The following is a 43,315-nucleotide window of genomic DNA, read 5'->3' on the forward strand; positions in this document are numbered from 1 at the left end:
CTGGCCGGCCGGCCGTCAAAGGGCCGCAGCCGATGGTGCGCTGTGCCCACTGCGGCCTGCATCTCCCGGCCGCGGACGCCGTCGCCGGCCGCCACGGCATCTATTGCAGCGACCGGCACCGCAGCGCCGCGGAGCCATGACACCGGACACGGACTTTCCGTCGAACACGGACTGGTCCGCGCTGGAGATCCGGACCGAGCGCAGCCAGGCCTTGCAGCGGGTCTGGCGCGGCTTCATGACGGCCCGACCCGCGGTGGGGCTGCTGCTGCTGGCGCTGCAGGGCATCGCCTTCGCCCTGGGCCAGCCCATGCACGCTCCGACCCTGGCCATCACCGCGCTCTACGCCGCCTTCACCTTCGCCGACCGGCTGCGCACGCCCGCGCGGCTGCCGCTGCGGCGGCTGGGCATGACCTGGCTGCTGTGCATCGGCCTCGACGTGGCCGTGTTCGCGCTGCTGCAGGCCCTGCAGACCGGCACCACGGTCAACTACACGCCCTTGCTGGCCCTGCCTGTGCTCATGGCGGCCGTGGCCGGTGGCTTGGTGGTCGGACTGGCCACCACCTCGGCCGCCACGCTGCTGATGCTGGCCGAGGCGCTGCGCTTCCAGCTGGCGGCAGGCCCCGACGGGCCCGGCCGTTTGCTTCAGGCCGCACTGACCGGCACGGGCCTCTTCGTGCTGTCGCTGCTGGCCCACCAACTGGCGCTGCGCCTGGCCCGCGAGGAGGCCCGCGCCAGCCGCAGCCAGGACTCGGCGCAGCTGCAGGCGCAGATCAACGCCCTCGTGATCGAGGCGCTGTCCGAAGGCGTGCTGGTGGTGGACGAGGCCGGCCGCGTGCACACGGCCAACCCTGCCGCCGACGCGCTGCTGGGCGGCGGCCTGGACCGCGGCTCGCTGCCGCGCTCGCTGGTGGCCCATCCGGCCTGGCAGCCGCTGGCCGATCTGGCACAGCGCACTTTCGACGAAGGGGCCGACTGCAGCGCCGACCTGCCCATCGCCCAGCCTCATGCGACGCCGCGGGAACTGCGCGTGCGCACCCGGCTGACGGCAGTGGACGGGGCCCGCCACCGCGGCTTCTGCGTGATGTTCCTGCAGGACCTGCGCCAGCTGGAGGCCCGCATCCGCACCGAGAAGATGGCCGCGATGGGCCGCATGTCGGCGGCGGTCGCGCACGAGATCCGCAACCCGCTGGCCGCGATCACCCAGGCCAGTGCCCTGCTGGAGGAAGACCTCGCAGAGCCGGCGCAGCAGCGGCTCAACGCCATGGTGCAGCAGAACGCGCGCCGGCTCGGCCGCATCGTCGACGAGGTGCTGGACGTTGCCCGCGTGCGCCAGCAGGGCGGCGACGTGGGCAACGGCACGGCACTGCCGCTGGCAGCCAGCGTCTACGCCATGGTCGACGAGTGGAGCCGACAGAGCGGCCGCGTGCCGCCGTCCCTGCGCCTGGTGGAAAGCCTTCCGCCGGTGCGCTTCAATGAGGAACACCTGCGCCGCATCCTCGTCAACCTGCTCGACAACGCGACGCGCTATGCAGGGCCGGGCGCCGAGTCCATCCGCGTCCATACCTTCGCCACGGGCGATGGACGCCCCACCCTCGCCGTCTGGAGCGACGGCGCGCCGCTGGAGCAGGGCGTGGAGCGCCACCTGTTCGAGCCCTTCTTCTCCTCCGAGAGCCGCTCCAGCGGCCTGGGGCTGTTCATCTGCCGCGAGCTGTGCGAACGCCATGGGGCCACCATCCGCTACGAGCGCCTGCGTCCCGCACCCGACGTGCCCGCCGGCAATGCCTTCCTGCTGAGCTTCGAGCCAGCGCAGGCGGGCGCTTTGCCACAATAGCGCCGGTGAGCAGCTCCTCCGCATCGCCGCCGGCGCAGATCCTGGTCGTGGACGACGAACCCGACCTGCGCACCCTCTACGAACTGACCCTGCTGCGCGAGGGCTACCTGGTCGAAGCAGCCAGCAGCGTGGAAGAGGCGTGGCAGCACCTGCAGGCCAACCGCTTCGATGCCGTGATCACCGACATGCGGCTGCCTGACGGCCTCGGCCTGGAGCTGCTGCAGCGCATCGCCCGCCACCAGCGCAGCGAGCGCTGCGTGGTCATGACGGCCTACGGCTCGGCCGAGAACGCCGTCGAGGCGCTCAAGGCGGGCGCCTTCGACTACCTGACCAAGCCGGTGGACCTCAAGCAGTTCCGCAGTGTGGTGGCCTCGGCCATCCAGGAACGCCCGGGCGCCACGCCGGGCCGTGCGGCGCCGCTGCGCGAGGCCCTCCCTGTCGTGCCCGCCGAGGAAGCACCGGCCGACGTGGGCTTTGCACCCGTGGCGCGTGCTGCGCTGGCGCGCCTGGTGGGGGAGTCGGACGCGATGCGCGCCGTCAAGGCCCGCATCGTGCGCGTGGCGCGCGGCATGGCGCCGGTGCTGGTCCACGGCGAATCGGGCACCGGCAAGGAGCTGGTGGCGCGGGCGCTGCATGCGTGCAGCCAACGTGGCGGCGGCCCCTTCGTCGCCGTCAACTGCAGCGCCATTCCCGAAGCACTGCTGGAAGCCGAGTTCTTCGGCGCGCGCAAGGGCTCCTACACCGGTGCGATGCAGGACCGCGACGGCTACTTCCAGGCGGCGCGCGGCGGCACGCTCTTCCTCGACGAGATCGGCGACCTGCCGCTGGCCATGCAGTCCAAGCTGCTGCGGGCCATCCAGGAGCGCTGCGTGCGACCGCTGGGCAGCACCCAGGAGGAGCCCGTGGACGTGCGCATCGTCAGCGCCACACACAAGGACCTGCAGGCCGAGGTGCAGGCGGGCCGCTTCCGCCAGGACCTGTTCTACCGCCTCAACGTGATCGAGTTGCGGCTGCCGCCGCTGCGTGAGCGCCGCGAGGACCTGTCCGCCCTGTGCGACGCCCTGCTGGCCCGCATTGCCGAGGAGAGCGGCCAGCGCGTGCCCGCGATGACGATGCAGGTCCTGCTCAAGCTCGAGTCGCATCCGCTGCGCGGCAATGTGCGCGAGCTGGAGAACCTGCTGCACCGCGCTGTGGCCCTCAGCGAGGGCGACACGCTGCAGCTGGACGTCGAGGCCGCGGACGGCAGCGGCCTGCAGGACCTGTCCATGCCGCTCTTTGCGATGGCAGCGCCGGGCGCCGTGACGGCCATTCCCGTGCCGGAGGCCGCGCACACCCGATCACCGTCGGCCGCGGGTGAGCCCCCCGTTCCGGCCGACCTGCAGCAGTATCTCGACGACCAGGAGCGCGGCATCGTCGAGCGCGCGCTGCGCGAGGCCAACTACAACCGCACCGCGGCTGCCGCGCGCCTGGGCCTGAGCCTGCGCCAGATCCGCTACCGCATCGCGCGCCTGGGCATCGCGGTGCCGCATGGCGACGATGACTGAGCCCGGCGCGGGCATCTGGGACGACGGCTGGCTGCGGACAGCCCGGCGGCTGGACTCCCCCAACTTCGGCCCCCGCCCGGCCGGGGCATGCATCGATCTCCTGGTGGTGCACTCCATCAGCCTGCCGCCCGGGCGCTACGGCGGCGAGGAAGTGCAGCAGCTCTTCACCAACCGGCTGGACTGGAACGCGCATCCGTACTTCGCGCAGATCCGGGGCCTGGAGGTCTCGGCGCACTTCTACATCCGCCGCGATGGCGAGCTCTGGCAGTTCGTGAGCGCGGACGATCGGGCCTGGCACGCCGGCGTCTCGCAGTGGCGGGGACGCGCCAACTGCAACGACGACTCGATCGGCGTGGAACTGGAGGGCCTGGAAGGCGAGCGCTTCGAGGATGCGCAGTACGACACCCTGGCCCAGCTTGCGCGGGCACTGTCGGTGCGCTATCCGATTGCCCACGTCGCCGGCCACGAACACATCGCCCCCGGCCGCAAACAGGACCCGGGGCCGGGCTTCGACTGGCGACGGCTGGCGCGTCAGCTCACGGGTGCCGGCATCGCCTTCCCGCCCAACCCCTAAATTTTTCAATCGATCCTCGCGAAGCGATGGCGCGCGCGCTTTGCAGCGGGCTCCGGGGCAGGCGGGTGGCAAGCCAATATTCATGCGGGTTTGCGCGCCAAATCGCCCGGCAAGCCCCATCGTTGCGCCATCTTTGGCGCGACCGCCCACTGCCACTTGGCTTGGGCGCGCGACCTTGGGGTTTTACCGGAAGTCAAGGGTGACCCGGCAGTTCACCCAAACACTACCTGTAGTGCATTTGCCCCCTTCGAGACACCAGATATAGTGCCCCCATCGACGCGGCGGCATGACTTGCTGCCGCCGCGCGCCCTGATCGACGAACACCAAGCCCCCTCAAGAGGAACCGCATGCAGACTGCCTTGAACTCTCCCGCCACCTCCGCCAAGCCCCTGCCGACGATGACCGCTGGCCGCGACGTCGCGGGCACGACGGCCCCCGCCCTCGCCCACTACCAGATCATCCGCCGCAACGGCGCCGTGGTGCCCTTCGCGCCCGAGAAGATCACCGTGGCGATGATGAAGGCCTTCCTGGCGGTGCACGGGACGCAGGGCGCGGCTTCGGCAAGCGTGCGCGAGACCGTCGAAGGCCTGACGCAGGCCGTGGTGCGCGCACTGGTGCGCTCGCGTCCGGGCGGCGGCACCTTCCACATCGAGGACGTGCAGGACCAGGTGGAACTGGGCCTGATGCGCGGCGGCTACCAGGAAGTCGCCCGCGCTTATGTGCTGTATCGCGAGCGCCGCGCGCAGGAGCGCTCCAAGCAGGTCGAGCAGACCGCCACCGCGGCGGCGCCTCAGCTGCATGTGCTGGACGGCGGCGAGCGCGTGCCGCTGGACATGGGCGCGCTGCAGTCGCTGCTGCAGTCGGCATGCGTCGGTCTGGGCGACGGCGTGAAGGCCGAGCCCATCGTCGCCGAGACCATGCGCAACCTGTACGACGGCGTGCCGCTGGACGAGGTCTACAAGGCCTCCATCCTGGCCGCCCGCACGCTGATCGAGAAGGACCCCGACTACACCTACGCCACCGCGCGCCTGTTGCTGCACACCATCGTCAAGGAAGTGCTGGGCCGCGAGACCGCGCAGGCCGAGATGGGCGCCGCCTATGCCGACTACTTCCCGCAGTTCATCAAGAAGGGCGTCGAAAACGAGCTGCTCGACGAGAAGCTGCTGCAGTACGACCTGGCCCGCCTGGGCGCAGCCCTCAAGGCCGACCGCGACCTGAAGTTCGACTACCTGGGCCTGCAGACCCTGTACGACCGCTACTTCCTGCACGTGCGCAAGACGCGCATCGAGCTGCCGCAGGCCTTCTTCATGCGCGTGGCCATGGGCCTGGCGCTGGGCGAGATCGACCGCGAGGCCCGCGCCATCGAGTTCTACGAGGTGCTGTCGAGCTTCGACTTCATGTCGTCCACGCCCACGCTGTTCAACAGTGGCACGCTGCGCTCGCAGCTGTCCTCCTGCTACCTGACCACCGTGCCCGACGACCTAGACGGCATCTACGAGTCGATCAAGGAAAACGCGCTGCTGTCGAAGTTTGCCGGCGGCCTGGGCAACGACTGGACCCGCGTGCGCGCCCTGGGCTCGCACATCAAGGGCACCAACGGCGAATCGCAGGGCGTCGTGCCCTTCCTCAAGGTGGTCAACGACACGGCCGTGGCCGTCAATCAGGGCGGCAAGCGCAAGGGCGCGGTCTGCACCTACCTGGAAACGTGGCACCTGGACATCGAGGAGTTCCTGGAGCTGCGCAAGAACACGGGTGACGACCGCCGCCGCACCCACGACATGAACACGGCCAACTGGATCCCAGATCTGTTCATGCGCCGCGTGATGGAGAAGGGCAACTGGACGCTGTTCTCGCCCTCCTCCGTTCCCGACCTGCACGACCTGTTCGGCGCCGACTTCGAGCGCGCCTATGTCGCCTACGAAGAGAAGGCCTCCCGCGGCGAGATCAAGCCCGCCAAGACGGTGCCCGCCACCGACCTGTGGCGCAAGATGCTCTCGATGCTGTTCGAGACCGGCCATCCCTGGATCACCTTCAAGGACGCGTGCAACGTGCGCTCGCCGCAGCAGCATGCCGGTGTGGTGCACTCGTCGAACCTCTGCACCGAGATCACGCTCAACACCAGCGACACCGAGACTGCCGTCTGCAACCTGGGCTCGGTCAACCTGCTGCAGCACTTGAAGGATGGCGGCGTCGATCACGAGAAGCTCAAGAAGACCATCTCGGTCGCCATGCGCATGCTCGACAACGTCATCGACATCAACTACTACGCCGTCAAGAAGGCCCGCGACTCGAACCTGCGCCACCGCCCGGTGGGCCTAGGCCTGATGGGCTTCCAGGACGCGCTGTACGAGCTGCGCATCCCCTACGCCAGCGAGCAGGCTGTCGACTTCGCCGACAAGTCGATGGAAGCCATCTGCTACTACGCCTACTGGGCCTCCACCGAGCTGGCGGCCGAGCGCGGCCGCTACAGCAGCTTCAAGGGCTCGCTGTGGGACAAGGGCATCCTGCCGATCGACTCGCTCGACCTGCTGGAGAAGGCCCGCGGCGGCTACGTCGAGGTGGACCGCTCGCGCACCCTCGACTGGGACGCGCTGCGCGCCAAGATCAAGCAGGACGGCATGCGCAACTCCAACTGCGTGGCCATCGCGCCGACGGCGACCATCTCCAACATCATCGGCGTGGACGCGTCCATCGAGCCCTGCTTCGGCAACCTGTCGGTCAAGTCCAACCTGTCGGGCGAGTTCACCGTCATCAACCACTACTTGGTGCGCGACCTCAAGCGCCTGGGCCTGTGGGACGACGTGATGGTCATGGACCTCAAGCACTTCGACGGCTCGCTGCGTCCCATCGACCGCGTGCCGCAGGACGTGAAGGCGCTGTACGCCACGGCCTTCGAGGTCGAGCCGCAATGGCTGGTCGAAGCCGCCGCCCGCCGCCAGAAGTGGATCGACCAGGCGCAGAGCCTGAACATCTACATGGCCGGCGCCTCGGGCAAGAAGCTGCACGACACCTACACGCTGGCCTGGACCCGCGGCCTCAAGACCACCTACTACCTGCGCACCATCAGCGCCACGCACGCCGAGAAGTCGACCGTGCAATCGAGCCGACTCAATGCCGTGTCCTCGGGTGGCAGCTCGTCGATGGCGATGCAGCCTGCCGCTGTCGCGAGCGCACCGAGCGCACTCGAAGCCGCTGCAGCCGCCGCACAGGCGCAGATGAACGCGGTGCCCGCCACCGACATCAAATTCTGCGCCATCGACGATCCGGGCTGCGAAGCCTGCCAGTGATCGCTGCGCGCATCGCGCATTGATGCATGCGTTCCTGCGCAAAGCAGGAACGCATGCCGTCATGTCGGGGCATCGGACGACAGACCCGATGCCCAGGCACAACAAAATTCAGCAACGACACAGTCGAAGAACTTTTCAATCGTGTGTCGTTGCTCTGATAATTGAGCATTGGATTTTTCTATGTTGACCTGGGACGACGAAGTCAAGCCCTCCAATTCGGGCGCACTGTCGAATACATCGGACATGGCCGCCGGCCGGTCGATGGCATCCCCTTCTTCCCCCGCTTCCTTTGCACAGCCCGCGTTGGCCACGCACAGCTTCAGCGCGCCCGTTGCTGCGCAACCTGTTGCAGCAGCAACCGCAGCGGCCCGTCGTGTGAATGCCGCCGACAAGCGCATCATCAACGGCCAGACCGACGTCAACCAGCTGGTGCCCTTCAAGTACAAGTGGGCCTGGGAAAAGTACCTCGCCACCTGCGCGAATCACTGGATGCCGCAGGAGGTCAACATGAACCGCGACATCGCCCTCTGGAAAGACCCGAACGGTCTGACCGAGGATGAACGCCGCATCGTCAAGCGCAACCTCGGCTTCTTCGTCACCGCCGACTCGCTGGCCGCCAACAACATCGTGCTCGGCACCTACCGGCACATCACCGCGCCCGAGTGCCGCCAGTTCCTGCTGCGCCAGGCCTTCGAAGAGGCGATCCACACCCACGCCTACCAGTACATCGTCGAGTCGCTGGGCCTGGACGAGTCCGAGATCTTCAACGCCTACAACGAAGTCCAGTCGATCCGCGACAAGGACGAGTTCCTGATCCCGTTCATCGACGCGATCATGAACCCCGACTTCAAGACCGGCACGCCCGAGACCGACCAGACGCTGCTCAAGTCGCTGATCGTCTTCGCCTGCCTGATGGAAGGCCTGTTCTTCTACGTCGGCTTCACGCAGATCCTCGCGCTCGGCCGCCAGAACAAGATGACGGGTGCCGCCGAGCAGTACCAGTACATCCTGCGTGACGAGTCGATGCACTGCAACTTCGGCATCGACCTGATCAACCAGCTCAAGCTCGAGAACCCGCACCTGTGGACGCCCGAGTTCAAGGCCGAGATCAAGGCCCTGTTCCAGAAGGCCGTCGAACTCGAATACCGCTATGCCGAAGACACCATGCCCCGTGGCGTGCTCGGCATGAACGCCTCCATGTTCAAGGGCTACCTGCGCTACATCGCCAACCGGCGTGCCACGCAGATCGGCCTGGAAGCGCTCTTCCCGAACGAGGAAAACCCGTTCCCCTGGATGAGCGAAATGATCGACCTGAAGAAAGAGCGCAATTTCTTCGAAACCCGCGTGATCGAATACCAGTCGGGTGGTGCGCTCTCATGGGACTGAGCAATCCTCTTTCCTGAAGGACGAATGGATCTGAGACCCGCCCTGAACGCCATACGCACCGCAGAGTGCGGCGTTCGGGGCTTTCCCATTCGTGGCGGCGGGGTGTGCCCCGGCGCCATGAATTGCCGTTCGCAGGCACACGTGCGGACGGTGCAATTCGAAGGTTGATTTCCAACTTGATCAAGGAGAAAGAAATGGCAACTGCAAAGAAGGCTCCGGCCAAGAAGGTCGCTGCAAAGAAGGCCGCCCCGGCCAAGAAGGTCGCGGCGAAGAAGGCGGCTCCGGCCAAGAAGGCCGCACCGGCGAAGAAGGTTGCAGCCAAGAAGGCAGCGCCCGCGAAGAAGGTCGCAGCGAAGAAGGCTGCACCGGCCAAGAAGGCGGCGCCGGCGAAGAAGGTCGCGGCCAAGAAGGCTGCACCGGCCAAGAAGGTCGCGGCGAAGAAGGCTGCGCCCGCCAAGAAGGCCGCCGCACCGGCAAAGAAGGTTGCGGCCAAGAAGGCAGCGCCCGCGAAGAAGGTTGCCGCCAAGAAGGCTGCACCGGCCAAGAAGGTCGCCGCCAAGAAGACGACGGCTGCCAAGACTGCTGCCTCCAAGGCCCCCGCCAAGAAGGCTGCTGCCAAGAAGGCCGTCAAGAAGCCTGCCTCTGCGAAAGCGCCTGCCCCTGCCCCTGCGGCCGCCCCCGCGCCTGCCGCTGCTCCCGCAGCCCAGACCACGCTGAGCCCGCAGGCGGCCTGGCCCTTCCCCACGGCCAGCAAGCCCTGAGGCTGAGCGAAGTGCCGCGCAAGCGGCCTTCGAAGCCCGAACCCGGCGACCGGAAGGCGCCGGGTTTTTTTATTGCATCGGCAGCGCGCTCAAAGGCCCAGTGCGGCGCGGTCCACTTGGTAGTTCTGCGGGCCGCGCTGTGCGATCTTGAGCGCACCCAGGCGGTTTCCCAACTCGGCGCAGCGCACCAGGTCCCAGCCCTTTTCCAGGCCATAGAGCAGACCACCGCGCCAGGCATCGCCACAGCCGGTGGGATCGACCACCGCTTCGGGCGTCACCGGGGCCACGCGTGTGGCCTCGCCGCCGACCCACACGTCGCAGCCCTCGGCGCCCAGTGTGACCACCATGCCGCGCACACGGCGCGAGATCTCGGCCGTGCTCCAGCCAGTGCGCTCGCTGAGCATGCGGCCTTCGTAGTCGTTGACCACGACCCAGTCGGCCTGGTCGATGAAGTGCGCGAGGTCCTTGCCGTCGAACATGGGCAGGCCCTGGCCCGGGTCGAACACGAAGGGAATACCGGCGGCCTTGAACTGCGCCGCATGCTGCAACATCGCCTCGCGGCCGTCGGGCGCGATGATGCCCAGGCGGATGTCTTCCCGCGCCTCGATGCGGTTGAGGTGGGCCTGCTGCATCGCGCCCGGGTGGAAGGCCGTGATCTGGTTGTTGTCGCGGTCGGTCATGATCATGGCCTGCGCGGTGTAGCTGTCGTCCAGCTGCAGGATGAACTCGGTGCCCACACCCAGTTCCTTGAGACGCTGCACATAGTCGGCACCATCGCTGCCCACGGCCGCCATCGGCAGCGCGCGACCACCCAGGGCATTGAGGCTGTAGGCGATGTTGCCCGCACAGCCGCCGAAGTCGCGCCGCAGGCCGGGCACCAGGAAGGACACGTTGAGGATGTGCAGCTGGTCGGGCAGGATCTGCTCGGCAAAGCGGCCCTCGAAGGTCATGATGGTGTCGAATGCGAGCGAGCCGCAGATCACGGAAGCCATGGCGGGATCAATCCTGCAGAAGCGGTTGGAGACAAAGCGAAGCCTTCGGCACGGAGCGACCGAAACGGCTTCAGGGATAGAAGGCGAGCACGCTGTGGCCCACCACCGAAGGCAGCGGCCGACCCTCGGCCGCATGCAGTTGCAGGGCCAGGGCCACCTCCTCTTCGGTGCGCCCCGGCAAGGTGGCCGCGCGGGCCATCTCGCCCGGCTGCACCACGCGGCGCAGCACCGGGCGCTCGGACCCGTCGAGCAGCGACAGTTCGATCGCCGGCATGGCCACCGCGATGGCCGCGGCATTGCGCACCGTGAAGACCAGCCGGTAGTGCCCCTCGGCGCCATCGCGCATGAGCGTCGAGCCATCCACCCGGATGTCGTCGATGCGGCGCGGTGCCTCGATGGCACAGTCCGTCGCGCGGCACACGGCCGACACCAGGGGCAGCAGCGCCGGACGGGACACAGCCCACTGGTCGCGCTCCTGCCGCAACACCTGCACACCCAGAATCATCAGCAGGACGAGCGCAGCCAGCGACCACAGCCAGAAGCGGCGGCGCCGAGGCGCAGTGCCTTCCGCGTTCTCGTCAGGCGTATCCATGAAGCTCGGCCGCAACGGCGCGAGCGCGAGCCCCTCGGTGGGCTCGCTTTCGAGGGCCGGCGCATCCGGCGGCGGCAAGGCCGACGAGGACAGCCCTGCCACATCGGGCGATGGCGGCAGTAACGAGGGCGGCGCGGACTCGCGGACCAACGCCTCCGGCGTGGGGCCGTCTGGGGCGGGAGCATCGATGTTGACGTCTTCCGCCGCGGAAGAAGAATCGAAGGTCGGAGCCTCTCCATCCAGCGAAGGCTCGATGGTGTTCTGGCGCGGCGCGGACGCCGCGGTGCGCCCAGGTCGAAGGAAGGCCGCCAGCGCTGTGGGCTCGGCATTCGCCCATGCGCGACCTCGGCGCAGGACGCGGCCAACCTGCGCCGCGTCAGCCGCGGGCCGTACGGGCGGAGAAGCGGTCCTAGGGGCGGCGGATGAGGGCCGACCCTCCTGCGGCGAGGGCTCCTCTGCATCCTCGGGCGATCCCAGGTCCAGCAGATCGGGCGACGGCATCCGCGGCTCGACCCGTTCGGCAGCCGGGGCCGAAGACGTCGCACCGGATGCAGACAGGTCCAGCCAATCCCCAGAAGGCCATGCTGCGCTCCCCGACGGCGAACTCTCGGGCGGCGGCGAAACGGCGGCAGGTGGATGTTCCTCGACCGGGTCGCTTTCCGAATCCTGCAGCGTGTGGGCGGGTGCACCCTCGCCGTCCACGGACAGGCCGCGTGGCGCATCCACGGAAGCCGGCCCCGCCAGCACTACCCAGCTGCCATCGGGCAACTGCTCGCGCAGGTCGGACTGCGCATCGAACACCTCCCCACACCGGCCGCAGCGCACCCAACCCTCGGACAGGCGCAGCTGGTCGCGCACCACCTTGAAGGCAGTCGCGCAGGCGGGGCAGCGCGTGACGAGGCTCACGGAGCTGCCTTCGACTTGGCGGGCGATGCAATCGCCTTTCGGAGCGGGAGGGCGGTGATCATGCCGCGCGGCGGCCCGTCATCAGAATCCAGCCGTCTTCGGTATCGGAGACCTCGAGCGCGATCCACGGTGCATAGGCCTCCTTCAGCTCGTCGGCCTGTCGCGCAAGGATGCCGGCCAGCACCAAATGGCCGCCCGGTCGCACATGGGCGCAGAGCAGCGGCGCCAGCACCTTGAGGGGAGTGGCCAGGATGTTGGCCAGCACGGTGTCGTATTCGCCCTCGGCCCGATCGGGCAGACCCGGCGAGAGTTCGACTGCATTCGCCTCGGCATTGAGGCGGGTCGATTCGACGGCCGCCTCGTCGATGTCGACGGCATCGATCTCGGTGGCGCCGAATTTCGCGGCGCCGATGGCCAGGATGCCCGAGCCGCAGCCGTAGTCGAGCACGCGCGAACCGAGCACGTCGGCCGGCTGGGTCGCGATCCAGCGCAGGCACATGCGCGTGGTCGGGTGCGTACCGGTGCCGAAGGCGAGGCCCGGGTCGAGGCGGATCACCTGCACGGCCTGCGCGGGCGGCTCGTGCCAGGTCGGGACGATCCAGAAGCTCTCGGTGATCTCCACCGGCGCGAACTGCGACTGCGTGAGGCGCACCCAGTCCTGCTCGGGCACCTCGGCAATACCCGCCAGGCTGCAGCCCTCGAAGAAGTCCTGCGCCTGCAGCAGGGCCGCGGCGTCGTCGGCCTTGGCACGGGTATCGAAGAGGGCCACCACGCGCGAGCGCTGCCAGCCTTCGCGCGGGGGCGGCATGCCCGGCTCGCCGAACAGCGCCTGCTCGGCCTCGGTGTGGGCATCGGCGTCTTCCACCGAGACGGACAGGGCATCGAGCGCATCCAGTGCCTCGCCCACCACCTCGACCCGGTCTTCGGGCGCCAAGAGCCGCAGTTCGAACATGAATCGCCTTTCATATCGGCCTGACCGCGGCAAGCCGCGCCGGCCCCCATAACAAGCGCGCCGCGGACCGGAAGGCCGGGCCGCGGCGCAAGTCTTCCAAAGTATCGCCGCAGCGGGTGACCCCGCCCGGGACTGCGCGCCGGTCAGCGCTTATGGGATGCCATCCACTCTTCCAGATAGTGGATGTTGGTGCCGCCGGCCATGAACTTGGCGTCCACCATCAGCTCGCGGTGCAGCGGGATGTTGGTCAGGATGCCCTCGACCACCGTCTCGTTCAGCGCCGTGCGCATGCGGGCCATGGCCTGCTCGCGCGTGTCGCCGTAGACGATCAGCTTGCCGATCATGGAGTCGTAGTTCGGCGGGACGAAGTAGTTGGTGTACACGTGCGAATCCACGCGCACGCCCGGACCGCCCGGCGGATGCCACATGGTGATGCGACCCGGCGAAGGCGTGAACTTGTACGGATCTTCGGCATTGATCCGGCATTCGATCGCATGACCCTTGAGCTGGATCTGGCGCTGCGTGAAGGGCAGCTTCTCGCCGGCGGCGACCATGATCTGCGTCTTGACGATGTCGATGCCGGTCACAAGCTCGGTCACCGGATGTTCCACCTGCACGCGGGTGTTCATCTCGATGAAGTAGAACTCGCCGTTCTCGTACAGGAACTCGAAAGTGCCGGCGCCGCGGTAGCCGATCTTCTTGCAGGCGGCGGCACAGCGCTCGCCGATCTTCTCGATCAGCTTGCGCGGGATGCCAGGGGCCGGCGATTCCTCGATCACCTTCTGGTGGCGGCGCTGCATGGAGCAGTCGCGCTCACCCAGGTAGACGGCGTTCTTGTGCTTGTCCGCGAGGATCTGGATCTCGACGTGCCGCGGGTTCTGGAGGAACTTCTCCATGTACACGGCCGGATTGTTGAAGGCCGCGGCCGCCTCGGCCTTGGTCATCTGGATGGCATTGACCAGCGCCGCCTCGGTGTGCACCACGCGCATGCCGCGCCCACCGCCGCCGCCGGCGGCCTTGATGATCACCGGATAGCCGATGGCGCGGGCGATGCGCTTGTTGGCCGCCGCGTCGTCCGACAGTTCGCCATCGGAGCCGGGGACGCAGGGCACCCCGGCCTTGATCATCGCCTGCTTGGCCGACACCTTGTCGCCCATGGTGCGGATCGACTCAGGCGTGGGGCCGATGAACTGGAAGCCGCTCTGCTCCACCCGTTCGGCGAAGTTGGCGTTTTCCGACAGGAAGCCGTAGCCGGGATGGATGGCTTCGGCGTCCGTCACCTCGGCGGCCGAGATGATGGCCGGCATGTTGAGGTAGCTCTGCGACGACGGAGCCGGGCCGATGCACACGGCCTCTTCGGCCAGTTTGACGTACTTGGCCTCGCGGTCGGCCTCGGAATAGACCATGACCGCCTTGATGCCCAGTTCGCTGCAGGCGCGCTGGATCCTCAAAGCGATCTCGCCGCGATTCGCGACCAGGATCTTCTTGAACATTCAGCGTCTCACTCGATGATGAACAGCGGCTGGCCGTATTCGACGGCTTGGCCGTTCTCGCCGAGGATCTGTTTGACGGTGCCCGACTTGTCGGCTTCGATCTCGTTGAGGATCTTCATCGCCTCGATGATGCAGAGGGTGTCGCCCTCCTTCACCTGCGAACCCACCTCCACGAAGGCGGGGGCACCCGGGCTGGAGGAGCGATAGAAGGTGCCGACCATGGGCGACTTCACCACATGGCCCGAAGGCGCTGCCTCTGCAGGCGCCGCGGCCGGTGCCGCTGCCTGCCCGGCCGGTGCGGCCGCCATCACGGCAGACGCCGCAGATGGGGGCATCGCAGCCTGCACGTACTGAACAGGGGCGGCTTCACCCGCCTTCACGATGCGCACCTTGCCTTCGGCTTCGGTGATCTCGAGTTCGGAAATATTGGATTCAGACACCAGGTCGATCAGTGTCTTGAGTTTGCGCAGATCCATGATTCTCCAGCGCCGGCCGCGGGGGCCGTCTATCGAACTTGCTTGAAAGTCGGCGTACGTCGGCGTTTTGACGCCATCTGCCGAGAAGGTCGCGGATTCTAGCCGTGAACCACTGCGCGCTGCCAAGCCTGCAGGTCGGCGGGCTCGACCTTGCCCATTCTACGGTCGCGCACGGCGCCGCCCGAATCGAGGACCAGCGTGAAGGGCAAGCCCCCGCTGTCGTTGCCCAAGGTCTTGACCAGCGACAAGGCCTGAGAGCCCGCGATCCCGATGGGAAACTCGACCGGAAGACGGGCCAGGAACTTGTCGACGGGTTCGGCACGATCCACGGCGATGCCGACCACCTGCCACCCATTGGCGGCGTTTTCACGGTGGAAACGGTCGAGCAGGGGCATCTCCTCCACGCAAGGGGGACACCAGGTCGCCCAGAAGTTGACCAAGGTCGGCTTGCCCCGCATCGTCGCAAGTGCCAACTCGCCACCGCCAGGCCTGGGCAAGCGCAGTGACCACAGGGCGTCGGGGACCTCCCCAGCAGCCCGCGCACCGGCATCTTTCAGTTCACGATGGCGCCACAGAGCGAGGCCCGCGCCCGCCGCCACGACGGCGGCACCGCCGTAGGCCAGCCAGTGACGACGGTTGACCGTCATCGCCCCTCCTCCACTAGACGCCGGACCGAAGCGAGATCGCCGCGGGGCGTGCGACCCTGGCTGTCAGGCCGCAAGGCACCGCGCAGATCGTCCAGGTCGTAGATCATCAGGTGCACCCCCACCTCGGTACCCAGTTCACGACTGCGGGCGTGGACGCTCAGCGCCTCGACGCTGTCACCATGGAAGCCGGTAACGGTGCGTGGCTCGTATTCGACGCGGTGATCGATGAGTGCGATCTCCGCCGATTTGGAGTCATCACAGAACAACTGGATGTAGATGTCGCTCAGCCGGGTGGCGGTCCCGTGCCAGACAGAGCCGCCGAGATGCGGCCTGAAGGCCGCCATGTGCTCCATCCACTCGAGTGCGAGGCGTCGAAGCGCCTGCAGCTCGGCAGGCTGGGTGTCGGCGCAGAAGATGCGGATGTAGTCGCGCACCTCCTCCTCGACCTCGTCGTTGCCGGGCAGTGCGGTGCGCTGCGGCAGGCCCAGATCGCGCAGGGCCCGGCGCTTGGCGGGGCCGTATTCGAGCCCTTCCTCCACGATGAGGCGGGCTGCGGCGGCAGCGATGTCGCGCTTGGCGGAGTCCATCGGCGCATTGTGCCGCCGCAAGGCCGGCCCCGGAGCGGACGGCCCTGCGGCCCTTCCTAGAATCCGCCGATGCATATTCACATCCTCGGCATCTGCGGCACCTTCATGGGCGGCCTGGCCGCCCTGGCCCGCGAGGCCGGCCACCGCGTCACAGGCTGTGATGCGGGCGTCTATCCGCCGATGAGCACGCAGTTGCGCGAGCTCGGCATCGAACTGATCGAAGGCTACGGAGCCGACCAGATGGCGCTCGGGCCCGACATGTTCGTGATCGGCAACGTCGTCTCGCGGGCGCGGCTGGCCGATGGCCGGCCCAAGTTTCCATTGATGGAAGCGATCCTGGATGCAGGCGCGCCCTACACCAGCGGCCCGCAGTGGCTCGCCGAGCATGTGCTGCAGGGCCGCCATGTGCTGGCCGTGGCCGGCACCCATGGCAAGACCACGACCACCTCGATGCTCACCTGGGTGCTGGACCAGGCCGGCCTGCAGCCCGGCTTCCTGGTGGGCGGCGTGCCGCTGGATTTCGGTGTCTCCGCGCGCCTGGGTCGCGGGGCTGCCGAAGCTCTCGCCTCGACGGGCTTGGAAGAAGCGGCCGTCGCTTCCGCGGCGCGAGCAAGCCATCCAGCCCCCTTCGTCATCGAAGCCGACGAGTACGACACCGCCTTCTTCGACAAGCGCAGCAAGTTCGTCCACTACCGGCCGCGCACGGCGGTGCTGAACAACCTGGAGTTCGACCACGCCGACATCTTCGACAACCTGGCGGCCATCGAGCGGCAATTCCACCACTTGGTGCGAACCGTGCCCTCCACCGGCCGATTGGTCGTCCACGCGGGCGAACAGAGCCTGGAGCGGGTGCTGGCCCAGGGTTGCTGGAGCGAAGTCGCCCGTTTCGGCGAGGCGCCCGACGCGCACTGGCGCGCACGCGGCCCGGCCCATGCCTTCGACGTGCTGCGCGGCGACACCGTGGTCGGGCGTGTGGAATGGAACCTCAGCGGCCAGCACAACCAGGCCAATGCGCTGGCCGCCGTCGCCGCTGCCGAGCATGTGGGCGTGGCCCCGGCCCAGGCGGCCGAGGCGCTCTGCCGCTTCCGCAACGTGCGGCGCCGCATGGAGCTGCGCGGCGAGGTGGCACAGGCCGGCGCCGAGCCGATCCGCGTCTATGACGACTTCGCCCACCACCCGACCGCCATCCAGACGACGCTGGACGGCCTGCGCCAGCGGCTGGACGCCGACCGGTGCCAGGGCGAACGCATCCTCGCCATCTTCGAGCCGCGCAGCAACACCATGAAGCTGGGCACCATGGCCGCCCAGTTGCCGGACAGCCTGCGCGATGCTGCCCTTGCTTTCTGCCACACCGCCGGTCTGGACTGGGACGTGGCCGGCGCCCTGGCGCCGATGGGCGAACGCGCCGGCTGCTTCGGCGACATCGACAGCCTGGTAAGAGCCGTGGTCGCGGTGGCGCGTCCTGGCGACCACCTGGTGTGCATGAGCAATGGCGGCTTCGGCGGGATCCATGGCAAGCTCCTCGCCGCGCTGCAGGCGACCTGAGCGCAGGAGAGCCCGCTATGCCCCCGCCCCCAACCTCGCGTTCCCGCCAGTTGATCGAGACGCTGCAGTTGCAACCTCATCCGGAGGGCGGCTGGTATCGGGAGGTGTTCCGCGCCCCGGCTTCGGTGCAACCGGGCGACCATCGCGGGCCGCGCGCCGCACTGACCAGCATCTACTTTCTGCTCGAGGCCGGTCAGCATTCGCGCTGGCACCAGGTGCTGTCCGATGAACTCTGGGTGCACCTGGAGGGCGTGCCGCTCACCCTGTGGACCGCCGACGCTGCCTTCCGCACACCGCCGGCCCACGTGCGGCTCGCCGCGGTGGACGTCCACGGCAGCCGCCCCCAGCACGTGGTGCCCGCCGGCCAGTGGCAGGCCGCACAGCCGGTGGCCACGCACAGCGCCGGCGACTACACCCTCGCCGCCTGCGCCGTCGCGCCGGGTTTCGACTTCGCGGACTTCACGCTGATGGATGCCCAGGGCGAGTTGGCGGCCGCCCTGCGGCACCACTGGCCCGCACTGGCGTCTTTCATCTGACTCAGCCGCGCCGCTTCTTGACGGCCTGCGACAGCACCTCCAGCAGATTGCGCGAGTCGTCCCACCCCAGGCAGGCATCGGTGATGCTCTTGCCGTATTCCAGGGCCGACGGCACATCCTTGCCCGGCGAGAACCTCTGCGCGCCGGCCTGGATGTGGCTTTCCACCATCACGCCGAACACCTTGCGACTGCCGCTGGCGATCTGGTCGGCGATGTCGCGCGCCACGTCCACCTGCTTCTGGTGCTGCTTGCTGCTGTTGGCATGGCTGCAGTCCACCATCAGCGTCGGGGGCAGGCCGGCGGCCTCCAGGTCGCGGCAGGCGGTCTCGACGCTGGCGGCGTCATAGTTGGGCGCCTTGCCGCCGCGCAGGATCACATGGCAATCCTTGTTGCCGTTGGTCTGCACGATGGCGACCTGGCCGTTCTTGTGCACCGACAGGAAGTGGTGGCCCCGCGCCGCCGCCTGGATGGCGTCGGTGGCGATGCGGATGTTGCCGTCGGTACCGTTCTTGAAACCGATGGGCGCCGACAGGCCCGACGCCAGTTCGCGGTGCACCTGGCTCTCGGTGGTGCGCGCGCCGATGGCGCCCCAGGCGATCAGGTCGCCGATGTACTGCGGCGAGATCACGTCCAGGAACTCGCTGCCTGCCGGCAGACCCAGGCGGTTGATGTCGATGAGCAACTGGCGCGCGATGCGCAGGCCCTCGTCGATGCGGTAGCTTTCGTCCAGGTATGGGTCGTTGATCAACCCCTTCCAGCCGACGGTGGTGCGCGGCTTCTCGAAGTACACGCGCATCACGATCTCCAGCGAGTCGGCGTACTTATCGCGCTCGGCCTTGAGGCGGCGGGCATAGTCCAGGGCCGCGGCCGGGTCGTGGATGGAACAGGGGCCCATCACCACCAGCAGCCGGTCGTCCGTGCCGGCCATGATGTTGTGGATGGCGTGGCGGGTGCCGGTGATCAGCTTTTCTACCGCCGTGCCGTGGATGGGGAAGAAGCGGATGAGGTGTTCCGGAGGGGGCAGCACGTTGATGTCCTTGATGCGTTCGTCGTCGGTCTGGCTGGTTTTCTCGACGGGCGCATACCAGGGGTTGGCGGTGGCGTTGCTGCTGTTCATGGGAACGATCCTTCTTGTGGGTTGGTGTGTGACGGAAAGCGATGGGACGAAAAAAAACCGCCGGGGCTTTTGGCACCGGCGGTTTTTGAGGGGTTGGGTTGTTGCGTTTACGCGCGCGCCTCTCGTCCGCCGGAGTCCGGAAACCAAAAGTAGGCAAAGTAATAAGCGCGTTGAGCGAACATGAAGCGCGACTCTAGCACGTGAAAACGGCTTGCCAAGCTGTATTTATGTTCAGGCCGTGCCGCCGACAGTGAGGCGGTCGATGCGCAGTGTGGGCTGGCCCACACCCACCGGCACACTCTGGCCTTCCTTGCCGCAGGTGCCCACACCGGTGTCCAGCTTCATGTCGTTGCCGATCATGCTCACGCGCGTCAGCGCGTCCGGGCCGTTGCCGACGATGGTCGCGCCCTTGACCGGATACAGCAGCTTGCCCTTCTCCACCCACCAGGCCTCACTGGCCGAGAACACGAACTTGCCGCTGGTGATGTCGACCTGGCCGCCGCCGAAGTTGATGGCGTACAGGCCCTTGTCGATGCTGGCGACGATCTCGTCCGGGTGGCGGTTGCCGCCCAGCATGTAGGTGTTCGTCATGCGCGGCATGGGCAGGTGCGCATAGCTCTCGCGCCGGCCGTTGCCGGTGGGCGCCACACCCATGAGTCGGGCGTTGAGCGAATCCTGGATGTAGCCCTTGAGGATGCCGTCCTCGATCAGCACATTGCGCTGGCTGGGGTTGCCCTCGTCGTCCACGTTGAGCGAACCACGGCGGTCGGCGATGGTGCCGTCGTCCAGCACCGTCACGCCCTTGGCCGCCACGCGCTGGCCGATGCGGCCGCTGAAGGCGCTGGAGCCCTTGCGGTTGAAGTCGCCTTCCAGGCCGTGGCCCACGGCCTCGTGCAGCAGGATGCCGGGCCAGCCGGGGCCGAGCACCACGGTCATCTCGCCGGCCGGGGCCGGGCGCGACTCGAGGTTGGTCAGGGCCGAATTGACGGCATGGTCCACGTACTCGGCGATCTGCTCGTCGCCGAAGTAGGCCAGACCGAAGCGGCCGCCGCCGCCGCCGGAGCCGATCTCGCGCCGGCCGTTCTGTTCGGCGATGACCGTGACCGACAGGCGCACCAGCGGCCGCACGTCCGCGGCCAGCGTACCGTCGGCACGGGCCACCAGCACCACGTCGTATTCGCTCGCCAGGCCTGCCATGACCTGCGCGATGCGCGGGTCGCGGCTGCGGGCCAGCTTCTCGACCTTTTCGAGCAGCGCCACCTTGGCCGTGCTGTCGAGTGTGGCGATGGGATCGATGCCGCCGTAGAGCTGCCGACTGGGCGCCACCTTGCGGGCCGGCGTCTTGACGCGGCCCGACTTGCCGGCTGTCGCGATGGTGCGCACGGTGCGGGCGGCGTCGAGCAGCGAGGCTTCGGAGATGTCGTCGGAATAGGCGAAGGCGGTCTTCTCGCCGCTCACCGCCCGCACGCCCACGCCCTGGTCGATGGAGAAACTGCCCGTCTTGACGATGCCTTCCTCCAGGCTCCAGCCCTCGGCGCGGGTGTACTGGAAGTACAGGTCCGCGTCGTCCACCTTGTGTGCGCGGATCTCGGCCAGGGCTTTGGCGAGGTGCGTCTCGTCGAGCCCGAAAGGCGTGAGCAAAAGCTGCTGCGCCGTGGCCAGGCGCTCGAGGGTGGGTTCGCGGGAGATCATCGACAGATTATTGCTCGCGCCTCCGGGCGCCGCCGCCGCCCTCGCGGATCGGCAGGCCGGGCATCAGGGGCAATGCCCACGCGGCGCGCGCGGCCGCCATCGACGGGCGAGCGCGGGGGCGAATCGCGGTCCGGGCGAGTCAACGCTGCAGGCGCTCGCCGGAGAAGACAGCGCCGCGCGACCGCGGGGTGATCAGCTCTGCATCAGGCGCCGCGAGCGCGCGATCGACATCAGGATGCCCAACCCCAAACCTAGCGTCACCATGGCCGTGCCCCCATAGCTGATGAACGGCAGCGGCACGCCCACCACCGGCAGGATGCCGCTGACCATGCCCATGTTCACAAAGGCGTAGGTGAAGAAGATCATCGTCACCGCACCGGCCAGCAAGCGCGAGAACAGCGTGGGCGCCGACGAGGCGATGGCCAGGCCACGCAGAATCAGGAAGGTGAAGGCGCAGATCAGGAACAGGTTGCCGGCCAGCCCGAATTCCTCGGAATAGGCAGCAAAGATGAAGTCGGTGGTGCGTTCGGGAATGAACTCCAGGTGCGTCTGCGTGCCCTGCATGAAGCCCTTGCCGCCAAGGCCTCCGGAGCCGATGGCGATCATGCCCTGGATGATGTGGAAGCCCTTGCCCAGCGGGTCGCGGAAGGGATCGAGCAGCGTGCACACCCGCTGGCGCTGGTACTCGTGCAGGATGCGCCAGTCCACGCCGTCGGCACACAGCTGCGGCTCGTACCAGACGATCAGCGTCACGACTACGGCGATCACGATGACCGGCGGCACGATCAGCTTCCAGGGCAGGCCGGCGAAGAAGATGACCGACAGCCCCGCCGCCAGCACCAGCAGCGAGGTGCCGAGGTCGGGCTGCTTCATGATCAGGCCCACCGGCACCGCCAGCAGCACGAAGGAGACGACGAAGTCCAGCGGTCGCAGCTGGCCCTCGCGCCGCTGGAACCACCAGGCCAGCATCATCGGCATGGCGATCTTGAGGATCTCGCTGGGCTGGATCACCACGCCCACGTTGAGCCAGCGCGTGGCGCCCTTCTTGGTGACGCCGAACAGCGCCACTGCCACCAGCAGCGTGACGCCGAAGGCATACAGGGGCACCGCCAGGCTCATCAGCCGCTGCGGCGGCACCTGGGCCACCAGGAACATGATGCCCGCCGCCAGCAGCATGTTGCGACCGTGGTCCGAGAAGCGGGTGCCGCTGTCGTAGCCGGAGGAATACATGGCGACCATGCCGGTCGAGGCCAGCACCAGCAGCGCCAGCACCAGCAGGATGTCGAAGCCCTGGAACACGGGCGCGATGCGGCGCAGGAGCGAGGGGCGCTGGAAGACGGCGGACATGAGGCGCGCGATTATCCGCGTGCCCCGCTACAGTGCGGCGAATGCCCACCACCCATCTGCTCTACCTGCATGGCTTTCGTTCCTCGCCGCAGTCGGCCAAGGCCCGGGTGATGGCGGCCCGGATGACCGCGCGGCATCCGGCGGTGCACTGGTGGTGCCCGCAGCTGCCGCCCTCGCCGCGCGCGGCGGCCGAACTGATTGCGCAGGGCACGGCCGACTGGCCGGTCGATGGCATGGCGGTGGTCGGCTCCTCGCTCGGCGGCTTCTATGCCACATGGCTGGCCGCACGAACGGGCTGCCGCGCGGTGCTCATCAACCCGGCCGTTCACCCGGCGCGCGACCTCGAGAAGTACATCGGCGAGCAGACCGCCTGGCACGACCCCGAAGCGCATTTCTTCTTCCGTCCCGACTACATCGACGAACTGCGTGCCCTGCAAACCGGCGCACTGCCGCATCCGGAGCGCCTGATGGCCGTGATCGCCAAGGGCGACGAGCTGCTGGACTGGCGTGAGATGACGGCCCGCTACCCCGGCAGCCTGCTACGCGTGGTGGAAGGCGGCGACCATGCGCTGTCCGATTTCGAGACGGCCCACCTGAATGCCGTGATGGCCTTCCTGCAGCCGGCTTGAGCCTGCCCAGCGCCCGGCTCGCCGCGGGGCGCATGTGACAATCGCCGGATGTTTGTGTTGTTCGAAGAAGCCGGCAAGTACTTCGGCGGCCGCGTGCTGTCCGAGGCCGAAGCGTCGGCGCAGGTGGAGCTGGAAAGCGGCAAGCGCGTCAAGGTCAAGGGCGCCAATATCGTGCTGCGTTTCGACAAGCCGGCGCCCGCCGAGCTGATCGCCGAGGCGCGCGCGCTGGCCGCCACGATGGACCTGGATCTGGCCTGGGAATTCGCGTCCGACGAGGAATTCGGCTTTGCCGAACTCGCCGCCGACTATTTCAGCGACAAGCCCACGCTGGCGCAGCAGGCCGCCGCCCTCTTCGCCCTGTTCGAGGCCCCACACTACTTCCGCCGCAGCGGCAAGGGGCGCTTCCGCAAGGCGCCGGCCGAAATCGTGCAGCAGGCCCTGGCCGCCATCGAGAAGAAGAAGGCCATCCAGGCGCAGATCACCGAATGGGCCGGCGAGCTCGTGGCGGGCCGCTGCCCGGCCCCGATCCGCGAGCAGCTCTACCGCATCCTCTTCAAGCCCGACAAGAACGCGCCCGAATACAAGGCCGTGGTCGAGGCCGCCCGCACCGCGCAGCGCCCGCCGCTGGAGCTGCTGACCACCGCCGGTGCCATCGACTCGTCCTACCAGTTCCACTGGAAGCGCTTCCTGTTCGAGAACTTCCCCAAGGGCACGGGCTTTCCGGCTTCGCTCAGCGCGCCCGCCGTGGCGGACGACCTGCCGCTGGCCGAGGGCGTGCAAGCCTTCTCCATCGACGACTCGCAGACCACCGAAATCGACGATGCCCTGTCGGTGCAGGGCCTGGGCAGCGGCACCGTGACCGTCGGCGTGCACATCGCCGCGCCCGGCCTGGCGCTCGCCCCCGGCGACGCGCTGGACCAGGTGGCACGCGCGCGCATGTCCACCGTCTACATGCCGGGCCACAAGATCACCATGCTGCCCGACGCCATCGTGCAGACCTACACCCTGCTCGAAGGCGCGCCGCGCCCGGCGGTGTCGCTCTATGCCCGCTTCGACGAGGCCACGCTGGCGCTGCAGGGCATCGAGACGAAGATCGAGCGCGTGCCGGTGGTTGCCAACCTGCGCCACGACCAGCTGGATGCCGTGATCGACGAAGCCTGGCTGGAGGCACCCACCGCCACTGGCGGCCCCGACGCAGCGCAGCGCCTGCATGCGCCGCTGGCCTTCCTGTTCCGCCTGGCCAAGGCGCTCAAGGCGCAGCGCGAAGTGGTGCGCGGCAAGCCCGAGAGCTTCAACCGCCCCGACTACAACTTCCGCCTGGTCGGCCATGAGGACCGTGCCGAGCCCGACGGCAGCGAGACCGTGCAGATCACCACGCGCCGCCGCGGCGCGCCGCTGGACCTGATCGTCTCCGAGGCCATGATCCTGGCCAACAGCAGCTGGGGCGGCTGGCTGGGCGAGCTGGGCGTGCCCGCGCTCTACCGCAGCCAGGCCAGCCTGGCACCCGGCATCAAGGTGCGCATGGGCACCAAGGCCCTGCCGCATGCCGGCCTGGGCGTGAAGGCCTATGCGTGGAGCACCTCGCCGCTGCGCCGCTACACCGATCTGGTCAACCAGTGGCAGATCATCGCGGCCGCGCGCCACGGTAAGACCGCTGCGCTGGCGGCGCCCTTCAAGCCCAAGGATGCGGGCCTGTTCTCCATCCTCTCCGGCTTCGACGCGGCGTACGCGACCTACAACGCCTACCAGTCCGGCATGGAGCGCTTCTGGACGCTCAAGTACCTGCAGCAGCAGGGCATCCGCGAGCTGGAGGCCACGCTGGTGCGCGACGCCGGCGGCGGCGAGGCACTGGCCCGCGCCGACCTGCTGCCGCTGGTGCTGCCGGTGATCGGTGCCCAGGGCCTGCCGCGCGGCGCCCGTGTGCGCCTGCGCCTGGGCGACATCGACGAGATCGCGCTGGCCGTCAACGGCAGCGTGATCGAGCGCCTGGACGCCGAGGCCGCGCCTGCGGCCGATGACGCCGACGCGGACGAGGAAGAGGCCGCGACCGGTGCGCTCACCATCGCCGTCGACGTCAATGACGCCGAACCCGAGGCCGCCGCGCCTGCGCCTGCCGCCTGATCCCCGTTCCCGCCTGCCATGCGTCTGGCCGACCTGACTCCGCTGCAGATGGCACTGGGTGTGTCGGTGCTGGCGCATGCGGCCGTGCTGGGCGTGCGCGTGGCCAACCCGGCCGCCTTCGACCGCGTGATGCAGGAATCGCCGCTGGAGATCATCCTGGTCAATGCCCGCAGCGCGCAGACCGACCTGCCGGCCAAGCCGGCGGCCCTGGCCCAGGCCACGCTGGCCGGCGGCGGCGATCTGGAGCGCGGCCGCGCCACCAGCCCGCTGCCGCCTTCGGCCTTCCGCGCCGTCGGCGATTCAGACCAGGACGCGCAGCGCCGCATCGATGCGCTGCAGGAGCAGCAGCAGATGCTGCTCGCGCGCGTGCGCAAGCAACTCGCCGCCCTGCCGCCGCCCGACCCGAGCCACACCGGCCAGACGGCCGACAGCCAGGCACAGGAAGAGCGCCGCCGCCAGTTGCTGGACCTGCTCGCCGAGATCGAACGACGCGTCAACGAAGAGAACGCCCGTCCCAAGCGCCGCTACATCAGCCCGTCCACGCGCGAGGTCGCCTATGCCGGCTATGTGGATGCGTTGCGCCGCCGCATCGAGGCGCGCGGGACGCAGAACTTTCCCGAGGCGCGGGGCCAGAAGCTCTACGGCCAGCTCACCCTGCTGATCACCGTCAACCATGACGGCCGCCTGCTGGCGACCGAGCTGGTGGAAAGCTCCGGCAGCGCCGACCTGGACCGGCGCGCCCAGGCCATCGTGCGCAGCCTGGGCAACTTCGGCCCCTTCACCGACGCCATGCGCCGGCAGGCCGACCAGATCGTGCTGCCCTCGCGCTTCCGCTTCACGCGCGACGAGACGCTGGAGACCCAGGTCTCCGGTGCCGCGCAGTGAGCGGCCGCCGCCCTCTTCTTTCGACCGCTTCAAGACCCCCATGGACCGCTATTGCGTGATGGGCAACCCGGTGGCGCACAGCCGTTCGCCGTGGATCCACGCCCGCTTCGCCCAACTCACCGGCCAGACGCTGGACTATGGACGCCGCGAGGTCGCCCCCGGCACCTTCGCCCAGGCCGTGGCCGACTTCCGCCGCGAGGCACGGGCCTCCGGCGACCGGGCCGGTGGCTGCAACGTCACTGTGCCCTGCAAGTTCGACGCCGCGGCCCTCGCGGGCGAGCGCCTGAGCGAGCGCGCTCGCCTGGCCGGCGCCGTCAACACGCTGCGTTTCGACGAAGACGGCCACGTCCACGGCGACAACACCGACGGCGCCGGTCTGGTGGCCGACATCGAGCGCCATGCAGGCCGGATGCTCGCGGGTGCGCGGGTCCTGCTGATCGGCGCCGGCGGCGCGGCAGCGGGCGTGATGGGCCCGCTCATCGACGCAGCGCCGACGCGCCTGGTGGTGGCCAACCGCACGGTCGCCAGGGCCGAGGTGCTGGTGGCACGCCATTCCGCCTGCGGGCACCGTGCGGATTGCGACCTGCAAGCCGCGGGTCTGGACGGCCTGGGCGACGCGCGCTTCGACATCGTCGTCAACGGCACGGCGTCCAGCCTGTCGGGCGACGGCGTGCCGGTGCCCGCGTGTGTGCTGGCCGAGGGCGCGCTGGCCGTGGACATGATGTACGGCCCCGCCGCCGCCGGCTTCATCGGCTGGGCGCAGGCCCACGGCGCCACGGCCCGCGACGGCCTAGGCATGCTGGTCGAGCAGGCCGCCGAAGCCTTTGCCGTGTGGCGCGGTGTGCGGCCGGATGCCGCGCCCGTGCTGGCCGAGTTGCGCGCCCTCGTCGACGGCAGCGCCGCATGATGCGTTCGTTCGGCCGCTGGCTGGCCTGCCTGGTGTTGGCCGGCGTGGCGCTGCAGCTGTTCTTCCTGCTGCGCATCGCGCTCATGCTGGTGCTCGATCCGCAGTCCACCAGCTTCCAGCGCTCGGAGATGTGGCGCCTGGCGCGGCAGGACGGCCCGAACGCGCAATGGAGCCAGACCTGGGTGCCCTATGAGCGCATCGCCGATCCGCTCAAGCGTGCCGTGATCGCCAGCGAGGATGCCGCCTTCGTCGAGCACGGCGGCGTGGAATGGGAAGCCATCGAACGCGCGCGCCAACGCAATGCCCGTGCCGAGGAACTGGCCGCCCGGCGGGCCGCCCGCGCCGCCGCGCAGGGCAGACCCACCCGACCGCCGCAGCTGCGCGGCGGCTCCACCATCAGCCAGCAGCTGGCCAAGAACCTGCTGCTGTCGGGCGAACGCACGCTGCTGCGAAAGGGCCAGGAGCTGGTGCTGACGCAGCTGCTCGAGCTCTTCCTGGGCAAGCGCCGAATCCTGGAGATCTACCTCAACAGCGTGGAATGGGGCGAGGGCGTCTTCGGTGCGGAGGCCGCGGCCCGCCACTACTTCGGCAAGGGTTCCGACCGCCTGACGGCCAGCGAGGCCGCACGCCTGGCCGTGATGCTGCCCAGCCCCAAGTTCTACGAGAAGCGGCCCTACTCGACCTACCTCAACGGCCGCGCCGCCACCATCGTGGCGCGCATGGGCGCGGTCGAGTTGCCCTGAGGGCGGCCCGTATCATCGACCGATGTACCTTGCCAAGCTGACGGGCGCCCTGCTGCTGGGCGTCACGCGCCTGCTCACCGGTGCCCAGGCGCGCTGGTGGGGCTGCCCGCCCAAGGCCGAGCAGCGGATCTACTTCGCCAATCACCAGAGCCACATCGACCTGGTCATGATCTGGGCCGCGCTGCCCGGCGAACTGCGCAGCATCACCCGCCCCATCGCCGCGCGCGACTACTGGGCCAATTCGCCGCTCAAGCGCTGGATCACCACCGAGGTGTTCAACGCCATCTACGTCGAGCGCGGCGGCACGCCCGCACCGGCCGAGGACGGCGCACCGCCGCCCGACCCGATGGCACCGCTGCAGCCGCTGATCGAGGCGCTCCGAAGCGGTGACTCGATCATCATCTTTCCGGAGGGCACGCGCGGCCACACCGGCGAGCCGCAGAAATTCAAGTCGGGCCTCTACACACTGGCGCAGATGTTTCCGGAAGTGGTGCTGGTGCCGGCCTGGATCGACAACGTCCAGCGCGTGATGCCCAAGGGCGAAGTGGTGCCTGTGCCCATCCTGTGCTCGGTGACCTTTGGCGCGCCCCTCCGTATCGAACCGGGCGAGGAGCGGCGCGCCTTCCTCGATCGGGCGCGCGAGGCCGTGATCGCTCTGCGCGACGTGTAGGAAGGACGCCGGCCATGGAGAACTTCCTGCGCAACCTCGGCGCCTCGCAGCAGGTGGCCGCACTTTTCCTGCTGGTCTTCGGCATCCTGGCGCTGGTCAGCGCTGCCCTCTTCTTCGTCGGCCTGCGCGAGCGCCGCAACCCCGTGCATGGCGAAGCCTGGGAAGAGGAGCTCGTGCACCTGCGCGCCCTGCTGCGCACCACCTGGGTGATGGTGATCGTCTTCTGGATCGGCTGGGCGCTGGGCGAGACGGTGGCCACGGTGCTCTTCGGGCTGATCGCCTTCCTGGCGCTGCGCGAGTTCATCACGCTCTCGCCCACGCGGCGCGGAGACCATCGCAGCCTGCTGCTGGCCTTCTTCGTGGTGCTGCCGATCCAGTTCGTGCTGGTGGGCACGGCCCGCTTCGACCTGTTCACGGTGTTCATCCCGGTCTATGCCTTCCTGGCGCTGCCCACGGCCGCGGCGCTGGCGGACGACCCGGACCACTTCCTCGAACGCAATGCCAAGCTGCAGTGGGGCATCATGGTCTGCGTCTACGGCCTATCGCATGTGCCGGCGCTGCTGTTGCTGCAGTTCCCGGGCTACGAGGGCAAGAACGTCTTCCTGGTGTTCTTCCTGGTCGCGACGGTGCAGACCTGCATGCTGGTGCAGCACCTGATCTACCGCCACCTGGCCGCCTCGGGCAGCGACAGCCAGGCCGGCCCACCGGCGCCGCCCGGCCGTGGCGGCCTGCTGCGGCAGATCCTGCGGCCCCGCGCGCCCATCGCGCCGCATGTCAGCCGCAGCTTCAACTGGGCCAGTTGGGGCGTGGGCATGGCCGTGGCCAGCTTCGTGGGGGCACTGCTGTCCTTCATCACGCCCTTCCACTTCTGGCAGGCCTTCGTGGCCGCGCTGGTGGCCTGCGTGGCGGGCTCCATGGGCCACCTGGTGATGAAGGCCCTCAAGCGCGACCGGGGCGTGCCGCACTGGGGTCGCAAGGGCGTGGGCATCACCGGCGCCAACGGCCTGCTGGACCGGGTGGATGCCCTGTGCTTCGCGGCACCCATCTTCTTCCATTCGGTCCGCTGGTACTTCAACGCATGAGGACGATGCGCGTACTCGGCATCGACCCCGGCTTGCAGACCACCGGCTTCGGCGTGGTGGATGTGGACGGCCCGTCGCTGCGCTATGTGGCCAGCGGCACCATCACCACGCGACACCTGGGCAGCACCGACCTGCCGGCGCGGCTCAAGGTGCTGTTCGACGGCATCGGCGAACTGAGCCGGCGCTACCAGCCCGACGCGGCCTCGGTGGAGATCGTGTTCGTCAACGTCAATCCGCAGTCCACGCTGCTGCTGGGCCAGGCGCGCGGTGCCTGTCTGACGGCCCTGGTGACCAGCGGCCTGCCGGTGGCGGAATACACCGCCACGCAGATGAAGCAGGCGGTGGCAGGCCACGGGCGCGCCGCCAAGGATCAGGTGCGAGAGATGGTGCGGCGACTGCTGGAATTGCCTGGACTGCCCGGCAGCGACGCCGCCGATGCGCTGGGCCTGGCCATCACCCATGCGCAGGTGGGGCGGGTGCGGGCTCGCCTCGGCCAGGCCACCACGCTGCAGCCGCGGGCCAGCGGGCTCTACAAGGGCGGGCGCTCGCGCTGACAAGCGGACCCGAGCACGGAGGGCCGGGCGCAAGCGCCAGACAGGCCGTGCGCAATTGAATGGCTGGCGAGAGGAGTACCGGCTAGTCCTACTGCAGCGCAGTCTCGCTGTCGCTTACCCAGCTCGCGGAGCGGCCGATGCTGTCCAGCAGGTGCTCGGTGAAGGCACGGACCTTCACATTGGCCCGCGGCGCCGCGCGCAGCATGAAGATGCCGCTGGCCGGCTGAGGCGGCGCACCCTCCAGCACCAGTTCGACGATGCGGCCCGCGGCCAGGTCTTCGCCGATGGCCCAGTTGGGCATCAACGCAATACCCAGACCCTGCGCGGCACAGTGGCGGCGCGAGTCGCAGTCATCGCTTTCCAGCACGAAGTGCGGCGGCCGACTCCAGTCGAAGCCGTCCAGCTCGCGCCAGCCGCGGGCGCTGGTGCTGTGCTGGCGGTCGATCAGCCGGTGATGGGCCAGGTCCTCGAAGCGCTCGGGCCGCCCGTGGCGCGCCAGATAGGCAGGCGAGGCGCCCATGATGTAGCGCTGGCTGCCGATGCGCTGGCCCACCAGGCTGCTGTCCGGCTGCGGACCGATGCGGATCACGAGGTCGAAGCGTTCCAGCACCGGATCGACCAGGCGCTCGGTCAACTCCAGTTCCACCCGCAGCGCCGGGTGGCGGTCGAACAGCGAGCCCAGGTGCGGCACCACGTGGCGGCGGCCGAAGGCCGGCACGCAGCTCACCCGCAACAGACCCTGCACGCTGCGGTCGAGCGACACGACCTCGGTGCGCGCGTCGGTCATGTCGCGCAGGATCTTGCGGGCCCGCTCCAGCAGCAGCGTGCCGGCCTCGGTGGGCACCAGCGCGCGTGTGGAGCGAGTGAAGAGCGGCACCTTCAGGTCCTGCTCCAGACCATCGATCTGGCGCGCGACGGACGAGGCCACCATGCCGCGCCGCCGGGCCACCGCCGAGAAGCTGCCCGCTTCGGCCACGTCGACGAACACGGCCAGGGATTCGGCGAAGCGGATCGATTCCATCTGTGCAGACCTCGCAAAGGCGTTTGGCAGACGCAGCGGATTCTGCAGATGCCACGCAAAGAATAGCATCCAGGCCACTTCACAAGAACCAGGAATCGACCATGTTCCAGCAAGAGACAACGCGCGGCGGCGCCTCCCGCCGCAGGCTGATCGGCCAGGGCCTTTCACTCGGCCTTGGCCTCGGCCTGGGCCTTCTGGCGGCCGGCTCCGCGGCGGCGCAGCCGGCCTTCCCCTCGCGGCTCGTGACCATCGTCGTGCCCTTCGCGGCCGGCGGCACGGTCGACAAGGTGGCGCGCCAGATCCAGGAGCCGCTGGCCGCCCGCCTGGGCCAGCAGGTGATCATCGACAACCGCGGCGGTGCCGGCGGCACCATCGGCATGGCGCTGGTGGCCAAGGCACCGCCCGACGGCCACACGGTGGCGATGGTGTTCGACTCCTACGCGACCGAGCAGCACATCTATCCCCGGCTGACCTACTCCACCGAGCGCGACCTCACCGGCGTGTCGTACATCGCCCGTTCGCCCATGGTGCTGGTGGTACCGGCCAACTCGCCCTACCGCACGCTGCAGGACTACGTGGCGGCCGCCAAGGCGGGCAACGGCGTTTCCTACGCCTCGGTGGGCGCGGGCAGCTCCAACCACCTGGCGGCCGAACTCTTCCTGGAGACCGCGGGCGGCAAGGGCACGCATGTGCCCTTCAAGGGCGGCGGCCCGGCCATGACCGACCTGATGGGCGGCCATGTGGACTCGATGATCGCCAGCCTGCCGCTGGTGCTGCCGCAGGTCCAGAGCGGCAAGCTGCGCGCGCTGGCTGTGACCTCGCCGCAGCGAAGCGCGGCCCTGCCCGACGTGCCGGCCGTCGCCGAGCGCTACAAGGGCTTCGAGGTCTATTCCTGGGTCGGGATGGTGGCGCCCGCCAAGGTGCCGGCGCCGGTGCTCGACCGCCTGGCCGCCGATGTGACCGCGACGCTGCGCCAGCCGGAGGTGGCCAAGCGCCTGGCCGAAGGCGGCTTCGAAGTGGTGGCCGGCTCGCGGGAGGCAATGAACCAGCTCGTGCGCAGTGAAAGCGCCCGCTGGGGCCGCCTGATCAAGGCCCGCAACATCGTCGCCGAATGAAACCCTTCGTCTACGAAAGCCGGGCGCAGCGCGTGCTGTTCGGCGCCGGCACGCTGGCACAGGTCGCGGCGGAGGTCGAGGCTCTGGGCGCACGCAAGGCGCTGGTGCTGTGCACGCCCCCGCAGCGGGCCCAGGCGGAACAGGTGGCCGACCTGCTCGGCGAAAGGGCCGCGGGCGTGTTCGACGGCGCGGTCATGCATGTGCCCATGGCGGCCGCGCGCGAGGCCCGGGCCGTGGCGCAGCGCCTGGGCGCCGACTGCGCGGTGGCAGTGGGCGGCGGCTCCACCATCGGGCTGGGCAAGGCCATCGCGTTGGACTGCGGCCTGCCGATCCTGGCCGTGCCCACCACCTATGCCGGCTCCGAGATGACGCCCATCTATGGCCTGACGGACGAGGGCGTGAAGCGCACCGGCCGCGACCCGCGCGTGCTGCCGCGCACGGTGATCTACGACCCGCAGCTCAGCCTGGGCCTGCCCGTGGGCCTGTCGGTGGTCAGCGGCATCAATGCCATGGCCCATGCGGCCGAGGGCCTGTATGCCGACGACGCCAACCCGGTGACGCAACTGATGGCCGAGGAAGGACTGGCCGCCCTGGGCCGGGCGCTGCCGGCCATCCACGCGGACAGCGGCGACGCCCAGGCGCGGACGGACGCGCTCTATGGTGCGTGGCTGTGCGGCACGGTGCTGGGCAGCGTGGCCATGGCCCTGCACCACAAGCTGTGCCACACGCTGGGCGGCAGCTTCAACCTGCCGCATGCCGAAACCCACACCATCGTGCTGCCGCATGCGCTGGCCTACAACGCGCCAGCCGCGCCGGCGGCCATGGCCCGCATCGCCCGCGCCCTCGGAGCAGACGACGCGCCGCGGGCGCTGTACGAACTGGCGCGGCGGCACGGCGCACCGGTGGCACTGAGGGAGATCGGTCTGCGCGAAGAGGATCTGGACCGCGCCTGCGCGCTGGCGATGCAGAACCAGTACCCGAATCCTCGGCCCCTGGAGGCCGCGGCGCTGCGCCAGTTGCTGCAGAACGCCTACGACGGGGTGCGACCGTCGGCGTGAGCCCAGGCGGCTGCGACCCTGTCGCTCAGGCCAGCCGCTCGGCGATCAGCACGGCAAAGAAGCCGAGCGCCGCCAGGAAGGTCCACTTGAAGACGATCCAGCCCAGGCGCCGATAGCGCATCTGGCCGGTGGCCGCATAGAAGGCGAAGCACACCCCCGCCACCAGCAGCAAAAGGAGGATGACCCAGCGGAAGAGCAGCATGCGGATGCGGCGGGCGCCTTACCAGGCGCGGGCGATCTCGCCGAAGCCGCGGGGGGCCTGGCGCGTGTCCTCGAAGGTCACGATCTCGTAGGCATCGGACTGGGCCAGCAGTTCACGCAGCAACTTGTTGTTGAGCGCATGGCCCGAGCGGAAGGCGCTGTAGGCGGCCAGCAGCGGCTTGCCGACGATGTAGAGGTCGCCCATGGCGTCCAGGATCTTGTGCTTGACGAACTCGTCGTCGTAGCGAAGGCCGCCGGCATTGAGCACCTTGTGGTCGTCCATGACGATGGCGTTGTCCAGCCCGCCGCCCAGGGCCAGGCCCTTGCTGCGCATGTACTCGACCTCCTTGGTGAAGCCGAAGGTGCGTGCACGGGCGATGTCGCGGGCATATTGGCCCACGCTCAGGTCGAACTCGTAGCGCTGGCCGGTGGCATTGACCACGCGGTGGTCGAAGTCGATCTCGAAGCTCAGCTTGAAGCCGTGGTAGGGCTCCAGCCGGGCCCACTTGAGGTTGTCGCCCTCACCCTCGCGCACCTCAACGGGCCGCAGTACGCGGATGAAGCGGCGCGGCGCCTTCTGCAGTTCGATGCCCGCGCTCTGCAGCAGGAAGACGAAGGACGAGGCCGAGCCGTCGAGGATCGGCACCTCGTCGGCGGTGATGTCGATGTAGAGGTTGTCCAGCCCCAGGCCGGCGCAGGCCGACATGATGTGCTCCACCGTCTGCACCTTGGCGCCGCCGGTGGAAACCGTGGACGCCAGACGGGTGTCGGTCACCGACTCGGCCCGCATGGGGATGTCCACCGGCTCGGGCAGATCGACACGCCGGAACACGATGCCCGTGTCCGCCGGCGCGGGCCGCAGCGTCAGCTCCACGCGCTGCCCGCTGTGCAGGCCGACGCCCACGGCGCGGGTGATGGACTTGAGGGTTCGTTGTTGCAGCACGGCGCGGATTGTAATTTTGGCCACCCCGCGCCAACCCCACTCTTCGGCCTATGACCGTGATAGCCGTAAGGAGGCGTAAGTGCCCGCAGGCAGGCAAGACGAACGAAAGCGCCACGCATCGAACCCGGTGCGTGGCGCCAATTTCTGCTCGGATTGCGCACCGCAGCCGCAGGCTGCCGGTGCCTTCAGTCGAGCGCAGGACGACTGATGGTGCAGCGGGCGTAGCGAGCGGTCCGAGGTCGCATCGAGCATCGCAGCCGTACTCGGGTACGGCGAGAAGCACAGATGCGAGATCGGACCGCGCAGTAGCCCGATGCGCCGTCAGTCAGCTTGGCGGCGGAGGAAGGCGGGGATCTCGAAATCGTCCATGCCGCCAGAAGACAGCGCATCCACCTTGGCGGCCGCCATCGTCCGGTTGGTGCGCCACACGCTGGGCACGGCCATACCGTCGTACTTGGCCTGACCGGCCGCGCCGGAGGCCACGCCGCTGGCCAGCGCGCCGCCCAGCGTCGGGACCTGGAAGGCCACGTTGTCGGTGCCGGTGCGGATGACCTGCAGCTCAGGCTGGCCGCGGCCGGCGGCCGGGCGCGACAGGCCGGTGGCCACCACGGTCACGCGCATGTCGTCGCCCAGGCTGTCGTCGTAGGCGGCGCCGTAGATGACGTTGGCTTCGGGAGAGGCGTAGGCACGGATGGTGTTCATCGCCAGCTTCGATTCCGACAGCTTCAGCGAAGCCTTCGAAGCCGTCACCAGCACCAGCACGCCCTTGGCGCCGGACAGGTCGATGCCCTCCAGCAGCGGGCAGGCGACGGCCTGCTCGGCGGCGATGCGGGCGCGGTCCGGCCCGTTGGCCGAGGCGGTGCCCATCATGGCCTTGCCGGGCTCGCCCATCACGGTGCGCACGTCCTCGAAGTCGACGTTCACGCCGCCGTACTCGTTGATGATTTCCGAGATGCCGCCGACGGCGTTCTTCAGCACGTCGTTGGCATGCGCGAAGGCCTCGGCCTGCGTCACCTCGTCGCCCAGGACTTCGAGCAGCTTCTCGTTCAGGATGACGATCAGCGAATCGACATTGGCTTCGAGTTCGGACAGGCCCGACTCGGCGTTGTTCATGCGCTTGCCGCCTTCCCAGTCGAAGGGCTTGGTGACCACGCCGACGGTCAGGATGCCCATCTCCTTGGCCACGCGGGCGATGACGGGCGCCGCGCCGGTGCCGGTGCCGCCGCCCATGCCGGCGGTGATGAACAGCATGTGGGCACCGTCGATGGCGGTGCGGATCTCGTCCACGGCCGCCTCGGCCGCCTCGCGGCCCTTGTCCGGCTTGCCGCCGGCACCCAGGCCGTTGCCGCCCAGCTGGATCAACTTGGGCGCGCCGCAGCGGTTGAGCGCCTGGGCGTCGGTGTTGGCGCAGACGAACTGCACCCCCTGCACGCCCCGCTCCATCATGTGGGTGACGGCGTTGCCGCCGCCGCCGCCGACACCGATCACCTTGATCTGCGTGCCTTGGTTGAACTCTTCGACTTCGATCATTTCGATGGGCATCATGAACTCCTGGATCCTTGCAGTTGCTGCTTGACTGACGTTGCTGTTGTTGTCGGGGGCGGGGTGGTGAAAGTGGAAGGAAGAACTTCCTGCGGTGGCGGCGGCCCCGTACGTCGCCATCGCTCGTTGAAATGGATGAGGTGGAGCCGAGGTGCTGTGTCGCGCATCAGAAATTCCCCACGATGAAATCCTTGAATCGGCCGAAAGCCGTCTTCACTGAACCATTTTTTTGCGCGACCTTGTAGCCACGCATCCGCGCGTGACGGGCTTCTTCCAGCAGGCCCATGACGGTGGCAGCGCGCGGCTGGGCCACCATGTCCGACAGCGCGCTGGCGTACTTCGGGATGCCGCGGCGCACCGGCTTGAGGAAGATGTCCTCGCCCAGTTCGACCATGCCCGGCATGACGGCGCTGCCACCGGTGAGCACCACGCCGGACGAGAGCACTTCCTCGTAGCCCGACTCGCGCACCACCTGCTGCACGAGCTGGAAGATCTCTTCCACGCGCGGCTCGATCACGCCGGCCAGCGCCTGCTTGCTCAGCATGCGCGGGCCGCGGTCGCCCAGGCCGGGCACCTCGACCTGTGTCTCGGGGTCGGCCAGCAGCTGCTTGGCGAAGCCGTTCTCGACCTTGATGTCCTCGGCGTCCTTGGTGGGCGTGCGCAGCGCCATCGCGATGTCGCTGGTGATCAGGTCACCCGCGATCGGGATCACGGCCGTGTGGCGGATGGCGCCGTTGGTGAAGATGGCCACGTCGGTGGTGCCGGCGCCGATGTCCACCAGGCACACGCCCAGCTCGCGCTCGTCCTCGGTCAGCACCGCCAGGCTGGAGGCCAGCGGGTTCAGCATCAGCTGGTCCACCTCCAGGCCGCAGCGGCGCACGCACTTGATGATGTTCTCGGCCGCGCTCTGGGCGCCGGTCACGATGTGCACCTTGGCCTCCAGGCGCATGCCGCTCATGCCGATCGGCTCCTTCACGTCCTGGCCGTCGATCACGAATTCCTGCGGCTCCACCAGCAGCAGGCGCTGGTCGCTGGAGATGTTGATGGCGCGCGCCGTCTCCACCACGCGGGCGACGTCGGTGGTGCTGACCTCGCGGTCCTTCACGGCCACCATGCCGCTGGAGTTGATGCCGCGGATGTGGCTGCCGGTGATGCCGGTGTAGACGCGGCCGATCTTGCAGTCGGCCATCAGCTCCGCTTCCTTGAGCGCCTGCTGGATGCTCTGCACGGTGGCGTCGATGTTGACCACCACGCCGCGCTTGAGGCCGTTGGACGGTGCCACGCCCAGGCCGGCGAGCTTGAGCTCGCCGCCCGGCAGCACTTCGGCCACCACCGCCATCACCTTGGCGGTGCCGATGTCGAGTCCGACAACCAGGTCCTTGTAGTCTTTGGCCATGATGTGTGAGTGTTCCCTCGGGGCTCTCGTTCGTTCTGTCTGTCTGTTCGGTCTACCGCCGCCGTGCGGCTGCTGCGGCGGGCGCATCGGCCGAGACGGTGGTGACGCCGCGGATGCGCACTGCGTACGCGTCGGCATGGCGCAGGTCGGCGCTTTCGATGGATTCGATGCTGCGGCCGTATTGCGCGGCCACATGGCGGGCACTGAGCAGGAAGCGCCGCACGCGCGCCATCACCTCCTCGGGCGTGCCACGGCCAATCTCCACGGTGGCGCCGGAGTCCAGCACCGCCTGCCAGCCGCCACGGGTGGACAACCGCAGCTCGGTGAGCTTCAGGCCGCTGCCGTCGAAGGCCGGGGCCAGCTCGCGGTACATGCCTAGCACCTGGCTGGCCTGGTCGTCCGGGCCCTCCAGACGCGGCAGGTTGTCGCCCGCCTCGTCGGTGTTGGCCTCGAAGACCTCGCCGTAGGTGTTGATCATGCGGGACTCGTCCTCGGCACCCCACAGCGCGGCCGGCACATGCTCGGTGAGCGTGGCGCGCAGCGCATTCGGAAACTCGCGTCGCACCACCGCCTTGCGTACCCAGGGCACCGACTCGAAGGCGGCGCGCGCGCGCTGCAGGTCGACGGTGAAGAAGTTGCCGGCCAGCCGGGGCGCCACGTTGGCCCGCAGCGTGATCGGGTTGTTGTGCGCCACGTCGCCATCCACACGGATCACGCCCAGCGGCAGGAAGGGCTGACGCAGCACCCACCAGCCGCCGGCGGCGAGCAGCATCAGCCCGCACAGCGCGTACAGGACGGTCGCCGTGAGGTTCATGAGGCGCACGTCGAGCGGGACTGCGATGCCGTCGGCCATGGGTCAGGCACCTTCCTTGGAGACGGGGCGGGTGTCCAGCGCGGCGGTGGCCAGGATGCGCAGGCACAGGTGCTCGTAGCTCAGGCCCGCGGCGCGCGCGGCCATGGGCACCAGCGAATGGCCGGTCATGCCGGGCGAGGTGTTCATCTCCAGCAGGAAGGGCTGCTGGTCGCGCGCACGCACCATGAAGTCGGCCCGGCCCCAGCCGCGGCAGCCCAGGCTGCGGTAGGCGGCGACGGCCAGCCGGCGCACCTGCGCCTCCAGCGCATCGGGCAGGCCCGCGGGGCAGTGGTACTTCACGTCGTCGGTGAAGTACTTGTTCTGGTAGTCGTAGGCGCCCTCGGGCGCGGCGATGCGGATCACCGGCAGCGCGACGGCGCCGGCACCCGTGCCGAGCACGGCGCAGGTCAGCTCGTCGCCGTCGATGAATTCTTCGCACAGCACCTCGGGGTCGTAGCGCGCGGCCAGCTGCACGGCCTCCTGCATCTGCGAATAGCCCTGCACCTTGGTCACGCCGATGGACGAGCCCTCGTGCGGCGGCTTGACGATCAGCGGCAGGCCCAGGGTGTCGGGCACCTCGCGCACCCGCTCGCGCACCTGGCCATCGGCCTGGAGCAGCACATGGCGCGGCGTGGGCAGGCCCTCGGCCAGCCACACGCGCTTGGTCATGGTCTTGTCCATGGCCACGCTGGAGGCCATCACGCCGGAGCCGGTGTAGGGAATGCCCAGCAGCTCGAGCGCGCCCTGCACCGTGCCGTCCTCGCCGTGGCGGCCGTGCAGCGCGATGAAGCAGCGGTCGAAGCCTTCGTGGCGCAGCTCGGCCAGTTCGCGCTCGGCCGGGTCGAAGGCATGCGCATCCACGCCCAGCGAACGCAGCGCCTGCAGCACGCCGGTGCCGGACATCAACGACACCTCGCGCTCGGCCGAGCGGCCGCCGAAGAGCACGGCCACCTTGCCCATGGCGGCGGCGTCGGGCAACGGGGGGAAGGCGAACTGCGGGTTCATGCAGGCTGTCCTTGTTGCTGCGCGCGTTCCACCACCTGGCCGGCGACCGCGCCGATGGAGCCGGCGCCCATGCACAGCACCACGTCGCCGTCGCGGGCGTTGTCCAGCACCGCCTGCGGCAGTGCCCGCACGTCGTCGACGAACACCGGCTCGACCTTGCCGGCCACGCGCAGCGCGCGCGCCAGGCTGCGCCCGTCCGCCGCCACGATGGGCGCCTCGCCGGCCGCATAGACCTCGGTCAGCAGCACCGCATCGGCGCCGCCGAGCACCTTGACGAAGTCCTCGAAGCAGTCGCGGGTGCGGGTGAAGCGGTGCGGCTGGAAGGCCAGCACCAGCCGCTGACCCGGAAAGGCGCCGCGCGCGGCCGCGATGGTGGCGGCCATCTCCACCGGGTGGTGGCCGTAGTCGTCAATCAGCGTGAAGCGCCCGCCGCCGGTGGCGGCCACTTCGCCATAGCGCTGGAAGCGGCGGCCCACGCCCTTGAACTCGGCCAGGCCGCGTTGCACCGCCTCGTCGGGCAGGCCCAGCTCGACCGCGATGGCGATCACCGACAGGGCATTGCGCACGTTGTGCTCGCCCGGCAGGTTGAGCACCACCGGCAGGTCGGGCAGCACCACGCCGTTGCGACGCTGGGCGGTGAAATGCATCTGCGCGCCCACGGCGCGCACGTCGACGGCGCGCACCTGCGCGTCCTCGCTGAAGCCGTAGCTGGTCACCGGACAGGTCACCTGCGGCAGGATCTGGCGGATGGCCGGATCGTCCACGCACAGGATCGCCGTGCCGTAGAAGGGCATGCGGTGCAGGAAGTCGACGAAGGCCTTCTGCAGCCGGCCGAAGTCGTGGCCGTAGGTGTCCATGTGGTCGGCGTCGATGTTGGTGACGACCGCCATCACGGGCAGCAGGTTGAGGAAGGAGGCGTCGGACTCGTCGGCCTCGACCACGATGTATTCGCCCTGACCCAGGCGCGCATTGGCGCCGGCACTGTTCAGGCGTCCGCCGATGACGAAGGTCGGGTCCAGCCCGGCCGTGGCCAGCACGCTGGCGGCCAGGCTCGTGGTGGTGGTCTTGCCATGGGTACCCGCGATGGCGATGCCGCTGCGCAGACGCATCAGCTCGGCCAGCATGAGGGCACGCGGCACCACCGGGATCTTCTTGGCGCGGGCGGCGACCACCTCGGGGTTGTCGGCCTGCACCGCGGTGGAGGTCACGACTGCGTCGGCACCGGCGATGTTGGCGGCGTCGTGGCCCACGAAGGTGCGGATGCCCAGGCCGCCCAGGCGGCGCAGCGTGGCGCTGTCGGCCAGGTCCGAGCCGGACACGCCATAGCCCAGGTTGAACAGCACCTCGGCGATGCCGCTCATGCCCGAGCCGCCCAGGCCGACGAAATGGATGTGGCGGATCGCGTGCTTCATGGCTTGACCAGCTCCTCGCAGGCCAGGGCCACCTGGGCCACGGCATCGGTCTTGCGCATCGCATGTGCGCGCTGCGCACGCTCGAGCAGCTCGGCGCGCGTCGTTTTCTGGATCAGGTCGGACAAGAGTTCAGGCGTCAGATCGGTCTGCTGCACCAGCCAGGCGCCGCCGGCGTCCGCCAGGAAGCGGGCATTGGTGGTCTGGTGGTCGTCGACCGCGAAGGGAAAGGGAACGAAGAGCGCGGCGGCGCCGACCGCGGCGATCTCGGTCACGGTGCTGGCGCCGGCGCGCGCCACGATGAGGTCGGCCGCGGCGAAGGCCTCGGCCGTGTTGTCGATGAAGGGCACCAGCTGAGCCTCGACGCCGGCGGCGGCATAGTTGGCGCGCAGCTCGTCGATCTGCCTTTCGCCGCTCTGGTGCAGCACCACGGGCCGCTCGGCCGGCGCGATGCGTGACAGTGCCTGCGGCACCACGGTGTTGAGCGCCTTGGCGCCCAGGCTGCCGCCGACCACCAGCAGCTTGAGCGGGCCGCTGCGGCCTTCGAAGCGCGCGGCAGGTGCCGGCTGTGCCAGGAAGGGCTCGCGCAGCGGATTGCCCACCCAGCCTGCGTTCGGCAGCACGTTCGGGAAGGCGCTGAAGCAGCGGTCGGCGATGCGCGCCAGCAGGCGGTTGGCCAGGCCGGCCACCGAGTTCTGCTCGTGCAGCACCAGCGGACGGCCACGCAGCACGCCCATCATGCCGCCCGGAAAGCTGATGTAGCCGCCCAGACCCACCAGCACGTCCGGCTTGACGCGGCCCACGGCCTGGAAGCTCTGCCAGAAGGCCCGCAGCAGCTTGAGCGGCAGCAGCGCCAGCGTGAGCGGGCCCTTGCCGCGCACGCCGCCGAACTGGATCGGCTCGAAGGCGAAGCCGCGCGGCGGCACCAGGCGCTCTTCCATGCTGCCGGGCGCGCCCAGCCAGTGCACGCGCCAGCCGCGCGCGCGCAGCTCCTCGGCCACGGCCAGGCCGGGGAAGATGTGGCCGCCGGTGCCGCCGGCCATCACGAGTGCGGTGCGGGCGCCGGTCATACGCGGCCACCTCTCATCAGGACTCTGTTCTCGTAGTCGACACGCAGCACCACCGCCAGCGCCACCACGTTCATCAGGATGGCCGAGCCGCCGAAGCTCATCAGCGGCAGGGTCAGGCCCTTGGTGGGCAGCGCACCCAGGTTCACGCCCATGTTGATGAAGGTCTGGAAGCCCATCCACACGCCCACGCCCTGCGCGGCAAGGCCGGCGAACACGCGGTCCAGCGCAATCGCCTGGCGTCCGATGTGCATGATGCGGCGCGTTAGCCACAGGAAGAGCGCGATGGCCACCAGCACGCCGACCAGGCCCAGCTCCTCGCCGATCACGGCGAGCAGGAAGTCGGTGTGGGCTTCGGGCAGCCAGTGCAGCTTCTCGACGCTGCCGCCCAGGCCCACGCCGAAGATCTCGCCCCGGCCGATGGCGATCAGCGAATGCGAGAGCTGGTAGCCCTTGCCCAGCGCATGCTCCTCGCTGAACGGGTCCAGGTAGGCAAAGATGCGCTCGCGCCGCCAGGGGCTGGCCGCGACCATGGTCGCGAAGGCCACGACCACCAGCATGGCGATCAGGAAGAACATGCGTGCATTCACGCCGCCCAGGAACAGGATGCCCATGGCGATGATGGCGATCACCATGAAGGCGCCCATGTCGGGCTCGGCCAGCAGCAGCATGCCGACCACCACCACGGCCACACCCATGGGCAGCACGGCGCGGAAGAAGCGCTCCTTGATCTCCATCTTGCGCACCATGTAGCTGGCCGCGTAGAAGACCATGGCCAGCTTGGCCAGCTCCGAAGGCTGGAACCGCATGAAGCCCAGCGGCAGCCAGCGGCGCGCGCCGTTGACGTTGATGCCCACGTGCGGGATCAGCACGATCACCAGCAGCAGCAACGCCACCACGAAGAGCCAGGGCGCCGTGCGCTCCCAGGTGCGCATCGGCACCTGGAAGGCGATCAGGCCGGCCACGAAGGCGAACACCAGCGAGATCGCATGCCGGATCAGGTGATAGGACTCGCTGTAGCCCGCGCGGTTGAAGCGCGGGTTGTCGCCCATGGCGATGGAGGCCGAGAACACCATCACCAGCCCCCACATCAGCAGCGCGATGGTGACCCACACCAGCGGCTGGTCGAAGCCGGCCACGCGCACCGGCGCGGCGCGGGTCTGCGCGATGTCGGCGCCGCCCAGGCGCACAGGCAGGTGCATGGGCAGCGCGTCCATGCCGCTCTTGGCGGCGCGACGGAACCAGCCGAAGAAGCGGCCTTCGCGCGCGTTGGGCGTGGCGGCGGCAGGCATGCGGGCGCTCATTCGGAAATCCTCCGTGCTGCGCACTGCGGATGCGAGCGCCTGCGGAACGGCCGGGCGGCGCTCATTCGTGCACCTCCTCGTCGGCCAGCGCGTCGACCGCCTCGCGGAACACGTCCGCCCGGTGCGCATAGTCGCGGAACATGTCGAGGCTGGCGCAGGCGGGCGACAGCAGCACGGCATCGCCGGGTCGAGCCTGCTCGGCACACAGGCGCACCGCCTCGGGCAGCGTCGCGGCGCTCAGCAAAAGAACGCCCGTCTCGGCCAGGGCCTCGCCGATGGCGGGACCGTCGCGGCCGATCAGCACGGCGGCGCGCACGTACTGGCGCACCAGCGTCGCCAGCGGCGAGAAGTCCTGGCCCTTGCCGTCACCGCCCAGGATGACGACCAGCTTGCGCTCCAGCCCCAGGCCCTGCAGGGCGGCGGCGGTGGCGCCGACGTTGGTGCCCTTGCTGTCGTCGAAGTACTCGACCTCGTCCACGATGGCGATGGGCTCGACGCGGTGCGGCTCGCCCTGGTATTCCCGCAGGCCGTAGAGCATGGGCGCC

The 43,315-nt window shown here is 69.0% G+C and carries 41 protein-coding genes (1 of these 41 cut by a window edge); 19 read left to right on the forward strand and 22 right to left on the reverse strand.

What is annotated here, in order from left to right; all coding sequences use genetic code 11:
• The 5 genes from QZ772_RS24030 to QZ772_RS24050 form a co-directional block, all read left to right on the forward strand.
• Window positions 1-140, forward strand: partial view of a PP0621 family protein gene (locus QZ772_RS24030; RefSeq protein WP_295532165.1) — the 3' portion only. Its footprint begins 100 nt before the window's first position; 140 of the gene's 240 nt are visible here — the last part of the coding sequence; its start codon lies off the left edge, out of view; the stop codon is at window positions 138-140.
• On the forward strand, window positions 137-1,831 hold the full coding sequence (locus QZ772_RS24035; RefSeq protein WP_295532167.1) for an ATP-binding protein: 1,695 nt from the start codon (window positions 137-139) through the stop codon (window positions 1,829-1,831). The genes QZ772_RS24030 and QZ772_RS24035 overlap by 4 nt, the downstream gene beginning before the upstream one ends.
• A 5-nt stretch (window positions 1,832-1,836) precedes the next feature.
• The gene (locus QZ772_RS24040) at window positions 1,837-3,375 is read left to right on the forward strand and encodes a sigma-54 dependent transcriptional regulator (protein ID WP_295532169.1); all 1,539 of its coding nucleotides are present in this window, start codon (window positions 1,837-1,839) and stop codon (window positions 3,373-3,375) included.
• Window positions 3,368-3,949: a 1,6-anhydro-N-acetylmuramyl-L-alanine amidase AmpD gene (gene ampD, locus QZ772_RS24045; protein ID WP_295532228.1), complete on the forward strand. Its 582-nt coding sequence runs from the start codon at window positions 3,368-3,370 to the stop codon at window positions 3,947-3,949. The genes QZ772_RS24040 and ampD overlap by 8 nt, the downstream gene beginning before the upstream one ends.
• Window positions 3,950-4,296: 347 nt before the next feature.
• Window positions 4,297-7,236 carry a ribonucleoside-diphosphate reductase subunit alpha gene (locus QZ772_RS24050; RefSeq protein ID WP_295532171.1) on the forward strand — a complete coding sequence of 980 codons (2,940 nt, stop codon included), beginning with the start codon at window positions 4,297-4,299 and terminating at the stop codon, window positions 7,234-7,236.
• 59 nt (window positions 7,237-7,295) lie between these two features.
• Here QZ772_RS24050 and QZ772_RS24055 read toward each other — a convergent pair whose 3' ends face one another.
• Window positions 7,296-7,547 (reverse strand): hypothetical protein, encoded by a 252-nt coding sequence (locus tag QZ772_RS24055; RefSeq protein WP_295532242.1) that lies wholly within the window; start codon window positions 7,545-7,547, stop codon window positions 7,296-7,298.
• Here QZ772_RS24055 and QZ772_RS24060 point away from each other — a divergent pair.
• Together QZ772_RS24060 and QZ772_RS24065 are read left to right on the forward strand one after the other, a co-directional pair.
• Window positions 7,462-8,622 carry a ribonucleotide-diphosphate reductase subunit beta gene (locus QZ772_RS24060; RefSeq protein WP_295532230.1) on the forward strand — a complete coding sequence of 387 codons (1,161 nt, stop codon included), beginning with the start codon at window positions 7,462-7,464 and terminating at the stop codon, window positions 8,620-8,622. The two genes, QZ772_RS24055 and QZ772_RS24060, sit on opposite strands and share 86 nt — an antisense overlap.
• A 194-nt stretch (window positions 8,623-8,816) precedes the next feature.
• Entirely contained in the window at window positions 8,817-9,383 is a 567-nt protein-coding gene (locus tag QZ772_RS24065; protein ID WP_295532232.1) for a histone H1-like DNA-binding protein, read from the forward strand.
• 89 nt (window positions 9,384-9,472) lie between these two features.
• Here the strand turns inward: QZ772_RS24065 and QZ772_RS24070 are convergent, their stop codons facing one another.
• The 7 genes from QZ772_RS24070 to QZ772_RS24100 all read right to left on the reverse strand — a co-directional run bounded on the left by QZ772_RS24070 (window position 9,473) and on the right by QZ772_RS24100 (window position 16,028).
• A complete protein-coding gene (locus QZ772_RS24070) occupies window positions 9,473-10,375 on the reverse strand; it encodes a carbohydrate kinase family protein (RefSeq protein WP_295532173.1) in 903 nt (300 codons plus the stop codon).
• 70 nt (window positions 10,376-10,445) lie between these two features.
• Window positions 10,446-11,873, reverse strand: a complete 1,428-nt coding sequence (locus QZ772_RS24075) for a DUF3426 domain-containing protein (RefSeq protein ID WP_295532175.1) — start codon at window positions 11,871-11,873, stop codon at window positions 10,446-10,448.
• A gap of 58 nt (window positions 11,874-11,931) precedes the next feature.
• Window positions 11,932-12,825: a 50S ribosomal protein L11 methyltransferase gene (gene prmA, locus QZ772_RS24080; protein ID WP_295532177.1), complete on the reverse strand. Its 894-nt coding sequence runs from the start codon at window positions 12,823-12,825 to the stop codon at window positions 11,932-11,934.
• A gap of 143 nt (window positions 12,826-12,968) precedes the next feature.
• Window positions 12,969-14,318, reverse strand: coding sequence for an acetyl-CoA carboxylase biotin carboxylase subunit (accC, locus tag QZ772_RS24085; RefSeq protein ID WP_295532180.1), 1,350 nt, complete (start codon window positions 14,316-14,318; stop codon window positions 12,969-12,971).
• 8 nt (window positions 14,319-14,326) lie between these two features.
• Window positions 14,327-14,794 (reverse strand): acetyl-CoA carboxylase biotin carboxyl carrier protein, encoded by a 468-nt coding sequence (gene accB, locus QZ772_RS24090; RefSeq protein WP_295532182.1) that lies wholly within the window; start codon window positions 14,792-14,794, stop codon window positions 14,327-14,329.
• A gap of 98 nt (window positions 14,795-14,892) precedes the next feature.
• Window positions 14,893-15,441 (reverse strand): TlpA disulfide reductase family protein, encoded by a 549-nt coding sequence (locus QZ772_RS24095; protein WP_295532184.1) that lies wholly within the window; start codon window positions 15,439-15,441, stop codon window positions 14,893-14,895.
• Window positions 15,438-16,028, reverse strand: a complete 591-nt coding sequence (locus QZ772_RS24100) for a hypothetical protein (RefSeq protein WP_295532186.1) — start codon at window positions 16,026-16,028, stop codon at window positions 15,438-15,440. Before QZ772_RS24100 ends, QZ772_RS24095 begins: the two co-directional genes overlap by 4 nt.
• A gap of 69 nt (window positions 16,029-16,097) precedes the next feature.
• Between QZ772_RS24100 and mpl the strand changes: the two genes are divergently transcribed.
• Window positions 16,098-17,573 carry a UDP-N-acetylmuramate:L-alanyl-gamma-D-glutamyl-meso-diaminopimelate ligase gene (gene mpl / locus QZ772_RS24105; RefSeq protein WP_295532188.1) on the forward strand — a complete coding sequence of 492 codons (1,476 nt, stop codon included), beginning with the start codon at window positions 16,098-16,100 and terminating at the stop codon, window positions 17,571-17,573.
• A gap of 17 nt (window positions 17,574-17,590) precedes the next feature.
• The gene (locus QZ772_RS24110) at window positions 17,591-18,109 is read left to right on the forward strand and encodes a cupin domain-containing protein (protein WP_295532190.1); all 519 of its coding nucleotides are present in this window, start codon (window positions 17,591-17,593) and stop codon (window positions 18,107-18,109) included.
• Between the two features lies 1 nt (window position 18,110).
• Here QZ772_RS24110 and QZ772_RS24115 read toward each other — a convergent pair whose 3' ends face one another.
• The 3 genes from QZ772_RS24115 to rodA form a co-directional block, all read right to left on the reverse strand.
• Window positions 18,111-19,226, reverse strand: coding sequence for a 3-deoxy-7-phosphoheptulonate synthase (locus tag QZ772_RS24115; protein WP_295532192.1), 1,116 nt, complete (start codon window positions 19,224-19,226; stop codon window positions 18,111-18,113).
• A gap of 231 nt (window positions 19,227-19,457) precedes the next feature.
• On the reverse strand, window positions 19,458-20,918 hold the full coding sequence (gene tldD, locus QZ772_RS24120; RefSeq protein ID WP_295532194.1) for a metalloprotease TldD: 1,461 nt from the start codon (window positions 20,916-20,918) through the stop codon (window positions 19,458-19,460).
• A gap of 192 nt (window positions 20,919-21,110) precedes the next feature.
• Window positions 21,111-22,265 (reverse strand): rod shape-determining protein RodA, encoded by a 1,155-nt coding sequence (rodA, locus tag QZ772_RS24125; RefSeq protein ID WP_295532196.1) that lies wholly within the window; start codon window positions 22,263-22,265, stop codon window positions 21,111-21,113.
• A 41-nt stretch (window positions 22,266-22,306) separates the two neighbouring features.
• Here rodA and QZ772_RS24130 point away from each other — a divergent pair, with 41 nt between their 5' ends.
• Genes QZ772_RS24130 through ruvC form a run of 8 tightly spaced genes read left to right on the forward strand, consistent with a single transcriptional unit; the run spans window position 22,307 to window position 29,856 of the window.
• Window positions 22,307-22,894 (forward strand): YqiA/YcfP family alpha/beta fold hydrolase, encoded by a 588-nt coding sequence (locus QZ772_RS24130; RefSeq protein WP_295532197.1) that lies wholly within the window; start codon window positions 22,307-22,309, stop codon window positions 22,892-22,894.
• Window positions 22,895-22,942: 48 nt separating this feature from the next.
• Window positions 22,943-25,015: a ribonuclease catalytic domain-containing protein gene (locus QZ772_RS24135; RefSeq protein WP_295532198.1), complete on the forward strand. Its 2,073-nt coding sequence runs from the start codon at window positions 22,943-22,945 to the stop codon at window positions 25,013-25,015.
• 18 nt (window positions 25,016-25,033) lie between these two features.
• Window positions 25,034-25,900, forward strand: a complete 867-nt coding sequence (locus tag QZ772_RS24140) for an energy transducer TonB (RefSeq protein ID WP_295532200.1) — start codon at window positions 25,034-25,036, stop codon at window positions 25,898-25,900.
• A gap of 40 nt (window positions 25,901-25,940) precedes the next feature.
• The gene (gene aroE, locus QZ772_RS24145) at window positions 25,941-26,807 is read left to right on the forward strand and encodes a shikimate dehydrogenase (protein WP_295532202.1); all 867 of its coding nucleotides are present in this window, start codon (window positions 25,941-25,943) and stop codon (window positions 26,805-26,807) included.
• The gene (gene mtgA / locus QZ772_RS24150) at window positions 26,807-27,550 is read left to right on the forward strand and encodes a monofunctional biosynthetic peptidoglycan transglycosylase (RefSeq protein ID WP_295532234.1); all 744 of its coding nucleotides are present in this window, start codon (window positions 26,807-26,809) and stop codon (window positions 27,548-27,550) included. Before aroE ends, mtgA begins: the two co-directional genes overlap by 1 nt.
• A gap of 22 nt (window positions 27,551-27,572) precedes the next feature.
• The gene (locus QZ772_RS24155) at window positions 27,573-28,220 is read left to right on the forward strand and encodes a lysophospholipid acyltransferase family protein (RefSeq protein ID WP_295532204.1); all 648 of its coding nucleotides are present in this window, start codon (window positions 27,573-27,575) and stop codon (window positions 28,218-28,220) included.
• A 14-nt stretch (window positions 28,221-28,234) separates the two neighbouring features.
• The gene (locus tag QZ772_RS24160; protein ID WP_295532206.1) at window positions 28,235-29,302 is read left to right on the forward strand and encodes a phosphatidate cytidylyltransferase; all 1,068 of its coding nucleotides are present in this window, start codon (window positions 28,235-28,237) and stop codon (window positions 29,300-29,302) included.
• Between the two features lie 5 nt (window positions 29,303-29,307).
• Complete coding sequence (gene ruvC / locus QZ772_RS24165) at window positions 29,308-29,856, forward strand: crossover junction endodeoxyribonuclease RuvC (protein ID WP_295532236.1); 549 nt, start codon at window positions 29,308-29,310, stop codon at window positions 29,854-29,856.
• 88 nt (window positions 29,857-29,944) lie between these two features.
• Here the strand turns inward: ruvC and QZ772_RS24170 are convergent, their stop codons facing one another.
• Window positions 29,945-30,877, reverse strand: a complete 933-nt coding sequence (locus QZ772_RS24170) for a LysR family transcriptional regulator (protein ID WP_295532208.1) — start codon at window positions 30,875-30,877, stop codon at window positions 29,945-29,947.
• A gap of 101 nt (window positions 30,878-30,978) precedes the next feature.
• Between QZ772_RS24170 and QZ772_RS24175 the strand changes: the two genes are divergently transcribed.
• Window positions 30,979-31,992, forward strand: coding sequence for a tripartite tricarboxylate transporter substrate binding protein (locus QZ772_RS24175; RefSeq protein ID WP_295532210.1), 1,014 nt, complete (start codon window positions 30,979-30,981; stop codon window positions 31,990-31,992).
• Window positions 31,989-33,050: a maleylacetate reductase gene (locus QZ772_RS24180; protein ID WP_295532212.1), complete on the forward strand. Its 1,062-nt coding sequence runs from the start codon at window positions 31,989-31,991 to the stop codon at window positions 33,048-33,050. The genes QZ772_RS24175 and QZ772_RS24180 overlap by 4 nt, the downstream gene beginning before the upstream one ends.
• Window positions 33,051-33,075: 25 nt before the next feature.
• Here the strand turns inward: QZ772_RS24180 and QZ772_RS24185 are convergent, their stop codons facing one another.
• The 10 genes from QZ772_RS24185 to QZ772_RS24230 form a co-directional block, all read right to left on the reverse strand.
• The gene (locus QZ772_RS24185; protein ID WP_017759907.1) at window positions 33,076-33,252 is read right to left on the reverse strand and encodes a hypothetical protein; all 177 of its coding nucleotides are present in this window, start codon (window positions 33,250-33,252) and stop codon (window positions 33,076-33,078) included.
• Between the two features lie 18 nt (window positions 33,253-33,270).
• Window positions 33,271-34,194 (reverse strand): UDP-3-O-acyl-N-acetylglucosamine deacetylase, encoded by a 924-nt coding sequence (gene lpxC, locus QZ772_RS24190; protein ID WP_295532214.1) that lies wholly within the window; start codon window positions 34,192-34,194, stop codon window positions 33,271-33,273.
• 321 nt (window positions 34,195-34,515) lie between these two features.
• Window positions 34,516-35,736 (reverse strand): cell division protein FtsZ, encoded by a 1,221-nt coding sequence (gene ftsZ, locus QZ772_RS24195; RefSeq protein ID WP_295532238.1) that lies wholly within the window; start codon window positions 35,734-35,736, stop codon window positions 34,516-34,518.
• 166 nt (window positions 35,737-35,902) lie between these two features.
• A complete protein-coding gene (gene ftsA, locus QZ772_RS24200; RefSeq protein WP_017759904.1) occupies window positions 35,903-37,132 on the reverse strand; it encodes a cell division protein FtsA in 1,230 nt (409 codons plus the stop codon).
• A 52-nt stretch (window positions 37,133-37,184) separates the two neighbouring features.
• On the reverse strand, window positions 37,185-37,985 hold the full coding sequence (locus QZ772_RS24205) for a cell division protein FtsQ/DivIB (protein WP_295532216.1): 801 nt from the start codon (window positions 37,983-37,985) through the stop codon (window positions 37,185-37,187).
• Window positions 37,986-37,988: 3 nt separating this feature from the next.
• Window positions 37,989-38,990 carry a D-alanine--D-alanine ligase gene (locus QZ772_RS24210; RefSeq protein ID WP_295532218.1) on the reverse strand — a complete coding sequence of 334 codons (1,002 nt, stop codon included), beginning with the start codon at window positions 38,988-38,990 and terminating at the stop codon, window positions 37,989-37,991.
• The gene (gene murC, locus QZ772_RS24215) at window positions 38,987-40,402 is read right to left on the reverse strand and encodes a UDP-N-acetylmuramate--L-alanine ligase (RefSeq protein ID WP_295532220.1); all 1,416 of its coding nucleotides are present in this window, start codon (window positions 40,400-40,402) and stop codon (window positions 38,987-38,989) included. The genes QZ772_RS24210 and murC overlap by 4 nt, the downstream gene beginning before the upstream one ends.
• Window positions 40,399-41,469, reverse strand: coding sequence for an undecaprenyldiphospho-muramoylpentapeptide beta-N-acetylglucosaminyltransferase (gene murG, locus QZ772_RS24220; protein ID WP_295532222.1), 1,071 nt, complete (start codon window positions 41,467-41,469; stop codon window positions 40,399-40,401). Before murG ends, murC begins: the two co-directional genes overlap by 4 nt.
• Entirely contained in the window at window positions 41,466-42,668 is a 1,203-nt protein-coding gene (ftsW, locus tag QZ772_RS24225) for a putative lipid II flippase FtsW (RefSeq protein ID WP_295532240.1), read from the reverse strand. The genes murG and ftsW overlap by 4 nt, the downstream gene beginning before the upstream one ends.
• Window positions 42,669-42,831: 163 nt before the next feature.
• A partial coding sequence (locus QZ772_RS24230) for a cyanophycin synthetase (protein WP_295532224.1) occupies window positions 42,832-43,315 on the reverse strand: 484 nt, incomplete at its 5' end.

Origin of the sequence: uncultured Pseudacidovorax sp. (genome assembly GCF_913773995.1) — a bacterium.
Lineage (GTDB): Bacteria > Pseudomonadota > Gammaproteobacteria > Burkholderiales > Burkholderiaceae_C > Xenophilus.

Excerpts from the sequence above, each read along its gene's own strand:
- QZ772_RS24180 (WP_295532212.1), top strand. The coding sequence starts at position 31,989 with ATGAAACCCTTCGTCTACGAAAGCCGGGCGCAGCGCGTGCTGTTCGGC.
- accC (WP_295532180.1), bottom strand. The coding sequence starts at position 14,318 with ATGTTCAAGAAGATCCTGGTCGCGAATCGCGGCGAGATCGCTTTGAGG.
- QZ772_RS24135 (WP_295532198.1), top strand. The coding sequence starts at position 22,943 with ATGTTTGTGTTGTTCGAAGAAGCCGGCAAGTACTTCGGCGGCCGCGTG.
- QZ772_RS24155 (WP_295532204.1), top strand. The coding sequence starts at position 27,573 with ATGTACCTTGCCAAGCTGACGGGCGCCCTGCTGCTGGGCGTCACGCGC.
- ampD (WP_295532228.1), top strand. The coding sequence starts at position 3,368 with ATGACTGAGCCCGGCGCGGGCATCTGGGACGACGGCTGGCTGCGGACA.
- QZ772_RS24110 (WP_295532190.1), top strand. The coding sequence starts at position 17,591 with ATGCCCCCGCCCCCAACCTCGCGTTCCCGCCAGTTGATCGAGACGCTG.
- rodA (WP_295532196.1), bottom strand. The coding sequence starts at position 22,265 with ATGTCCGCCGTCTTCCAGCGCCCCTCGCTCCTGCGCCGCATCGCGCCC.
- QZ772_RS24100 (WP_295532186.1), bottom strand. The coding sequence starts at position 16,028 with ATGGACTCCGCCAAGCGCGACATCGCTGCCGCCGCAGCCCGCCTCATC.
- aroE (WP_295532202.1), top strand. The coding sequence starts at position 25,941 with ATGGACCGCTATTGCGTGATGGGCAACCCGGTGGCGCACAGCCGTTCG.
- QZ772_RS24095 (WP_295532184.1), bottom strand. The coding sequence starts at position 15,441 with ATGACGGTCAACCGTCGTCACTGGCTGGCCTACGGCGGTGCCGCCGTC.
- ftsA (WP_017759904.1), bottom strand. The coding sequence starts at position 37,132 with ATGGCCAAAGACTACAAGGACCTGGTTGTCGGACTCGACATCGGCACC.
- ruvC (WP_295532236.1), top strand. The coding sequence starts at position 29,308 with ATGCGCGTACTCGGCATCGACCCCGGCTTGCAGACCACCGGCTTCGGC.
- QZ772_RS24185 (WP_017759907.1), bottom strand. The coding sequence starts at position 33,252 with ATGCTGCTCTTCCGCTGGGTCATCCTCCTTTTGCTGCTGGTGGCGGGG.
- QZ772_RS24035 (WP_295532167.1), top strand. The coding sequence starts at position 137 with ATGACACCGGACACGGACTTTCCGTCGAACACGGACTGGTCCGCGCTG.
- ftsZ (WP_295532238.1), bottom strand. The coding sequence starts at position 35,736 with ATGCCCATCGAAATGATCGAAGTCGAAGAGTTCAACCAAGGCACGCAG.
- QZ772_RS24115 (WP_295532192.1), bottom strand. The coding sequence starts at position 19,226 with ATGAACAGCAGCAACGCCACCGCCAACCCCTGGTATGCGCCCGTCGAG.
- accB (WP_295532182.1), bottom strand. The coding sequence starts at position 14,794 with ATGGATCTGCGCAAACTCAAGACACTGATCGACCTGGTGTCTGAATCC.
- prmA (WP_295532177.1), bottom strand. The coding sequence starts at position 12,825 with ATGTTCGAACTGCGGCTCTTGGCGCCCGAAGACCGGGTCGAGGTGGTG.
- QZ772_RS24170 (WP_295532208.1), bottom strand. The coding sequence starts at position 30,877 with ATGGAATCGATCCGCTTCGCCGAATCCCTGGCCGTGTTCGTCGACGTG.
- mpl (WP_295532188.1), top strand. The coding sequence starts at position 16,098 with ATGCATATTCACATCCTCGGCATCTGCGGCACCTTCATGGGCGGCCTG.
- QZ772_RS24065 (WP_295532232.1), top strand. The coding sequence starts at position 8,817 with ATGGCAACTGCAAAGAAGGCTCCGGCCAAGAAGGTCGCTGCAAAGAAG.
- QZ772_RS24130 (WP_295532197.1), top strand. The coding sequence starts at position 22,307 with ATGCCCACCACCCATCTGCTCTACCTGCATGGCTTTCGTTCCTCGCCG.
- QZ772_RS24140 (WP_295532200.1), top strand. The coding sequence starts at position 25,034 with ATGCGTCTGGCCGACCTGACTCCGCTGCAGATGGCACTGGGTGTGTCG.
- tldD (WP_295532194.1), bottom strand. The coding sequence starts at position 20,918 with ATGATCTCCCGCGAACCCACCCTCGAGCGCCTGGCCACGGCGCAGCAG.
- QZ772_RS24210 (WP_295532218.1), bottom strand. The coding sequence starts at position 38,990 with ATGAACCCGCAGTTCGCCTTCCCCCCGTTGCCCGACGCCGCCGCCATG.
- murG (WP_295532222.1), bottom strand. The coding sequence starts at position 41,469 with ATGACCGGCGCCCGCACCGCACTCGTGATGGCCGGCGGCACCGGCGGC.
- mtgA (WP_295532234.1), top strand. The coding sequence starts at position 26,807 with ATGCGTTCGTTCGGCCGCTGGCTGGCCTGCCTGGTGTTGGCCGGCGTG.
- ftsW (WP_295532240.1), bottom strand. The coding sequence starts at position 42,668 with ATGCACCTGCCTGTGCGCCTGGGCGGCGCCGACATCGCGCAGACCCGC.
- QZ772_RS24160 (WP_295532206.1), top strand. The coding sequence starts at position 28,235 with ATGGAGAACTTCCTGCGCAACCTCGGCGCCTCGCAGCAGGTGGCCGCA.
- QZ772_RS24070 (WP_295532173.1), bottom strand. The coding sequence starts at position 10,375 with ATGGCTTCCGTGATCTGCGGCTCGCTCGCATTCGACACCATCATGACC.
- QZ772_RS24205 (WP_295532216.1), bottom strand. The coding sequence starts at position 37,985 with ATGGCCGACGGCATCGCAGTCCCGCTCGACGTGCGCCTCATGAACCTC.
- QZ772_RS24175 (WP_295532210.1), top strand. The coding sequence starts at position 30,979 with ATGTTCCAGCAAGAGACAACGCGCGGCGGCGCCTCCCGCCGCAGGCTG.
- QZ772_RS24050 (WP_295532171.1), top strand. The coding sequence starts at position 4,297 with ATGCAGACTGCCTTGAACTCTCCCGCCACCTCCGCCAAGCCCCTGCCG.
- murC (WP_295532220.1), bottom strand. The coding sequence starts at position 40,402 with ATGAAGCACGCGATCCGCCACATCCATTTCGTCGGCCTGGGCGGCTCG.